General features: G+C 72.6%; 33 protein-coding genes (2 of these 33 cut by a window edge). 12 read left to right on the top strand and 21 right to left on the bottom strand.

Annotated elements, in window-relative coordinates; translation table 11 throughout:
- The 4 genes from ACGFQ9_RS19560 to ACGFQ9_RS19545 all read right to left on the bottom strand — a co-directional run.
- Positions 1-903, bottom strand: the 5' portion of a protein-coding gene (locus ACGFQ9_RS19560) for a DUF4097 domain-containing protein (RefSeq protein ID WP_393575125.1). 18 nt of this gene lie to the left of the window's left edge; 903 of the gene's 921 nt are visible here — the first part of the coding sequence; its start codon is at positions 901-903; the stop codon falls past the left edge of the window.
- 190 nt (positions 904-1,093) lie between these two features.
- Positions 1,094-2,014 carry a DUF4097 domain-containing protein gene (locus ACGFQ9_RS19555; protein ID WP_393575124.1) on the bottom strand — a complete coding sequence of 307 codons (921 nt, stop codon included), beginning with the start codon at positions 2,012-2,014 and terminating at the stop codon, positions 1,094-1,096.
- Between the two features lie 135 nt (positions 2,015-2,149).
- A complete protein-coding gene (locus tag ACGFQ9_RS19550; RefSeq protein WP_393575123.1) occupies positions 2,150-2,941 on the bottom strand; it encodes an ABC transporter permease in 792 nt (263 codons plus the stop codon).
- 83 nt (positions 2,942-3,024) lie between these two features.
- Positions 3,025-4,005 carry an ATP-binding cassette domain-containing protein gene (locus tag ACGFQ9_RS19545; RefSeq protein WP_393575122.1) on the bottom strand — a complete coding sequence of 327 codons (981 nt, stop codon included), beginning with the start codon at positions 4,003-4,005 and terminating at the stop codon, positions 3,025-3,027.
- 145 nt (positions 4,006-4,150) lie between these two features.
- On the opposite strand from ACGFQ9_RS19545, the gene ACGFQ9_RS19540 reads away from it, so the two are divergent.
- Positions 4,151-4,837: a TetR/AcrR family transcriptional regulator gene (locus ACGFQ9_RS19540; protein ID WP_393575121.1), complete on the top strand. Its 687-nt coding sequence runs from the start codon at positions 4,151-4,153 to the stop codon at positions 4,835-4,837.
- Between the two features lie 179 nt (positions 4,838-5,016).
- Here the strand turns inward: ACGFQ9_RS19540 and ACGFQ9_RS19535 are convergent, their stop codons facing one another.
- The 6 genes from ACGFQ9_RS19535 to ACGFQ9_RS19510 form a co-directional block, all read right to left on the bottom strand.
- Positions 5,017-6,204: a cytochrome P450 gene (locus ACGFQ9_RS19535; protein ID WP_393575120.1), complete on the bottom strand. Its 1,188-nt coding sequence runs from the start codon at positions 6,202-6,204 to the stop codon at positions 5,017-5,019.
- A 142-nt stretch (positions 6,205-6,346) separates the two neighbouring features.
- The gene (locus ACGFQ9_RS19530; protein ID WP_393575118.1) at positions 6,347-7,540 is read right to left on the bottom strand and encodes a cytochrome P450; all 1,194 of its coding nucleotides are present in this window, start codon (positions 7,538-7,540) and stop codon (positions 6,347-6,349) included.
- A gap of 35 nt (positions 7,541-7,575) precedes the next feature.
- Entirely contained in the window at positions 7,576-7,794 is a 219-nt protein-coding gene (locus ACGFQ9_RS19525) for an MbtH family protein (RefSeq protein ID WP_365118107.1), read from the bottom strand.
- On the bottom strand, positions 7,791-24,155 hold the full coding sequence (locus ACGFQ9_RS19520) for an amino acid adenylation domain-containing protein (RefSeq protein WP_393575116.1): 16,365 nt from the start codon (positions 24,153-24,155) through the stop codon (positions 7,791-7,793). Before ACGFQ9_RS19520 ends, ACGFQ9_RS19525 begins: the two co-directional genes overlap by 4 nt.
- Positions 24,156-24,240: 85 nt before the next feature.
- A complete protein-coding gene (locus ACGFQ9_RS19515) occupies positions 24,241-28,122 on the bottom strand; it encodes an SDR family NAD(P)-dependent oxidoreductase (RefSeq protein ID WP_393575115.1) in 3,882 nt (1,293 codons plus the stop codon).
- A complete protein-coding gene (locus ACGFQ9_RS19510) occupies positions 28,119-28,904 on the bottom strand; it encodes a thioesterase II family protein (RefSeq protein WP_393575114.1) in 786 nt (261 codons plus the stop codon). The genes ACGFQ9_RS19515 and ACGFQ9_RS19510 overlap by 4 nt, the downstream gene beginning before the upstream one ends.
- A gap of 380 nt (positions 28,905-29,284) precedes the next feature.
- Between ACGFQ9_RS19510 and ACGFQ9_RS19505 the strand changes: the two genes are divergently transcribed.
- Positions 29,285-30,049, top strand: a complete 765-nt coding sequence (locus ACGFQ9_RS19505) for a BTAD domain-containing putative transcriptional regulator (protein WP_393575112.1) — start codon at positions 29,285-29,287, stop codon at positions 30,047-30,049.
- 65 nt (positions 30,050-30,114) lie between these two features.
- Here ACGFQ9_RS19505 and ACGFQ9_RS19500 read toward each other — a convergent pair whose 3' ends face one another.
- Positions 30,115-31,611, bottom strand: coding sequence for a tryptophan halogenase family protein (locus ACGFQ9_RS19500; RefSeq protein WP_393575379.1), 1,497 nt, complete (start codon positions 31,609-31,611; stop codon positions 30,115-30,117).
- 194 nt (positions 31,612-31,805) lie between these two features.
- Here ACGFQ9_RS19500 and ACGFQ9_RS19495 point away from each other — a divergent pair, with 194 nt between their 5' ends.
- A complete protein-coding gene (locus tag ACGFQ9_RS19495) occupies positions 31,806-34,091 on the top strand; it encodes a prolyl oligopeptidase family serine peptidase (protein WP_393575111.1) in 2,286 nt (761 codons plus the stop codon).
- 92 nt (positions 34,092-34,183) lie between these two features.
- Here the strand turns inward: ACGFQ9_RS19495 and ACGFQ9_RS19490 are convergent, their stop codons facing one another.
- A complete protein-coding gene (locus ACGFQ9_RS19490; protein WP_393575110.1) occupies positions 34,184-37,141 on the bottom strand; it encodes a BTAD domain-containing putative transcriptional regulator in 2,958 nt (985 codons plus the stop codon).
- 258 nt (positions 37,142-37,399) lie between these two features.
- Positions 37,400-37,567: a hypothetical protein gene (locus ACGFQ9_RS19485; protein ID WP_393575109.1), complete on the bottom strand. Its 168-nt coding sequence runs from the start codon at positions 37,565-37,567 to the stop codon at positions 37,400-37,402.
- 259 nt (positions 37,568-37,826) lie between these two features.
- Here ACGFQ9_RS19485 and ACGFQ9_RS19480 point away from each other — a divergent pair, with 259 nt between their 5' ends.
- Positions 37,827-38,750 (top strand): 4'-phosphopantetheinyl transferase family protein, encoded by a 924-nt coding sequence (locus ACGFQ9_RS19480; protein WP_393575107.1) that lies wholly within the window; start codon positions 37,827-37,829, stop codon positions 38,748-38,750.
- Between the two features lie 403 nt (positions 38,751-39,153).
- Here ACGFQ9_RS19480 and ACGFQ9_RS19475 read toward each other — a convergent pair whose 3' ends face one another.
- The 4 genes from ACGFQ9_RS19475 to ACGFQ9_RS19460 all read right to left on the bottom strand — a co-directional run bounded on the left by ACGFQ9_RS19475 (position 39,154) and on the right by ACGFQ9_RS19460 (position 44,232).
- On the bottom strand, positions 39,154-39,972 hold the full coding sequence (locus ACGFQ9_RS19475) for a thioesterase II family protein (protein WP_393575105.1): 819 nt from the start codon (positions 39,970-39,972) through the stop codon (positions 39,154-39,156).
- Positions 39,973-40,028: 56 nt separating this feature from the next.
- A complete protein-coding gene (locus ACGFQ9_RS19470) occupies positions 40,029-40,757 on the bottom strand; it encodes a sulfotransferase family protein (RefSeq protein ID WP_393575104.1) in 729 nt (242 codons plus the stop codon).
- A gap of 377 nt (positions 40,758-41,134) precedes the next feature.
- On the bottom strand, positions 41,135-43,360 hold the full coding sequence (gene pabB / locus ACGFQ9_RS19465; RefSeq protein WP_393575102.1) for an aminodeoxychorismate synthase component I: 2,226 nt from the start codon (positions 43,358-43,360) through the stop codon (positions 41,135-41,137).
- A 59-nt stretch (positions 43,361-43,419) separates the two neighbouring features.
- A complete protein-coding gene (locus ACGFQ9_RS19460) occupies positions 43,420-44,232 on the bottom strand; it encodes a methyltransferase (RefSeq protein ID WP_393575100.1) in 813 nt (270 codons plus the stop codon).
- Positions 44,233-44,532: 300 nt separating this feature from the next.
- On the opposite strand from ACGFQ9_RS19460, the gene ACGFQ9_RS19455 reads away from it, so the two are divergent.
- The gene (locus tag ACGFQ9_RS19455) at positions 44,533-46,554 is read left to right on the top strand and encodes a helix-turn-helix domain-containing protein (RefSeq protein ID WP_393575099.1); all 2,022 of its coding nucleotides are present in this window, start codon (positions 44,533-44,535) and stop codon (positions 46,552-46,554) included.
- Here ACGFQ9_RS19455 and ACGFQ9_RS19450 read toward each other — a convergent pair.
- Both ACGFQ9_RS19450 and ACGFQ9_RS19445 read right to left on the bottom strand, forming a co-directional pair.
- Entirely contained in the window at positions 46,527-47,981 is a 1,455-nt protein-coding gene (locus tag ACGFQ9_RS19450) for an IS701 family transposase (protein ID WP_393575097.1), read from the bottom strand. The genes ACGFQ9_RS19455 and ACGFQ9_RS19450 overlap by 28 nt on opposite strands.
- A gap of 196 nt (positions 47,982-48,177) precedes the next feature.
- Positions 48,178-48,660, bottom strand: coding sequence for a phospholipase (locus ACGFQ9_RS19445; protein ID WP_393575096.1), 483 nt, complete (start codon positions 48,658-48,660; stop codon positions 48,178-48,180).
- 193 nt (positions 48,661-48,853) lie between these two features.
- On the opposite strand from ACGFQ9_RS19445, the gene ACGFQ9_RS19440 reads away from it, so the two are divergent.
- From ACGFQ9_RS19440 to ACGFQ9_RS19410, 7 genes are all read left to right on the top strand, one after another.
- A complete protein-coding gene (locus ACGFQ9_RS19440) occupies positions 48,854-49,558 on the top strand; it encodes a 4'-phosphopantetheinyl transferase family protein (protein WP_393575095.1) in 705 nt (234 codons plus the stop codon).
- A 142-nt stretch (positions 49,559-49,700) separates the two neighbouring features.
- The gene (locus tag ACGFQ9_RS19435) at positions 49,701-50,930 is read left to right on the top strand and encodes a S8 family serine peptidase (protein WP_393575093.1); all 1,230 of its coding nucleotides are present in this window, start codon (positions 49,701-49,703) and stop codon (positions 50,928-50,930) included.
- A 185-nt stretch (positions 50,931-51,115) separates the two neighbouring features.
- On the top strand, positions 51,116-52,411 hold the full coding sequence (locus ACGFQ9_RS19430) for a hypothetical protein (protein ID WP_393575091.1): 1,296 nt from the start codon (positions 51,116-51,118) through the stop codon (positions 52,409-52,411).
- 98 nt (positions 52,412-52,509) lie between these two features.
- Positions 52,510-53,667 (top strand): WxL protein peptidoglycan domain-containing protein, encoded by a 1,158-nt coding sequence (locus ACGFQ9_RS19425; RefSeq protein WP_393575090.1) that lies wholly within the window; start codon positions 52,510-52,512, stop codon positions 53,665-53,667.
- Between the two features lie 139 nt (positions 53,668-53,806).
- Positions 53,807-54,529 carry a hypothetical protein gene (locus ACGFQ9_RS19420; protein WP_393575089.1) on the top strand — a complete coding sequence of 241 codons (723 nt, stop codon included), beginning with the start codon at positions 53,807-53,809 and terminating at the stop codon, positions 54,527-54,529.
- A gap of 63 nt (positions 54,530-54,592) precedes the next feature.
- Positions 54,593-54,745: a hypothetical protein gene (locus ACGFQ9_RS19415; RefSeq protein ID WP_393575087.1), complete on the top strand. Its 153-nt coding sequence runs from the start codon at positions 54,593-54,595 to the stop codon at positions 54,743-54,745.
- A complete protein-coding gene (locus tag ACGFQ9_RS19410; protein WP_393575086.1) occupies positions 54,742-55,932 on the top strand; it encodes an NAD(P)-dependent oxidoreductase in 1,191 nt (396 codons plus the stop codon). The genes ACGFQ9_RS19415 and ACGFQ9_RS19410 overlap by 4 nt, the downstream gene beginning before the upstream one ends.
- 152 nt (positions 55,933-56,084) lie before the next feature.
- On the opposite strand, the gene ACGFQ9_RS19405 is transcribed toward ACGFQ9_RS19410, so the two are convergent.
- Together ACGFQ9_RS19405 and iolD are read right to left on the bottom strand one after the other, a co-directional pair.
- A complete protein-coding gene (locus ACGFQ9_RS19405) occupies positions 56,085-57,584 on the bottom strand; it encodes a CoA-acylating methylmalonate-semialdehyde dehydrogenase (protein WP_393575085.1) in 1,500 nt (499 codons plus the stop codon).
- A gap of 13 nt (positions 57,585-57,597) precedes the next feature.
- Positions 57,598-57,671: the end of a 3D-(3,5/4)-trihydroxycyclohexane-1,2-dione acylhydrolase (decyclizing) gene (gene iolD / locus ACGFQ9_RS19400; RefSeq protein WP_393575084.1), read on the bottom strand. The gene runs 1,819 nt beyond the window's last position; only the last 74 of its 1,893 coding nucleotides appear in the window; the start codon falls outside the window, past its right edge; its stop codon occupies positions 57,598-57,600.

The following is a 57,671-nucleotide window of genomic DNA, read 5'->3' as shown; positions in this document are numbered from 1 at the left end:
AATCGGAACAGGGGTCTCGGCGTCGGGGCGGCGCAGCAGGGCGATGGCCCCGGAGACCGTGGTGGCACGGAGGGTTCCGGTCCCCGCCCCCAGGGTGCCCGTGATCCGCTTGGAGCCGAAACGCCCGGAGACCCGCAGGTCCTCGAAGGCGTTGGAGACCCCGCCGCTGGTGGTGCTCGCCTCGACCCGCGCGTCCGCGGGGTGCGGGATACGGATCGCGACCTGCCCGGACACCGAGTTGAGGCTGATGCTGACCGGCCGCTCCGGCGTCGCGGCGGCGGGCGCCAGGTCCAGCAGCATGTCCCCGCTGACCGACTCCGCGCGTACGGCGCCGGCCGCACCGTCCACGAGGGTGAGCCCGCCCGACACGGACCGGAAACCGAAGTCCCCGTCGACGGACTGGGCCTCGACACTCCCCGAGACGGTCCGTGTACGGACGCTGCCGGAGAGCCGGACCAGGGTGGTGTCCCCGGTGACGCCGTGGACCTCGGTGCCACCGCTGATGCCGGACACGAACGCGGTCGCGCCCACCACCGCGATCTGCACGTTCGTACCGGCCGGGACGGTCAGTGTGACGGCGGCGCTGCGCTCCCACACCTTGCGGCCGTGGCCGTCACCCGAGACGGCCGAACGCCAGCTCTCCCACGGCTTGCCGTCGAACCACTCCCTGAGCCCGTGGGCACCGTTCCAGGGCAGGTCCTCGTAGGACACGGTGACGGTGTCCCCGTCCTGCACGATCTGCAGCGGAGGGCCGTCCACCTCGGAGACCTCCAGCCGGGCGGGCCCCTCCTCCACGCCGACGACGTTCACGGTGCCGCCCAGGACGCGTACGCGCAGCCGCGTCACCGGCTCCTCGAAGCCGAGCTTCTGCGGTTCGGCGATCGACCAGGTCTGCTGAGCCATGGTGCTGATCCTCCTCGGTACCTCGCAATGCGACAGGACGCAATGCGATGCGACGCAACATATCGCGTTCCCCTCGACAACACGATATATCGCGCTAGCCCGAAGTCAAGGCACCCCCACAACGCAGAACCGCGCCTGCCCGAAGGCAGACGCGGAGGGAAAGGAGACAGAAGGCCGGCCGGGAGGGACCTCAGCCCCACCCGTCGTCGTAGGTGCCGTCCGACACGCCGTCCGATACGCCACCTGAGCCGTCCCCGGCATCCGGGACGGACGACCGGTGGACCACGATGTCCCCGATGGCGGTCCGGGCGTGGATCTTGGCGACGTACGCGGAGGTGCCGAACGGGGCCGCCAGGAGGTCCAGGGAGCGGTACACGGTGCCGGAGCGGGCGTCGAGGTCCAGCTGGGCCTCGGTGCCCTCGGCGATGCCGAGCTCCAGCCGGCCGGACTCCGATTCGAGCACCTGCCGGCCCTGGACGATCTCCTCGACCCTGATGTCGCCCTGGCCGGTTTTCGCCTCGACCCCCGCATGCGCCACACCCAGGTGGATGTCGCCGCTGTCCACGACCACCCGTACGTCGCCCAGGACTTCGCCGATCCGGGTGTCGCCCTTGGTGCGGGTGACGACGGCCGCCCCCTCCACGCCGTTGACGTTCACGTCCCCGCAGTCGGCGCTGATCCGCGCGTCGCCCGCCACCCGGTCCACGGTGACGTTGCCGAGACCGGAGGTCAGGTGCAGGGTGCCGGTCCGGGCGAGCCGGATGTGGCCGCAGTCGTTGGCCAGCCGGCACTCCCCCAGCCGGCCGTCCACCCTGAACTCCCCGGAGACCGCGTCCCCGTGGAGCCCGGACCCGCTGGGCAGGTGGATCACGATGGCCACCGCGCCGCCGGCGCGGGACAGGTCGCGCGCCTTGGGCACGCTCACCACCAGTTCGCCCGCCGCGTAGTCGATGCGGGTCTGGTCGGAGGTCACCACGTCGCGGGGGTCCCGGTGGTCACAGGGACGGACGTCGACGACGGTGTCGGTTCGGTCGCTCGCGATGATCCAGACGTTGCCGACGTCCAGTTCGACAGTGGCTCGGATCGGCTGCGGGGTGACGAATATCGGCATGTCGGTGGCCTCTTGGATAGTGAGCAGGACCGGTACCGGTACCGCTTCGCAGCCCGTGACGGCGATTTTCGGCCACGGGCTGCTCATCTGCGACTGTACTGAGCTGCGCCGACCAGTGCGGTGGTGACTGCGCGATCAGTGGGTGCGGTCCTTGTTGAAGTGCTTCATGGACCACATGAAGCCGAGGAGGGCGATGCCGGCGCACCAGGCGAGGGAGATCCAGCCGCTGTTGCCGATCTCGCTGCCGAGGAGCAGGCCGCGGAGGGTTTCGATGACGGGGGTGAAGGGCTGGTATTCGGCGAACCAGCGCAGGCCGGTGGGCATGGAGTCGGTGGGGACGACGCCGGAGCCGACGAAGGGCAGGAGGATGAGGGGGAAGGGGGCGTTGGAGGCGGCGTCGAGGGTCTTGGCGGCGAGGCCGAAGGCGACGCCGAGCCAGGTGAGGGCGAAGCTGATGCCGGCCAGGAGGCCGAGGGCGGCGAGCCATTCGACGGCGGTGGCGTTGGGGTCGAAGCCCATGAGGAAGGCGACGCCGAAGACGAAGGCCATGGAGGCGATGGTCTGGCCGACGGAGGTGATGACGCGGGCGATGAGGATGGAGGGCCGGAAGATGGCCATGGTCTTGAAGCGGGCGATGATGCCTTCGGTGATGTCGACGCTGGTGGCGACGGCGGTGCCGAGCATGCCGGTGGCGGCGGTCATGATGATCAGGCCTGGGAGGACGTAGTTGACGTAGTCGTCGCTGCCGCCGCCGGCGGGGGTGACGCCGGCTCCCAGGGCGCCGCCGAGGACGTAGACGAACAGGAGCAGGAACAGCACCGGGATGCCGATGATGGAGATCGTGGTGGTGGGGTAGCGGAGCTGGTTCTTGACGTTGCGGCGCAGCAGGGTGACGGAGTCGGCGACCGCGTAGGTGACGGTGCTCATGGATCTACCTCTTCTTGGGCGATGTGGGCTTCGGGCGGCGTGGGCTTCGGGCGCGTGGGCTTCGGACTTGCCCGCCCGGTCTCTCAGGCGACCAGCGTGCGGACGTTGTCCGGGGTCTCGGCGACGGCGGCGGCGTCCTGCGTCTGCGTCTTGCCCTGGCCGGTGAGGGCGAGGAAGACGTCGTCGAGGTCGGGGGTGTGCAGGGACAGCTCCTTGACCGTGCTGGTGTCCAGCCGGTTGAGGACCGCCTGCACGTTCTGCGCGCTGCCGTCCGAGGGGATGCGGAGCTTGAACTCCTCCTCGTCCCGGGTGGCCGGGACGCCCAGGACGGCCGCGGCGTACTCCAGGGCCGCCAGGCTGGTGAACTGCAGGTCGATGCTGCCACCGGGGACCTTCCGCTTGAGCTCCTCCGGAGTGCCCTGGGCGACCAGCCGGCCGCCGTCCAGCACCGCGATCCGGTCGGCCAGCTGATCGGCCTCCTCCAGGTACTGCGTGGTCAGGAAGATCGTCACGCCGTCCGCGACCAGACCGTTGATCAGCTCCCACATCGAACGCCGCACCCGCGGGTCCAGACCCGTCGTCGGCTCGTCCAGGAAGATCAGACGCGGACCGCCCACCAGCGTCATCGCCAGGTCAAGACGCCGCTTCATACCGCCCGAGTAGGTCACCACCGGCTTCTTCGCCGCCTCGACCAGATCGAACTGCTCGACCAGCTCCACCGCCCGCTGCTTGACCGTCTTCGCCGGCAGGTGCCACAGACGCCCCATCAGATGCAGGTTCTCGTAGGCGTTCAGGAACGGGTCCACCGCGGAGAACTGACCCGTCACACCGATGCTGCCCCGCACCCCGTCCGGATCCGACCCCAGGTCATGACCCATGATCCGTGCGTCCCCCGAGTCCATCGAGGTCAGCGTCGAGAGAATCTTCACCGTCGTGGTCTTGCCCGCACCGTTGGGACCCAGCAGCGAGAACACCGAACCCTGCGGGATGTGCAGATCCACCCCGTCCAGAACCTTGTGCTCCCCATACGCCTTGCGCAGACCGGTAGCCGCAATGGCCGTCATGACATTCCTCCTCCGGACGGGCCGCCCCGTCCACTTGTACAGTGTTCAAGTCGTGTGGTGAATCAGACGGTAGAGGCGACTTGTACGCTGCGCAAGCCGCTTCTTGAACTTTGTGCAACCCGAGATTCTGATCTACCGTGTCCGCATGCCCCGTGACACGTTGACCCGCGAACAGATCATTCGCGCTGCTATCGAGCTCCTGGATGCCGAGGGCCTCGAGGGCCTGAACATGCGCAGCCTGGGCAAGCGACTCGGCTCTGCCGCGACCGCGGTCTATTGGCATGTCAAGAACAAGGACAACCTCGTCATACTCGCCAGCGACGAGGTCTGGAACGAGGTGGGTCTACCCGACCTCGACGCCGTCGACTGGCGGACGGCGGCCACCTCCATGGCCCAGGACCTGTACACGATGATCACCAGGCATCCGTGGCTGGTGATGGCGCTGGCCTCGCAGCCCCTCTACGGGCCGAACAAAGCTCGCCATGACGACCACAGCCTCGCGGTCTACGAGGCGGCCGGCTTCGTCGGCGCGGAGGCCGACCAGGCCACGGCCTCGGTCTTCATGTTCGTACTGGGCAGCACTCTCGGCATGTCGGCCTCGATCTCCGTGAACCGGCGTCTCAGTCAGGGCGGCGGGAACGCCCAGGCCCTGCTCGAGGAAGCCATGGCGCAGGCGACCGAGATCGCCTCGCGGTTCCCGAGGCTGCGCGCCCGGCTCGACGCCTACGCCGATGCCGAATACGCAGCCGCGCCCGAGAAGAGCTTCGAGTTCGGCCTGCAGGCCGTCCTCGACGGCCTGGAGGACCGGCTCTCGACCCGTCTTCATCGCTGACTCCCCTGATCGGTCCGAGGGCTTCGGTTCCTGCTCCCTCGTTCTGAAGACAACGCTAGGGGGTCGTCATATCGGCTCGTTATCGCCGGAATATCCGGCTCCTCTTGATACGGGAAAACCCCGCCGGCAGCATGCCGTGCGGGGAATTCCCGTAGCCCTGAGGGGCTCGTGAAGGGCCGTCAGTCGACGCGGACCGCCAGCGAGCGCACACCGGTGAACTCGGGCGACCCGAAGAAGACCGGGGGGACGTCCGGGTCCACGCGGAGGTTCGGGAACCGGTCCAGCAGCAGGTTGAAGATGATCCGGGTCTCCACCCGGGCCATGGCCGCGCCGATGCAGTAGTGCGACCCGCGGCCGTAGCCGACGTGCTGGTTGGGCGCCCGGGTCACGTCGAAGACGTCCGCGTTCGGGAACTGGCGCGGGTCGCGGTTGGCCGCGCCCAGCTGGATGGCGACCATCTGGTCCTTGGGGATCGTCACCCCGCCGACCTCGGCCTCGGCGTCGGTGGCCCGGTACGAGGTGGTGGCCGGCGTGAAGTACCGCATGACCTCCTCGAACATGCCGGGGACGAGGCTGCGGTCCGCCCTGACCTTGGCGTACTGCTCCGGGAACGCCTCCAGGCACAGCATGGTGTTGCCGATCAGGATCGGGCTGGTGAGGTGGCCCGCGCCCAGCACGGCGACGGCGAAGTTGATGATCTCGTCGTGCGCCATCGGCGTGCCGTCGAGGTACTTGAACTCGATCATCAGGCTGAGGAGGTCCTGCTTGGGCTCCTTGCGGCGCTCGTTGATGATGTCGCCGAGGAAGTCGCGCAGCGGGAGGAGCGGGCCGAGCAGCGAGTCGAAGTACTCCTCGCCGCCCTGGTCCACGGTGCTCATCTGGACGTCGGCGTCCATGGTCTGGTCGACCGCCTTGAACATGTGGCGGTGCTCGGCCGGCGTTCCCAGCAGTTCGCTGAAGAGGATGCCCGACAGGTCGTCGATGAAGTCGCCCAGCAGGTCGAAGCGGTCCCGGCCGGCCAGCTTGTCCAGCAGCTCGGTGCCGAGCTTGGTGATGCGCAGCTCCAGGTCGTCCATGGCCTTGGGGCTGAACGCCTTGCCGACCTGGCGGCGCATGTGGATGTGCTCGGGCCCGTTCATCTGGGCCATGTCGCCCTTGATGAGCTTGGCCTGCTCCTCGTCGACGTCGAACAGCCGCGTGGAGTCGGCGGAGAAGGAGTCGTCGCCCAGGACCTGGAGCACTTCCTTGTAGCCGGTGACCTGCCACACGCCCAGGCTCTCGTCGAACGTCACCTTCTCCTCGGGCAGTTGGCCGCGCAGCCAGTACTTGTCCGGCCCCAGACCCCACCGGTCGGCGAACTCGGTCATGTCGTCGTATCCCTTTGCTTGTGACTTGGCTCGTGACTGTGCTCGTGACGTGGCCCGTGACTGTGCGGGCGCGCCACAGCAGGGGCGGCGGCCCACCTGGCCGGTGGGCCGCCGCGCCCGTGGCTCGCCTCGCCGTACGGGCCTACTTGTAGAGGACGTCGAAGGAGCGGACGCCGACCATGTCCGTCGAGGGGAAGAAGGTCACGGGGTTGTCCGGGTTGGAGCGGAAGTCCGGGAAGCGGTCCAGGATCGCGTTGACGGCGATCTTGCCCTCGAGCCGGGCGAGCCGGGTGCCGAGGCAGTAGTGGACGCCGTGGCCGAAGCTGATGGAGTGGTTGGGGCTGCGGGTCGGGTCGAAGACGTCCGGGCGGTCGAACTTCTTCGGGTCGCGGTTGGCCGCGCTCACCCACGGGAGGATCATCTGCTCGGCGGGGATGGTGACCCCGCCGATCTCGATCTCGCGGGTGGTGACGCGGGACAGCGTGGCGGCCGGCGGCAGCAGGCGCAGGGCCTCCTCGACGGCGCCGGGGACCAGGGAGCGGTCGGCGCGGACGCGCTGCATCCACTCGGGCTCGGTGTCCAGGCAGGCCATGGTGTTGGCGACCATCATGGTGCTGGTGATGTGACCGGTGATCAGCAGCACGTTGGCGATGTTGACGACCTCGTTGTCGGTGAGGCGCTCACCGTCCTGCTCCGCGTGCATCAGGTAGGTCAGCAGGTCCTCGCGGGGCTGCTTGCGGCGCTGGGCCACCTGGTCGGCCATGTAGTCGAGCAGGGGCTTCAGGCGGGCCTCGGCGGAGTGGATCTGCTCCTCGATGCCCTCGCCGCCCGCGACGAAGTCCAGGCCGGCCATGTTCTCGATGATGTCGAAGGCGACGCCCTTGAAGATGTCGCGCTCTTCGAGCGGGACGCCGAGCAGCTCGGCGATCACGATGACCGGGAGCGGGTAGGCGAGGTCCGCCACCAGCTCGAAGCTGCCCTTCTCCTGGACCTCGTCGAGGAGCTCGTCGGTGATCTTGACGATGCGGTCCTCGAGGCCGTTGATCACGCGTGGGGAGAACGCGGCACCGATGAGCTTGCGGTACTTGCTCTGCTCCGGCGGGTCCATCTGGGAGATGTCACCCTCCTGGAACTTCGGGTCCACCTGCACCGCGGCGTACGCGGCGGTGGCGGCCGAGAAGGTCTCGTAGTCCCCGAGGATCTGCTCGACCTCGTCGAAGCCGTAGGCGCACCAGGCGCCGATCTCCTCGTCGAACTCGACCGGGTTGGCCGGACGGACGCCGCGCAGCCACTGACGGGTGGGGTGGACGTTCCACCGCTCGATGACCTTGGACACTGTTGCTTCCTCTCCGCGTGGGTGTGGGGTGGTGTCTACTGCGCGACGGCCATGGCGTCCTGCAGGCTCTTGGGCCGCAGGTCCGTCCAGTGCTCCTCGACATACGTCAGGCAGTCCGGGCGGGCGGCGGCGCCGTACGCGATGCGCCAGCCGGCCGGGACATCCGCGAAGGCGGGCCACAGCGAGTGCTGCTCCTCGCCGTTCACCACGACGTAGAACTGGCCGTTCTCATCGTCGAACGGGTTGCTGCTCATACCTGGACTCCATTTCCATCCGCCTGCTTCGCGGAAATCTCCCGGCCGACGATCCGGCAGATCTCGGCGGCGGGTTCCGGCAGCACCATTTCGTGGTGCGTGGTCTCGATGTCGAACTGCCTGACGGCACCCGTGATGTACGGCTTCCAGAGGTCGCCGTAGCGGGCCTCGGGATTGGGCACGGCGTTGAAGAACAACGCGTCCCCGTGGAAGACCGGTGAATTGAACCCCGGTGTCAGAGAGGTGTGGTTGAGGATGACGCGGACCGCGTTGTCCAGGAAGGACTCGCCGTCCTCGGTCCCGGCCACGCCCGTGAGCTGCTCCTGGAAGTACTCCCGGAGTGCGGCCGCGGTGGGCGAGGCCTGCGTCACCAGGTAGTCGCTGGGGACACTGTCGAGCATGATCAGCTGCGCGATGTCGTGCCCGCGCCGCTGGAGTTCGGCGGCGATCGCCTGTGCGAACGTGCCGCCGATGGAATAGCCCGCCAGGTGGTAGGGCCCTTCCTGCTGGAGCGCCAGGATTTCCCCGACGTAATCCAGGATCATCTCGTCGATCGACTCGGGCAGTTTCGTCCGGCCGTCGAAACCCTTGGCCTGGATTCCATGGACGGTCTGGTACTGCGGGAGCCGCCCGGCGAATCCAAGGTAGGGCCAGCATATCCCGCCACCCGGGTGAATGAACCAGAGCGTGCTGTCGTTCGAGTTCAAATTCCCCTGTGCCGCCCCGCCCTTGATGGAGAGGACCGCGCCGAACGGGTCGCCCGCGACGCCGCCGGCGGCTCCTTCGGCCTCCAGGTAGCCGGCCAGGTCGGCGACCGTCGGCGAGTCGAACACCGCGCGGAGCGGCAGGTTGACGCCGAGGACCACGCGGATCCGGCTGATCAGCTTGGAGGCGAGCAGGGAGTGGCCGCCCAGGACGAAGAAGCTGTCGTCGATGGTGACCGTCTTCAGGCCGAGGACCTCGGCGAACAGGCCGCAGAGGATCTCCTCGCGCGGGGAGCGCGGGGCACGGCCGGCCGACTCCCCCGCCCAGTCCGGGGCGGGCAGGGCCCGCTTGTCCAGCTTGCCGCTGAGGGTGAGCGGGACCTCCTCGATGAGCACCAGGGCCGCGGGCACCATGTGCTCGGGCAGCCGCTCCCGCAGGTGGGCGCGGACCTCGGCGATCAGCTCCGCCGTGGCGTCGGCGGAGGCGGGTACCAGGTAGCCCACCAGGCGGCGGTCTCCGCGCCGGTCGTCGACCACGACCACGGCCCGGTCGACGGCGGGGTGCGCGGTGAGCGCGGTCTCGATCTCGCCGAGCTCGATGCGGAAGCCGCGGATCTTGACCTGGTCGTCCGCCCGGCCGTGGAAGACGAGTTCGCCGTCCGCGTTCCAGGAGACCACGTCGCCGGTCCGGTACATCCGCTCGCCGGGCCTGCCGAACGGGCAGGCCACGAAGCGCTCGGCGGTCACCTTCTGCTTGCCGAGGTACCCGCGGGCCACACCGGGGCCCGCCAGGTAGAGCTCGCCGGCGACGCCGGCCGGGACCGGCTGGAGCGTGGCGTCCAGCACGTAGGCCCGGGTGTTGTGGATGGGCGTGCCGATCGGGAAGACCCGGCCGTCGGGGGCCATCGGCGGGGCCATGGTGGCGCACACCGTGGTCTCCGTCGGGCCGTAGACGTTCATCATCCGGCGTCCTGTCGCCCAGACAGCGGCGAGCTCCGGCGGAGTGGCCTCACCACCGACCAGCAGGGAAACGACGCTGGTCAGAGAGTCGGCCGGGAGCGAGGCGAGCATGGCGGGCGGCAGCATCATGTGGGTCACCCCGTGCCGGTCGACGGTGTCGGCCAGCGGCAGCCCGGGGGCCAGCTTCTCCTTGTCGGCGACCACGAGGGCGGCGCCCGAGAGCAGCACGGTGAACATCTCGCAGACCGACACGTCGAAGCTCGGCGAGACGAGCTGGAGCATCCGGCTCTCGGCGGTCACCGCCATGCCTTCCACGTGCGCGGCGACCAGGCTCGCGATGCCGCGGTGGGTGACCACGGTGCCCTTGGGCCTGCCCGTGGAGCCGGAGGTGTAGATGACGTACGCGGCGCTGTCGAGCGTCGCGAACCGGGCGGCCGGCGCACTTGCGGAATCAATTGCTCCGGTTGCCGTGGCGGCAGTGATCTCGTCGACCCGGAGGGTCGGCAGGCCGTGCCCGGCGAGGACCTCCGCCGCGGCCTCGTCGACCACGGCCAGGCGGGCTCCCGAGTCCTCCACCATGTAGGCGATGCGCTCGGCCGGGTAGGTGTGGTCGACGGGCAGGTAGGCGCCGCCCGCCTTGGTCACGCCCAGCAGGGACACCACCAGGTCAGGGGAGCGGCGGGTGGCCACGGCGACCACCGTCTCCGCGCCCACCCCGCGCCCGGCGAGGGCGCGGGCGACCCGGTTCGCGCGCTCGTCGAGCTCGCGGTAGGTCAGCGTGCCGTCCTCGTGGATGACGGCGACCGCGTCCGGGGTGGCGGCGGCCTGCCGCTCGAACAGGTCGGCGATGGTGCCGTCCCGGGTGGGCCTGGCGGTGTCGTTGAGGCCCGTCAGCAGCCGCTCCCGTTCGGCCGGCGGCACCATGTCCACCGCGCCGAGCGGTACGTCGGGGTCGGCGACCAGCTGGTTGAGCACCCGGGCGAAGCGGGCGGCGATGCCCTCCGCCGCGGCCTGCTCGAACACGTCCTCCTGGTACTCCATCACCACGTGCAGGGAGTCGTCGGCCGCCGCCGCGATGCCCAGCGGGTAGTGGGTGCCGTTGGCGGTACCGACCCCGGTGATCGCGATGCCGCCGTTGGCGGTCGCGTCCACGAGGCCGTCCCGGTCCATCGGGAAGGACTCGAACACCACGACGGTGTCGAACAGCTTGCTCAGCCCGGTGCTCCGGGTGATCTCGGTCAGGCCGATGTGGTGGTGGTCCATCAGCGGGCCCTGCCGGTCCTGCAGGCCGGTCAGCACCTGGCGCAGCGTGTACCACGGAGACAGTTCGGCACGCACCGGAAGGGTGTTGATGAACAGGCCGACCATGGACTCCACGCCCGGCACGGCCGGCGGGCGGCCGGAGACGGTGGTGCCGAACACCACGTCCTGGCGGCCGGTCAGCTGTGCCAGCACCGTCGCCCAGGTGCCCTGGACCAGGGTGTTCAGGGTGATGCCGAGGCCGGCGGCGCTGCGCACCAGCTCCCGCGCGGTCTCGGAGGACAACGGGATCTCGATCTGGCCGACCCGCTCGGGGTCCACCTCGGATCCGGCGCCGGGCGCGATCAGGGTGGGCTCCTCGACCCCGGCGAGCTCGGTCGCCCAGGCCCGTCCGGACTCCTCGGCGTCCTGCTCCGCCATCCATGCCAGGAAGTCCCGGTACTTGCGGGCCCTCGGCAGGACGGAGGCGTCGCCGGAGGAGCCGTACAGGCGCAGCAGTTCCTGCATCAGGATGCTCAGCGACCAGCCGTCGAGCAGGGCGTGGTGCGAGGTGAGCAGCAGCTCGGCGGTGTCGGGGCCGGTGAGGGCCAGCGACATGCGGAGCAGCGGGGCGCGGGTCGGGTCGAAGCGGTTGGCCTGGTCCTCGGCGTGGAAGCGCTCCAGCTCCTCGGCCCGGCGCTGCGGGTCGAGGTCGCGGAGGTCGGTGAACTCCCAGGGGAGTTCGACCTCGTCCAGGACCAGCGCCACCTGGTTTCCGGCCGCGTCGGGGACGAAGGCGGTGCGCAGGTTGGCGTACCGGTCGAGGAGGGCCTGGCCGGCGGCCCGCAGGCGGGCCGGGTCGACCGCGCCGGAGAGGTCGTACACCACCTGGACGTGGTACGCGTCGTAGGTGGAGTCGGCCATCAGCGACTCGAACAGCAGGCCGGACTGGAGCGGGGTGAGCGGCCATACGTCGCTGAGGGACGGGTGGCGGCGCTCCCAGACCTCCAGCTCGCCCTGGCGGACCGAGATCAGGGGCACGTCGGACGGGGTGAGGCCGCCGGCGCCGGGCTGCGCGACGTGGCGGGCGAGGCCCTCCAGGGCGGTCCGCCACAGGCCGGCGAGCTCCTCGACGTCCGCGCGGGCCAGGACGCCCGCGGGGAAGCCGAACCGGACGCCGAGCTGGGGGCCGTCGGCGGTGTCGGTGACGGCCGCGTTGATCTCCAGGGTGGACATGACGGGCATGTCGGCGTCGGGGACGGCGATGAGCTCGCTCATGCCGGGGGTCTGGGTCCAGCCGAGGCCGCGGAGCTCCTCGGGCATGTCGGCGGTGGAGAAGCGACCCAGGTAGTTGAAGGCGATCTGGCCGATGCCGTGGTCCTTCAGCTGCGGTGCGGTCTCCTCGTTGAGGTAGCGGAGGAGGCCGTAGCCCAGGCCCTTGTCGGGGATCCGGAGCAGCTGCTCCTTGACGGCCTTGATGGCGCTGCCGGCCGCGGCGCCGCCGGTGAGGGCCTCGTCGACGTCGGCCCCGCCGATGTCCAGGCGGACCGGGAACATGCTGGTGAACCAGCCGATGGTGCGGGAGAGGTCGGCGCCGGGCACGGCGCCTTCCTCACGGCCGTGGCCCTCCAGCTTGACCAGCAGGGAGGACTCGTCGATGCCGCGGGCGCGGCGCCACTTGGCGACGGCGACGGCGAGCGCGGTGAGCAGGCCGTCGTTGACGCCGCCGCGGAAGGCGGCGGGCACGTCGGTGAGCAGGGCCTCGGTGGCCCAGTCCGGCAGCTTCAGCCAGACGTGGTCCACGGTGGAGACCACGTCGACGGCGGGGTCGATGTCGCGGGAGCCGAGCAGCGGGTCCGGGCCTTCGACCACGGACTTCCACAGCTCCAGCTCGGCGACCCGCTCCGGCGAGACGGCCTCGTCCATCAGGGCCTTGGTCCAGCGGCGGACGGAGGTGCCGACCGCGGGGAGCTCGGGGGTGCGGCCGTCGCGGATCTTCCCCCAGGCCTCGGCGAGGTCCGGGAGCAGGATGCGCCAGGAGACACCGTCGACGACCAGGTGGTGGAGGATCACCAGCAGCCGGCCGGCGCCCCGGGAGGCGTCGAACCAGACGAACTGGGCCATGATCCCGGCGGCCGGGTCCAGGCGGCCGGTGGCGGCGTCCAGTTCCTCCGTGGCGCGGGCCTGCCAGGCCTCGTCGTAGGCGCCGTCCCAGGCGATGCGGGTCACCAGGGAGGCGAGATCGGTCGAGCCCTGCGGGTCGACGACCATGCCGCCGTCGGCCAGGCGGGAGCGGAGCAGGTCGTGCCGGTCCCAGACCGCGCCGAGGGTGGCCAGCAGGCCGGCCTCGTCGATGCCGACCGGCAGGTCGGCGACGGTGGACATGGTGAACCGGCCGTAGCCGCCGCCGAGTTCCATCAGGTAGCGGGCCACGGGCAGCAGCGGCATGAAGCCGGTGCCGCCGCCCTCCAGCTCCTCCAGGACCACCGCGGCGCCCACCCGGGCGCCGGCGATCAGCGCGAGCTCGGCGACCGTGCGGTGCTGGAAGACCTCGCGGGGGCTGACCTCGACCCCGCGGGCACGGGACCGGGAGACCACCTGGATGGAGCGGATGCTGTCGCCGCCGATGGCGAAGAAGTCGTCGTCGACACCGACCCGGTCGACGCCGAGGACCTCGGCGAACACGGCGGCCAGGGTCTCCTCGACCTCGTTGGACGGCGCCCGGTAGGCCTCGCCCTTGAAGACGGGGTCGGGGAGGGCCGCGCGGTCCAGCTTGCCGTTCGGGGCGAGCGGCAGCCGGTCCAGGACCACGAAAGCGGACGGGACCATGAACTCGGGGAGCCGGGCGGCGGCGAAGCGGCGCAGGTCGGGCACGGACACACCGGTGGTGAGGTCCAGGCTGTTCTTCTTGGCGGCTTCCTCGCCGGCGTCGCCGGTGCGGACCGGGACGACGTAGCCGACGAGCTGCTTGGCGTCGCCGGCGGCGGCGCGGACCACGACCACGGCCTGCTCGACGTCGGGGTGGGCGGTCAGGGCCGCCTCCACCTCGCCCGGCTCGATCCGCAGGCCGCGGATCTTGACCTGGGCGTCGCCGCGGCCCACGTACTCCAGGCGGCCGTCGGAGGTCCAGCGGGCCAGGTCGCCGGTGCGGTACATGCGGGAGCCGGCCGGGCCGAACGGGTCGGCGGTGAACCGCTCCGCGGTCAGGGCGGCACGGCCCCGGTAGCCGCGGCCGACCGAGCTGCCCGCCACGTAGAGCTCGCCCGCGACGCCCGGCGGGACCGGCGTCAGGCCGGAGCCGAGGACGTACGCGCGGACGTTGCCGAGCGGGGTGCCGATCGGGGCGCCGGCGGCGCCGGCGGCGCTGTCCCACTCCTGGTCGGCGGGGAGGGCGAAGGCGGTGGCGTAGAAGGACTCGGTCTGGCCGTAGCCGTTGACCACGCGGACGCCGGGGAAGGCGGTCCGGGCCCGCTCGATCAGGGCGGCCGGCAGCGCCTCGCCGGCGAACACCAGGGTGTCCACCTGCGTCTTCCCGGCGATCTGGTCGAGCAGTTCGGCGAAGACCGACGGGACGGAGCTGATCACGGCGCCCGACCAGTTCTCGCGCTCGCCGAGCTCCAGCACATCGCGGACGATCTCCGCGGTGCCGCCGGTGGTGAGGGCGGTCATGATCTCGAACACCGACACGTCGAAGTTGACCGAGGTGCCGGCCAGGACCCGGGCGCCCCGCCCGATGCCGAGCGAGTCCACCAGGCCGGGCAGCGCGGCGGTCACGTTGCCGTGGGTGACGGTGACGCCCTTGGGGACGCCGGTGGAGCCCGAGGTGTACATCACGTACGCCGTGTTGCCGGGCAGCAGGGTGACGGCGGGGGCGGTCGCGTCGCCGGCGGCCGGGCCGAGCTCGCCGAGGGACAGCCTCGGGGTCGCGTGCTCGGGCAGCACCGGGGCGGCCTCGTCGTCGACGAGGAGGAGCTCCGGGGCGGCCTGGTCGAGCATCAGGCCGAGGCGGGCGCTCGGGTAGCGCGGGTCGATCGGCAGGTAGGCGGCGCCGGACTTGAGGATGCCCAGCATCGCGACGACCAGGTCGGCGGAGCGGGACACGGCCAGGCCGACCAGCGACTCGGCGCCGATCCCCCGCCCGGTCAGGGCGCGGGCCACCCGGTTCGCGCGCTCGTCGAGCTCGCGGTAGGTGAGGGTGGTGTCGCCGTGGACCACGGCGGGCGCCTCCGGGGCGGCCGCGGCCTGCCGGGCGAACAGCTCCGGGATGGTGGCGGCGGGCACGGCGGCCTCGGCGTCGGTGCGGCCGGCGAAGCCGGCGAGGAGTTCGCGCTCGCCCTCGACGAGCACGTCCACGGCGCTGACCGGCTGCTCCGGTGCGGCGACGAGCTGGCCGACGACCTGGGTGAACCGGTCGGCGAGCTTCTCCACGGTGGCCCGGTCGAACAGGTCGGTGGCGTACTCGAGGTAGCCGATGACGCCCTGGCCGGGGATGTCGCCCATGTTGAAGAACAGGTCGAACTTCGCGGTGGCGGTGGCCGAGGGCTCCCAGGTGACCTGGAGGCCTTCCATCTCGAAGTCCTCGCGGGTGATGTTCTGCCAGGCGAACATCACCTGGAACAGCGGGTGGTACGCGGTGGAGCGCTCCGGGTTGAGGATCTCCACCAGGCGCTCGAACGGTGCCTCCTGGTTGTCGTAGGCGGTGAGGGCCTTGCCGCGGACCTGCTTCAGCACCTCCTCGAAGGTGGGGTTGCCCGAGACGTCGGCGCGGAGCACCCAGGTGTTGACGAAGAAGCCGACGAGCTCGGCCAGTTCGGCGTCGGTGCGGTTGGCGATCGGCGAGCCCATGGTGATGTCGTCGCCGCTGCCGAGGCGGCCGAGCAGCACCGCGAGCGCGGCCTGCAGGACCATCGCGGCGGTCGCTCCGTTGGCGCGGGCGAGTTCCTCAACCGCGGCCGAGACCTGCGGGGCGAGGCCGAACTCCACGATGTCGCCGCGGTGGCTCGGGGCCGGCGGGCGGGGCCGGTCGGCGGGCAGCGGGAGCGGCTGCGGCACGCCGGCCAGTTCCTGACGCCAGTACGAGGCCTGGGCGGTGAGCACGCTGTCCGGGTCCTCGGCCTCGCCGAGCAGCTCGCGCTGCCACAGCGTGTAGTCGACGTACTGGACCGGCAGTTCGTCCCAGCCGGGGGCGGTGCCGGCCCGCCGGGCCGCGTAGGCGGCGCCGAGGTCGCGGGCGATCGGTGCCATCGACTCGCCGTCGACGGCGATGTGGTGGATGACCAGGACGAGGCGGTGCTCCCGATCGCCGGAGCGCAGCAGCGCGGCCCGGACGGGGATCTCCGTCGCCATGGCGAAGGGACGTTCCAGCACCTGCGAGACCGCGGCGGCGACGGCTTCCGCGTCGGCGGCGATGTCGACGAGCGGGATGGCGAGGTCGGTCCCGTCGGCGGGGACGACCTGCTGGTAGGGGTGGCCGTCGGCGTCCTCGACCATCAGGGTGCGGAGGGTCTCGTGGCGGGCGACGACGTCGCGTACGGCCGCGCGGAGTGCCTCGGCGTCCAGGTCTCCGGCGAGCTTCAGCACGAAGGACTGGTTGTACGTCGAGGAGGGTCCCTCGAAGCGGTCCACGAACCACAGGCGGCGCTGTGCGTAGGACAGCGGGATCCGCTCGGGCCGGGGCTCGGCACGGCGGAGCGCCGGGCGGGCCGGGCCGGCCGTGGTGAGGTGGCCGGCGAGTTCGGCGACGGTGGGTGCGTCGAAGACCAGGCGGACCCGGAGGTCGGCGCCGAGGGTGGCGCGGATCCGGTTGACCAGGCGGGTGGCCAGCAGGGAGTGGCCGGTGCGGGCGAAGAAGTCGTCGTCGATGCCGACCCGGTCCACGCCGAGCACCTCGGCGAAGAGGCGGCAGAGGACCTCCTCGTTCGCGTTGCGCGGGGCGCGGTAGGGGGTGCCGGTGAAGTCCGGCTCGGGCAGCGCGGCCCGGTCGGTCTTGCCGTTGGGGAGCAGCGGGAACTTGTCCAGGGTGACGAACGCGGCGGGCACCATGTGGTCGGGCAGCCGCGCGGACATCCAGCCGCGCAGGTCCGCGGGGGCCTGCCCGCCGACCGGGACCAGGTAGGCCGCCAGGTACTTCGAGCCGTTGCCGCCCTGGCCCTCGCGGGCCACGACCAGGGCCTGGGAGACCCCGTCGTGCTCGGCGAGGACGGCCTCGACCTCGGCGGGCTCGACGCGGACACCGCGGATCTTGACCTGGCCGTCGCCGCGGCCCACGTACTCCAGGCGGCCGTCGGAGGTCCAGCGGGCCAGGTCGCCGGTGCGGTACATGCGGGAGCCGGCCGGGCCGAACGGGTCGGCGGTGAACCGCTCCGCGGTCAGGGCGGCACGGCCCCGGTAGCCGCGGCTCAGGGAGGCGCCGGCGACGTAGAGCTCGCCGGTGACTCCGGGCGGCACCGGCAGCAGGCCGGCGCCCAGGACGTAGGCGCGGACGCCCGGGAGGGGCTCGCCGATGGGCGCACTGGCGCCGCCGGTCCACTGCTCGCCGTCGCCGAGGGAGAAGGCGGTGGCGTAGAAGGACTCGGTCTGGCCGTAGCCGTTGACCACGCGGACGCCGGGGAAGGCGTCACGGGCCCTGGCCACCAGCGCGGCCGGCAGGCCCTCGCCGGCGAACACCAGCGCCTTGGGGCTGATCCGGCCGGGCAGGTCGTCCAGCAGTTCGGCGAAGGCGGAGGGGACGGAGCTGATGACGTCGGCGGACCAGTCGTCGCGCTCGCCGAGGGCGAGGACGTCACGGACCAGCTCGACGGTGCCGCCGGTGGACAGCGCCGAGAAGATCTCGAACACCGACACGTCGAAGTTGATCGACGCGCCGGCCGCGATGCGGGCGCCCGGCCCGGTGCCGAGGGCGGCGACCAGGCCCGGCAGGGCGTTGGTGACGTTGCCGTGGGTGACGGCCACGCCCTTGGGGATGCCGGTGGAGCCCGAGGTGTACATCACGTAGGCGATGTTGTCCGGGGTCAGCGGCACGGCCGGGGCCGAGGGGTCGGCGTCCTGCTCGACGTCGGCCGGGAACGCCGTGGGGATGTCGGTGCCGGGCAGGACGCCCTGCGCCGTGGCGTCGGTGAGGACCAGCGAGGGGGCGGCGTCGGCGAGGATGAACTCCAGGCGCCGGCTCGGGTACTCGGGGTCGATCGGTACGTATCCGGCCCCGGACTTGAGGACGCCGAGCAGGGCGACGACCAGGTCGGGGGTGCGCGGCAGGGCGACGGCGACCACGGACTCGGGGGTGACGCCGCGGGCGGTGAGGCCGCGGGCCAGCCGGTTCGCCCGCTCGTCGAGCTCGCGGTAGGTGAGGGAACGGGTGCCGTGCACCACGGCGGGCGCGTCGGGGGTGGCGGCGGCCTGCGCGGCGAACAGCGCCGGGACGGTGGTGCCGGGGGTGGTGGCGGGCGTGCCGGCTCCACGCAGTACCTGCTCGCGCTCGCCGGGGGCGAGGACGTCCACGGAGGCGACGGGCGCGTCCGGGGAGGCGACCAGGTGGGCGAGGACCCGCTCGAAGCGCTCCGCGAGGGTGTCCACGGCGTCCCGGTCCAGCACGTTGCGCTGGTACTGGAGGGACAGCTTCAGGTTGGGGTCGGCGTCGGCCATCACGGTGACCGGGTAGTGGGTGCCGCTGAACGGGGTGATGCCGGTGATGGCGACCCCGGAGGAGGCGTTGGCCTCGCTCAGTCCGACGTGGTCGACGGGGTAGGACTCGAAGACCACGATGGTGTCGAACAGGGTGTTGGTGCCGGCGGCCTGGTGGATCTCGGTCAGGCCGTAGTTGTGGTGGTCGAGCAGGGCGCCCTGCCGGTTCTGCAGGGAGCGGAGCAGTTCGGTGAAGGACTCGCCGGGGGCGCACCGCACCCGCACGGGCAGGGTGTTGATGAACAGGCCGACCATGGACTCGACGTCCTGGACGGCCGGCGGGCGGCCGGAGACGGTGGCGCCGAAGACGACGTCCTGGCGGCCGGTCAGCTGGGCCAGCAGGACCGCCCAGGCGCCCTGGACCAGGGTGTTCAGGGTGACGCCGAGGTCGGCGGCGCGGGCGGACAGGTCCAGCGAGAGGTTGCCGGTCAGCGGCACTTCGACGTGGCCGACGTCGTCGCTGTGGGTGTCGGGGCCCTTGTCCGGGACGAGCAGGGTGGGCTCGTCGAAGCCGTCGAGCTCGGTCGCCCAGGCCTGCGCGGCCTCGTTCTTGTCCTGGTCGGCGAGCCACACCAGGAACTCGCGGAAGCCGCGGACCCGGGGCAGGCCGGTGGCGTCGCCGCCGGTGCCGTAGAGGCGCAGCAGGTCCTGCATGAGCCAGGGCACCGACCAGCCGTCGAAGAGCACGTGGTGGGCGGTGAAGACCAGCGCGGACCGGTCCGGGCCGCGGGTGACGAGGGTGATGCGGAGCAGCGGCGGGGCGACCGGGTCGAAGCGCTGGTTGCGGTCCTCGGCGAGGAACCGCTGGAACGCGGCCTCGCCGTCGGTCTCGCCGGTCATGTCGAGGTGCCGCCAGGGCAGTTCGACGTCGTTCAGGACGAGCGAGACCAGGTCTCCGGCCTCGTCGGAGACGAAGGCGGTGCGGAGGTTGGCGTACCGGTCGAGGAGGGCCTGGCCCGCGGCCCGCATGCGGGCGGCGTCGACCGGTCCGGACAGGTGGTACGCGAACTGCATCTGGTACGCGTCGTAGCCGGCGCCGGCGTCACCGTCGGACAGCATGGACTCGAAGAGGAGTCCGTTCTGCAGCGGGGTGAGCGGCCAGACGTCGGTGAGGGACGGGTAGCGGCGCTCCCAGGTCTCCAGCTCGCGCTGGCGGACGGTGACCAGGGGCACGTCGGAGGGGGTGAGGCCGCCGGCGCCGGGCTGCCCGACGTGGCGGACCATGCCTTCCAGGGCGGTCTGCCAGAGCTCGGCGAGCTGCTCGACGTCCTCGCGGGCCAGGACTCCGGTCGGGAAGCCGAACCGGGCGGTGAGCTGCCCGGAGTCGGTGACCAGGGCGTTGATCTCCAGGGTGGACATGACGGGCATGTCGGCGTCGGGGACGGCGATGAGCTCGTTGGTGCCGGGGGCCTGGGTGAAGCCGAGGCCGCGGAGCTCCTCGGGCATGCCGGCCGAGTTGAAGACGCCCAGGTAGTTGAAGGCGATCTGGCCGGTGGGGTGCTCGGCCAGGACGGCCACGGTGTCCTCGTTGAGGTAGCGCAGGAGGCCGTAGCCCAGACCCTTGTCGGGGATCCGGAGCAGCTGCTCCTTGACGGCCTTCAGGACGCTGCCGGCCGCGGCGCCGCCGGTGAGGGCCTCGTCGACGTCGGCCCCGCCGATGTCCAGGCGGACCGGGAACATGCTGGTGAACCAGCCGATGGTGCGGGAGAGGTCGGCGCCGGGCACGGCGCCTTCCTCACGGCCGTGGCCCTCCAGCTTGACCAGCAGGGAGGACTCGTCGATGCCGCGGTCCTGCCGCCAGCGGGAGACGGCCACGGCGAGCGCGCCGAGCAGGCCGTCGTTGACGCCGCCGCGGAAGGCGGCCGGGACGTCGGCGATCAGCGCACTGGTGGTCTCCGCGGGGACCTTGAGCCAGACGTAGTCGACGGCTGAGATGACGTCGACGGCGGGGTCGACGTCCCGGGAGCCGATGAGCGGGTCGGGGCCTTGGACCTGGGACTTCCACAGTTCCAGTTCGGCGGTGCGGGCGGGGCTGTGCGCTTCGTCGACGAGGGCCTTGGTCCAGCGGCGGACGGAGGTGCCGACCGCGGGGAGCTCGGGGGTGCGGCCGTCGCGGATCTTCCCCCAGGCCTCGGCGAGGTCCGGGAGCAGGATGCGCCAGGAGACACCGTCGACGACCAGGTGGTGGAGGCTGATGATCAGGCGGCCGGTGCCCTGGCCCGCGTCGAACCAGACGAACTGGGCCATCGCTCCGGCGGCCGGGTCCAGGCGGCCGGTGGCGGCGTCCAGCTCCTCCGTGGCGCGGGCGTACCAGGCATCGTCCCAGGCGCCGTCCCACTCCACGCGGTGGATGAGGGAGCCGATGTCCACGGAGCCCTGCGGGTCGACGGTCATACCGCCGTCGACGAGCCGGGAGCGGAGCAGGTCGTGCCGGTCCCAGACGGCGCCGAGCGTGGCGGCGAGGCCCTCCCGGCCGATGCCGGCGGGCAGGTCGGCGACGGTGGACATGGTGAACCGGCCGTAGCCGCCGCCGAGTTCCATCAGGTAGCGGGCCACGGGCAGCAGCGGCATGAAGCCGGTGCCGCCGCCGTCGAGCTCCTCCAGTACGACGGCCTGGCCGACCCGGCCGCCGGCGAGCAGGGCCAGCTCGGCGACCGTGCGGTGCTGGAAGACCTCGCGGGGGCTGACCTCGACCCCGCGGGCACGGGACCGGGAGACCACCTGGATGGAGCGGATGCTGTCGCCGCCGATGGCGAAGAAGTCGTCGTCGATGCCGACCCGGTCGACGCCGAGGACCTCGGCGAACACGGCGGCGAGGGTCTCCTCGACCTCGTTGGACGGGCCGCGGTAGACCTCGCCCTTGAACACCGGGGCGGGCAGCGCGGACCGGTCCAGCTTGCCGTTCGGGGCGAGCGGCAGCCGGTCCAGGACCACGAAAGCGGACGGGACCATGTACTCGGGGAGGCGGGCCGCGGTGAACTTGCGGAGCTCCGCCATCGACACGCCGGCGGTCAGGTCGACGTGCAGGTCGCCGATGCTCTCGGCGGCGCCCTCGGTGCCGGCCGTGGCGACCGTACCGACCGGGACCACGTAGCCGACGAGCTGCTTGTTGCCGGCCCGCTCGTGAACGGTGACGACCGCCTGGGCCACGCCCGGGTGCGCGGTCAGCGCGGCCTCGATCTCGCCCGGCTCGATGCGCAGGCCGCGGATCTTGACCTGGGCGTCGCCGCGGCCGGCGTACTCCAGGCGGCCTTCGGCGTTCCAGCGGGCCAGGTCGCCGGTGCGGTACATCCGGGAGCCGGCCGGGCCGAACGGGTCGGCGACGAAACGTTCCGCCGTCAGACCGGCGCGGCCGTAGTAGCCACGGCCGACCACACCGGCGACGTAGAGCTCGCCCACCACACCGGGCGGCACCGGGGTCAGGCCGGCGCCCAGGACGTAGGCGCGCATGTTGCCCAGCGGCTCACCGATCGGCACGCTGCTCGCCGCGTCCCAGTCGTCCGCGCCCTCCACGGTGAAGGTGCCCGCGTAGAAGGACTCGGTCTGGCCGTAGCTGTTGACCACGCGGACGCCGGGGAACGCCTCGCGGGCCCGGGTGATCAGCGAGGCGGGCAGCGCCTCGCCGGCGAACACCAGGGTGTCCACCTCGGTCTTGCCGGTGATCTGGTCGAGCACCTCGGCGAAGACCGACGGGACGGAACTGATCACCGCGCCCGACCAGCTGCCGCGCTCGCCCAGCTCCAGCACGTCGCGGACCACCTCGACGCTGCCGCCGGAGGTCAGCACCGTGATGATCTCGAACACCGAGACGTCGAAGTTGATGGAGGTGCCGGCCAGCATCTTCGAGCCGGGGCCCACGCCGACCACCGAGGCCAGCCGCATGACGCCGTTGACCACGCCGTGGTGGGTGATCGCCACGCCCTTGGGGGTGCCGGTGGAACCGGACGTGTACATCACGTACGCCAGGTTGTCCGGGCGCAGCGGCACCGCCACCGGGGCCGGGTCGGCCGCGTCCAGGTCGAGGCCGTCCAGGAGCAGGGCCGGGGCGTCGTGCTCGGGCAGCCCGGCCGCGGTGGCCGCGTCGGTGAGCAGCAGCGCCGGGCGGGCCTGCGAGAGCACCAGGGCGAGCCGGGCGCTCGGGAAGCGCGGGTCGATCGGCAGGTACGCGGCGCCGGACTTCATGATGCCGAGCATCGCGACGACCAGGTCGGCGGAGCGCGGCAGTGCCAGGCCCACCAGCGACTCCGGCCGCACGCCCCGCTCCAGCAGGGCGCGGGCCAGCCGGTTGGCGCGCTCGTCCAGCTCGCGGTAGGTCAGGGACTCCTCCCCGAAGACCACGGCGATCCCGTCCGGGTCGACGGCGACCTGCTGCTCGAACAGCTCGGGCACGGTCAGCTCGGGGGTGGAGGCCGCGGTGTCCGCGAAGCCGGCGAGCATCTCGCGCTCGCCCGGCAGCAGGACGTCGACGGCGCCGACCGGGCGCCCGGGCCCGGCGGCGAAGTGCCGCAGCACCTGGAGGAAGCGGGCGCCGATGTTCTCCACCGTGCCGCGGTTGAACAGGTCGGTGGCGTACTCCAGGACGCAGCGCATGCTGCCGTCGGACGGGTCGACGGCGAAGTTGAACTCCAGGTCGAACTTGGCGGTGTGGGTCGGGACCGCCTCGAACACGCCGGTGACGCCCGGCAGGTCCAGGGTGATGCGGTCGGCGCTCTGCCAGGTGAACATCACCTGGAACAGCGGGTTGTACGCGGTGGAGCGCTCCGGGTTGAGCACCTCGACGAGCCGCTCGAAGGGGGCGTCCTGGTTGTCGTACGCGGCCAGCGCCTTGTCCCGGACCCGGTCCAGGACGTCGCCGAAGGAGGGCGCGCCGGTCAGGTCGGTGCGCAGCACCCAGGTGTTGACGAAGAAGCCGACGAGGTCCACGAGGGCCTCGTCGACCCGGCCGGCGATGGTCGCGCCGAGCGGGATGTCCTCGCCGGCGCCCATGTGGTGGAGGAGGACGGCCAGGGCGGCCTGCATGACCATCGGGGTGGTCGCGCCGTGCTCGGAGGCCAGGCGCTCGGCGGCGGCCAGCAGTTCGGCGTCGATGGCGAAGTCGACCATGTCGCCGCGGTGGCTGATGACGGCGGGACGCGGACGGTCCAGGGGCAGGCGCAGCTGCTCGGGGGCGCCGGCCAGCTCCTCGCGCCAGTAGGCGAGCTGCTCGGAGATGACGCTGTCGGGGTCGCTCTCCTCGCCCAGCATCTCGCGCTGCCACAGGGTGTACTCGCCGTACTGGACGGGGAGTTCCTCCCAGTCCGGGGACTCCCCGTGCACCCGGGCCGTGTAGGCCTCGGCCAGGTCGCGGGTGAGCGGGAGCATCGACTCGCCGTCGGCGGCGATGTGGTGGATGTTGAGGACGAGGACGTACTCGTCCGGGGCGGCGGTCACCAGGTGGGCCCGCACCGGGATCTCGGTGGCGAGGTCGAAGTGGTGGCCGATCTGCTCGGCCACGGCGGCGTCCACGCCTTCCGCGCCGTCCACGGTGACGAGGGGGATGTCAAGGTCCAGCTGACCGGCCGGCACGACCTGCTGGGCCGGCACACCGTCCTCGTCGACGACGAAGACGGTGCGCAGGCTTTCGTGCCGGATGACCACGTCGCGCAGCGCCGCGGAAAGGGCGTCCCGGTCGAGCGTTCCGTTCAGCCGCAGCAGGAACGGAATGTTGTAGGTCGCCGACGGCCCCTCGAACCGGTCGATGAACCACAGGCGCCGCTGGGCGAAGGACAAGGGGATCATTTAGCGTCTACTCCTCGATCAATCGTCCTGCGCACACGTGGCGTTGGGTCAGCAGGACACCACTGGTGACGGATTGGGGTTCGGGTCAGCCCGTCGTGTGTCGTTCGATGGTCGCGGCCATTCCCGCGACGGTCGGCATCTCGTAGAGCTCTTGGGTCGTCACCCGGAATCCGAGCTTGTTGTCGACGAGCGCCAGGAGCCGGGTGGCTCGCAGTGAATTGCCGCCGAGTTCGAAGAAGGAATCCTCCCGGCCGATCTGCGTGCGGCCCAGGGCGTCGGACCAGATCTCCGCGAGGTTCCGTTCGAGCTCCGTGGCGGGCTCGGTGTACGTACGGCCCGGCGTGTCCGCCGCGGCGTCGACCAGCAGCTGGACGGTGTCGACCGCTCCGTAGGCGTCCCGCGGGATGCGGGAGATCTCGGTGATCCGCACCGGCACCGAGAAGCCTTCCACACTTTCGGCAATTGCGGCACGCACGGCGTCAGGTCGGGCGCCGTCTCCCGTGTAGGCGACGAGGATTTCCGTCACCTGCAGCGTCTGCGGCACGAGTTCGCCGACGATGGTCTGGTTCTTCAGGTCGAGTCCGACGACCAGGTAGTGCCGGTCGGATTCGAGGGACTCCAGGAACAGGCGCAGGCCGGTGTCCGGGTCGATGGTGCGGTATCCGCGTGCTTCGGCGGCGGCGGAGCTCTGCGCCGCGTTGATGCCGATTCCGGACCACATGCTCCAGGCCAGGCAGAGCACCGCGCGTCCGCGCTCGTGGCGCCAGTGGTCGGCGAATCCGGCGAGGAAGGAATTCGCGGCGGAATAGGCGCCGAAGGAATGTCCGCCGAATTCTCCGTTGACGGAGCCGAAAAGCACCAGGGAGGCGCCGGGCCGGCTTTCCAGGGCCGTGGAGAGGGCCAGGGTGCCGTGGACCTTGGCGGCGTACTGCCGGTCGAAGGTCTCCCGCGTCTCGTGGGCCAGGGTGTGCTTCTCCAGCTCGGCCCACTGGTCCGTCGGGTCGGCCGCGGCGAGGTGCAGTACGCCGTCCAGCGGGCGGCCCCAGCGGGCCTCCGCCGCGGCCACCGCTGCCTCGAGGGCCTCCGCGTCGGCCACGTCGAGCTGCTCGTACGCGAGCTGCCCGAGGGCGGACAGCTCGGCGAGCCGGGCAGCCTTCTCGCCCGTGGCGGGCGAACGCCCCACGAGCAGCAGCCGGGCGCCGTAGGCGGCCAGCAGGTAGGCGGCGATGTCGTGGGCGATCCCGCCGAGACCGCCGGTGATCAGGTACAGGCCTCCGGCGGCCGGCTGGAGGCCGGTCGTGGCGGTGCCGGTCGTCGTACCGGCTTCGCCGCCGTCCCCGGAGAGCGGGACCAGCTTGGGCTGGAGGCGCTTGCCGTCCCGTGCGGCCAGGACGCCGGTTCGGGTCCGGTCGGCCAGCTCGGCGCGGACGGCGGGCGCCCAGTCGATCGGGCAGGGATTGAGGTCGAGCTGCCGGACGGTGAGCGGGGCGGCCTCGGAGACGGCGGTCCGGACGAGACCGGGCAGGTGGCAGGCGCCGAGGTCGACGGTGTCGTGCTGCCCGGCGTACAGGGCGCCCGAGGTGACGACGAGGAACAGCGGCCGGCCGAACTCGCCGTCGGCGAGGACGGAGAGCAGGGCGGTGAACCGGTCGGTGGCGGCGCCGACACGGGATCCGGCGGTGCCCGCGCGCTCCAGCATCGGCAGGGCCAGCACCACGCTGTCGATCCCGCCGTGGCGGGCGGTGGCCTCGGTCAGCAGGCGCCGCAGGTCGGTGCGGTCCTCCGCGCGGACCCGGTAGACGTCCGGGGCGTCCTCGGAGTACTCGGCGCCGGGGCGGGCGTGGACGAGGCGGCCTTCGATGCCGAGCCACTTCACGTCCTGGTCGGCGCCGATCACCAGGGTGGTGCCGGCGGCCGGCTCCGGGGCGGCTTCCGGACCGGCGGCGGGGATCTCCACCCACTGCCGGCCGAACAGCCAGGTGTCCGCCGCCGTCCCGGGCTCCTCCACCGCGGCACCCGCCACCCGGTCGGCGAACGCGCCGGCCTTGAGGGCGGTCACCAGTGCGGCGCGCTGGATCTTGCCGTTGCTGGTCTTGGGGAACTCCTCCTCGTTGACCGGGACGACGAGGTCGGGCAGGACGCCGGCCTCGCGGACCAGGACCGCGCGGACCTCTTCGAGGGTCCGGGCCAGTTCGGCGGCGCTCCAGCTCTCCGGCACGAGGAAGACGGCCAGGTCGTCGGAGCCGGCCCCGGGCTCGCGGACGCCGACGGCGGCCGAGAAGGTGACCCGCACCCCGTCGACCCGCTCGACGACGCTCTCCAGCTCGTGCGCCATGTAGTTGATGCCGCGGACGATGATCTGGTCCTTCTTGCGTCCGGCGATCACCAGTTCGCCCTCGTGGACGAAGGCGAGGTCGCCGGTGCGGAACCAGCCGTCGGCGTCGAACGCCTCCGCGTTGGCCTCTTCGTTGGCGAAGTAGCCGGCCATGATCGTGGGTCCGGTGATGCACAGCTCGCCCAGCCGGCCCTCGGGCAGCACGGCGCCGTGCTCGTCGACGACGCGGAGCCGCACCCCGGGGATGGGGCTGCCGACCCGGGACAGCACGACGGCGTCCGGGTGGCCGGGGTCGAGGTGGGTGATGGCGCCGCCCAGCGTGGCCGGGTCGATGGCGACGGTGCCGGCGGCGCGGTCCTCGCGGCTCTGCCGGGTGTAGGTCACGCCGGAGCAGGTCTCGGACATGCCCCAGGCCGGGACCATCGCGTCGGCCGGCAGGCCGTGCGGGGCGAGCAGCTCCAGGAAGCGGTGGGTGGTGGCGGCCACGACCGGCTCGCCGCCGTTGACGATCTCGCGCAGCGAGGAGAGGTCCCAGGAGCCCGCGCGGATCTCCTCGGCACGCTCGTTCAGCAGCGAGAAGGCGAAGTTCGGAGCCCACAGGTTGGTCGCCCCGTACCGCTCGATCCAGTCCAGCCACTGCAGCGGGTCGGCCAGGAAGTGGCTGGTCCGGGCGTTGACGTGGCGGCACTGCAGGAACACGTCGCGGACGTTGTAGAAGGCGACCGTGACATGGTCGTACGGCATCCAGATGAGGCTGACGTCCTCACTGGTCAGTCCGCAGTGCGCGATGACGGAGTACTCGCGGGCCACCACGCTGGCGTGGGTGTGCTGCACGCACTTGGGGACGCCGGTGCTGCCCGAGGTGAGCAGGTTGAGGACCGGGGAGCCGGCCGTGGCCGGGAACCAGTCCCGGTCGGGCTCGTGCGCGGCGAGGGACTCCACGGTCAGGATGCGCACGTCCGGCTCGTCCCACAGCTCGCGTACGCCGGCCAGCGCGCCGGCCGTGGCGGAGTCGGTGACCAGGGCCGGGCGGCCGAGCAGGTTCCAGGCGCCCAGCAGCTTGCGGTTGACCTCGTTGGGCTTGGTGTACGAGGTGGCCACGGCGACCGGAGTCGGAATGAAACCGCCGAGTATGCAGGCCCAGAAGGCGGTCAGGTATTCCTTGTTGTCCTGGAAGACGAACAGCGCGGCGTCCCCGGGCGCGAGACCGGCGGCGCGCAGGCCGGCGAGCACCCGCTCGGCGTCGGCGAGCAGCTCGGCGTAGCTCTGGACGATGTCCTCGCCCTCGGGGACGAGGTAGACGGTGCCCTTGTCCGGGGCCTGTTCGGCGGCGGCGCGCAGGGCCTCCTGGAGGGTGGCGGGGGCGCCGGCCGGGATGTGCAGGTCGCCGCCGTAGAGCTCGGCCGGGGGGCCGGCCGGGAGGTCGGCGGGGGCTGCGGCGGGCGCCTCGGCGGGGACCTCGGCGGTCGGGGCCGGGGTCTGCGCCGGGGCCTGGGCGGCGGGGGACGCGGACCCCTCGGCGCGCATGCCCTTGCGGGCGACCGCGACCGCGTCGTAGACACCGGGGACGGTCTTGGCGGCGGCGGTGACGGCGTCGAGCGCGCCCTCGCCGAGCAGGTCGGTCGCGCTCACGCGGTCCTCCCGTGGGTCGCGGGGGTCAGGATCCGGCCGGAGATGAGCGAGACCACGTCGGCCGGCTCCTCCAGGAAGTAGAAATGGCCGCCGGGGTAGAGCTCGGTGCTGAACGCCCCGGTGGTGAAGTCCCGCCAGCGCTCCACGTGCTCCAGGGGCGCGCGCGGGTCCTCCTTGCCGGTCAGCGCGGTGACGGGGAGGTCCAGCGGGGGCCCGTCCACGTGCTGGTGGAGCTCCCACAGGGCGAAGTCCGCGCGCAGGGTGAAGAGGAGGGACTCCATGACGTCCTCGTCCTCGGCGATCTCCGGGTCGACACCGCCCAGCGAGACCACCTCGGCGGTGAGCTCCTCGTCGGTGAGGTCGTGGAGGCGGGCCAGGCCGCTCTCGCCGGGGGCGGGCTGCGCCGACAGGAACAGCTGCTCGGGGCCCCGCGCGCCGCGGGCCCGCAGCGCCTTGGTCAGTTCGTACGCCAGGGAGGCGCCGCCGGAGTGGCCGAAGAAGGAGTACGGCCCGTCGAGGACCGGCCGGAGGGCGTGGGTGAGCACGTTGACCAGCGGAGCGACCTCGGTGAACGGGTCCTCCGCGATGCGGTTCTGACGGCCCGGCAGCTGCACGGCGACCAGCTCGATCTGCGGCGGCAGCAGCGGCACCCACTCCTGGTAGGCGGCCGCACCGGCGCCCGCGTGCGGGAAACAGATCAACCGGTGGGTCTGCTCCGGGCGCTTGGCGCGCCAGATGTACGGCGTTTCGGGAACCAGTTCCTGATTGTCCAACGGCAGCATCTGCTGGGTACTCCTCGCTCCGGCGAAGGTTTCTGAACGGGAAGAGCGCGGTCCGGTGTCACCGCGCGGGTCGACACCCCTGCGCGCGGCCGGAAAATCCGCGTCCGAAGAACGACAGCGACGCTGTCGGCCAGAACCTTACGCTCCCCCATGGCGCGAAGCCGCAGAGGCGATAACGGTGTTTGTTACGCCGCACTGCGACCGTCCAACACCCTCGTTCGGACGGAGCGCGGGAGTCAAGCGGCTTCCGTGCGGGCTCCGGCCGTGTCCCGGCGACAGGACGGACCCGCGGACCTCGGAAACGCACCCGGAGTTCGTGGACAGCCCCTCCTTCCCCGGCTTATCTCGTAGGACGCCGATGGGGAGGTGAGGGTGTTTCGATGGAGTACGGGATTCTGGGACCCGTGGAAGTGCGGGAGGGCGGCGCCGAAATTCCGCTGGACGGTCCCAAACAACGAACGGTGCTTGCCGCCCTGCTCATTTCCGAGGGTTCTTTCCTCCCGGACACGGAGCTGAGCTGGTTCCTGTGGGGCGACCACCCGCCCAGGACGCTCAATGCCCAGATCTATACCTACGTCTCGCGGATCCGTAAGGCGCTAGGCCCGCGCGCGCACATCGTCCGCAGGGCCCACGGGTACCTGCTGGATCTCCGCGGCGGCGATTCCTTCGATCTGGCGGAATTCCGCAGGCGCGCCGTGGACGGGCAGCTCGCCCTGCTGTCGGGCCAGTACCCGGAGGCTTCGGAGCTGCTGCGCTCGGCGCTGTCGCTGTGGCGCGGGCCGGTGCTGGCCAATGTGTCGGAGCCGCTGGCGGCCGCCGAGGGCCCGCCGATCGAGGAGGCCCGGATCGCCGTGCTGGCCGGCCGGATCGAGGCGGACCTGGCGGTCGGGATGCACCTGCGGCTGCTGCCCGAGCTGACCCGGCTGGTCGCCCGGCACCCGCTGCACGAACGCTTCCGCGCCCAGTTGATGACGGCGCTGTACCGCTGCGACCGGCAGGCCGACGCCCTGGCCCTCTACGACAGCGGCCGCCGGATGCTCTCCGCCGACCTCGGTGTCGAGCCCGGCCGGATGCTGCGCGAGGTGCACCGGGCGATCCTCACCTCCGACCCCGTCCTGCACCGCCCGCACGTCTCCCGGGACTGACCGTGGACAGGCGTGCGGAGGGCAGGGGACCAGGGGGTACGGCGGCGGGGCGGGCCGCCCGCCGGTCAGGCGGCCAGCCGCGAGAAGTACTCCCACTGGGTGGGCAGGCCGTCGGCCAGCGACCGGGCCTCGTCCCGGACCGCGGCGAACTCCTTGCGCGCCACCTCGTCGTCGAGGCCGGCCGCGGCGGGCAGGAGCCGGGACGGGAAGCGGCCGCCGGTGCCGAGCAGCACGCAGGCGTACGCCTCCGTCGTGAGCCCGCGCGGGGAGGCCATCGGCGGCTCCGCGGCCGGGGCCTGCCGCCGGCCGGTCCAGCTGGCGATCCGGCGGGCCAGCGCGGCGGGCAGGCTGCGGGTCTTGGCGTCCCGCCAGTACTGCGTGTCCTCCCGGGCCGCGGCCTGGTAGTGCAGCGCGGCGAAGTCCCGGGCCTCGTCGGCCGCGCGGGCGACGGACGTGTTGAAGGCGTCCTGCAGCCGGGGGTCGGAGCCGTGTCCGGGGAAGTGCGCGACCAGTTCCTCGAGGGCGTGGTGGACGGAGGAGGCGCCGGTCGGGGCGAGCGGTTCGACGGATCCGGCCGCCGCCCCGAGGGCCACGCAGTTGTGCTTCCACGCCTGTCGGCTGCGGCCCGGCCGGAGCCCTTCGTGGCGGGCCTGCGCTCCGGCCGCCTCGGGTCCGGCGGCCCGGCGCAGCACCTGCTCGGCCTCTTCCGGGGAGCAGTACTCGCGGCTGTGGACGTACTGGATGCCGAACCGGTCCAGGAGCGGGACCGTCCGGATCCAGCCCGCGCCGACGGCGGTGGCGGAGGTGTAGGGGGCGATGCCGCGCACCCGCATGTCGGCCGGGACCTCCAGGCTGACCACGCTGTCGTTGGGCAGGGCGTCCTCGTACGAAAGCCGGGGGACGCCGAGCGCCCGGCCCAGCAGCAGCCCGGGGAAGCCGGTGCAGTCCACGAAGAGATCACCGGTGATCTCCCCGTGCCCGGCGGTGACCAGCCGGTCGATCCGGCCGTGTTCGTCGAGGCGGACGTCCCGCAGCTCGCCGGAGATCCTCCGTACGCCGAGCCGGACCGCGAGGCCGGCGAGGTACCCGGCGAGCCGGGCGGCGTCGAAGTGGTACCCGTACGGGATCTCGCCGGTGTCCTGTCGACCGGACGGGACGGAGTCGTCGAGCCGCCGGGGGCTCTTGCCGGCGTCGCACAGCGAGGCGGCGACGAAGCAGTCGCGGTCGAAGCGGCCGCTCGGGCCGCTGCGCGGCCACCATTCGGTCAGCGGAAATCCGCCGGCCGACCGGACCTCTTCGAACGGGTGGTAGAAGTGCTGCCCGGGACGGTTCCAGTCCTGGAAACGGACGGCCATGGTGTAAGTGGCCCCGCAGGCCGGCATCCATTCCTCTTCCCGCAGGCCGAGGAAGTCGAAGAAACGGCGCATGCCGGCGGACGTCGACTCGTCACCGCACTGCTCCTCGGAACTGTTTTCGAGCAATGTCACGGAAATCCGCTCGGGGAATGCCACTCTGAGATATGCGGCGGCCATCCAGCCGGTGATGCCCCCGCCGGCGATCACCACGTTCTCGGGATTCCGCGTACCCACTCATGCACCTCGGTTCACATGTCCGCATGTCACCCGGATTCCGTTCTGGATTCCGGCCCGTGATCCAAGGTGACATTCGGTTCCATGCAGCTTCTATGCGGCTTCTATAAATCTCCTGTCGGTGTCCCGTCGCCGGGACACCCACCTCAAGAAAGGGCACACACCCGATGCACTCGAACGAACTTGACGTGCGGGCCTATCAGACGGCGGAACGGCTTCTCCGGCACCACCGCAAGGAACTCGTGCGGGGTGACAAAGTGAAGCCGCGCTGGATGGAGGACGGCAGCCGTTTCTGGTACACGGTCGCCACCGCCGAGGGGAAGCGTTTCGTCCTCGTCGACCCGGCCACCGGCTCCCGCACCCTCGCCTTCGACCACGAGCGCCTCGCCACCGCCCTGTCCGAGGCCTCGGGCCAGGAGGTCGACGCGGCCGCCCTGCCGTTCCCGGTGATCCTGCCGACGGCCGACGCCGTGGAGTTCGACGCCTTCGGCGAGCACTGGCGGTGCCGTCTGGACCACTACGCCGTGGAGAAGGCGCCGGGAGCCGCGCCAGGCAACCCCCTCGCCGTGCCCGCCCCGGACGGCAAGCACGCCGTCTACCGGGCCGGTCACGACCTGCGCGCCCTGGCGCTGGACGGCTCCCGGGACTGGGCGCTGACCTCCGACGGCACCGAGGACAAGGACTACGGCGCCAACCCCGACTACCTGATGTACTCGACGCTGCTGGGGAAGATCGGCCTGCCGCACCTGCCGCCGGCCGTGTCCTGGTCGCCGGACGCCACCAAGGTGCTGACCCACCGCACCGACCAGACCGGGGTGCGCCGCACCCACCTGGTGGACGCGGCCCCGGCCGGCGGCGGTGAACCGGCCCTGCTGTCCCCGCGGTTCGCGGTCCCCGGCGACGAGGCGATACCGCTCGGCGAGTACGTCGTCCTCGACGTCGAGGCAGGCACCGCCACCTTCGCGCAGGCGGAGCCGGTCGGCATGTCGATGATGTCGCCGGTCTTCCAGAAGTGGGCCTGGTGGGCCGAGGACAGCTCGGCGGTCTACTACCTGCACCGGCCCCGGGACCAGCGCACGCTGAGCCTGCACCGCCTCGACGCGGTCTCCGGCGAGGTCACCACCCTGGTGACGGAGACCGGCGAGACCCGTGTGGAGCCCTCCCAGCAGCAGCTCCAGCCGCCGCTGGTGAAGGTCCTCTCCGGTGGTTCCGAGGTGCTCTGGTACTCGCAGCGCGACGGCTGGGGCCACCTCTACCTGTACGGGGCGGACGGCGCCGCCACGCAGGTGACCTCGGGCGCCTGGGGCGTGCAGGAGATCCTGCACGTGGACGAGGAGCGGCGGATCGCCTACTTCACCGCGTCCGGGCTGGTGGAGGGCAACCCCTACCGCCGGACCGTGTGCACGGTGAACCTGGACGGCTCCGGCTTCGCCCGGCTCACCGGGGACGACCTGGACCACGAGGTGACGGTCACGCCGTCCGCGGCGTACTTCGTCGACTCGGCCTCCGCCTCCGACACCCCGCCGGTGATCACCGTCCGGGACTGGACGGGCGCGGTGGCGGTCGAGCTGGAGCGGGCCGACATCTCGCTGCTGGAGGAGGCCGGCTGGAGCCGTCCGGAGGCGTTCACGGTCACCTCGGCCGACGGCGCCACCGACGTCCACGGCCTGCTGTACAAGCCCCTCGGCTTCGACCCGGAGAAGCGCTACCCGGTCATCGACACCCCGTACGGCCTGCCGACCGCGAACCGGGTCAGCCCCTCCTTCGACCCCGGCCACTACGGCTACGACGCCGAGACGCTGGCCGCGCTGGGCTTCGTGGTGATCGCGGTGGACGGCCAGGGCTCGCCGGGCCGCAGCAAGGTTTTCCACGACGCCTCGTACGGCAACCTCGGCGACGCCTGCGGACTCTCCGACCACGTGGCCGCCCTGCGGGAGCTGGCGAAGACCCGGCCGTGGATGGACCTGGAGCGGGTCGGGGTCACCGGCATGTCCTCGGGCGGGTACGCCGCGGTGCGCGCGCTGCTGCGCTACCCGGACGTGTTCAAGGTCGGTGTCGCGGAGTCCGGCATGCACGACTTCGGCGCGCTGGAACCGGGGCTCGGCGAGGGTTACCACGGCCCGGTCGGCGAGGCGGACTACGCGCAGGTCTCCAACATCGAGATCGCCGACCGCCTCCAGGGCAAGCTGCTTCTCATCCACGGCGGGCTGGACGACCGGGTCTCCCCGCAGCTGACGCTGCGCCTCGTGGAGCGCCTCGTCCAGCACGGCAAGGACTTCGACCTGGTCCTGGTGCCGGGCGCCGACCACATCTACTTCGGCTACGAGCACTACGTGACCCAGCGGCGCTGGGACTTCCTGGTGCGGAACCTCATGGGCGCGGAGCCGCCGGCCGGCTTCCGCCTGCCGCCGGTGCCGATCGACATGGAGGCGCTGGCCGAGCTGTTCGGCTGAGCCGCGGCCGGCGGGGCCGGCGCGGACCAACGGGAAGGGGCCCCCGGCCTGGACGGTGTCCAGGCCGGGGGCCCCTTCCGTTCCCGGTCGGCTCAGTCGACGAGCGCGCCGAGCGCCTCCTTCGTCCGCTGCATCCAGACCGGGGACTTCACCATCACGAAGTGCCGGTAGGCGCAGCGCAGGTGATCACGCGCCGCCTCGTCGTCACCCCGCTCCTGCGACACCCGGGCCAGGGCGAGGCTGATCTGCCCGGCCGCCAGCGGGTTCTTCCCCTCTTCCGCGATGTCCAGGGCATCGACCAGCGTGGTCTCCGCCTGCTCCAGCGCACCCCTGACCAGGCGGGCCTCACCGAGGCCGAGCAGCGCGTGGGCCAGACCGATCATGTCGGACTTCTCCTTGACGATGCGGACGGTCCGCAGGAACGCCGCCTCCGCCTCGGGGATCTGGTCGAGCGCCAGGTGGACCCGGCCCAGCCGGTGCAGCGCCTGAGCGAGGTTGCGGGTGACCTCGGCGCTGCTGTCCTCTTCCACCCGTACGGCGTCCTGGGCGTATTGCATGGCGACCTCGGGCCGGCCCAGGCCGAGTTCGATCTCCGCCATGTTGTTCAGCGTGTGGGCCTCACCCAGCTGGTCTCCCATCTCCCGGAACAGGGGCAGTGCTTCGCCGCAGCGCTCCATGGCGAGCTCCAGATCGCCCCGCATCCGGTCGACCATCGCCATGCAGCGCAGGGACATCGCCCGCCCTGTCCGGTCCTCGGCCTCGGCATAGAAGCGCAGTGCTTCCTCGAAGTGCGGGGCGGCGGCGTCCAGGTTCCGGCCCAGTTCGAGTGTGCCGAGGTTGTAGTGCATCGCACCCTGGCCGAGCGCATCCCCGACGGAGTGAGCGGCCGCCAGCGCCTCTTCGCAGCAACTCTGGTAGTCCTCGAGGTAATTGCGGATGGCGAAGAAGGGCGCCGCCGACACGGTCAGGTCCCACGAAAGATCAGCCACCCCCATCCGGGCGGCCTGCCGGACGGACGCGACCAGGGCCGGGCGTTCGGCCTCGAACCACTCCAGCGGCGCCGTCAGCAGGTCATCCATGAGGCTGGACTGGAGCCGTCGCCGCTGGACCTGGCTGTGGGTGACCGTGGCGTTCGGGTCCTCCATCCGGTTCGCCTGCTCCGCGATGGTCAGCAGGGTGCGCAGGAAGCGGGTGACAGCGCCCAGCCTCTCCGGCTCCGGCTCTTCCTCCAGGGCGCGTTCGGCCGCGTAGAGGCGGAGGAGGCCGTTGAACCGGTACCGCAGCTGCCCCGTCACGTCCATCGTGACCACTTCGAGGAACTGCGCGTCGACAAGGTTCTCGATGAGCCGTTCGGCGTCGAGGACCTCGTTGTTGAGTAGTGCCGCGGCGGCCCACGCGGTGAAGTCCGGTACGTCGAGCAGGCCGAGCCGGCGGAACAGTCTGGCCGAATCGGACGGGAGGTAGCGGTAGCTGAGCGCGAAGCTCGCACGGATCTGCGACTCCCCCTGGCTCAGTTCGTCCAGCCTCCGCCGCTCGTCGCTCAGCCGCGACACCAGGAACTTCACCGGCCAGTGCGGCTTCGACGCGAGCCGGGCGGCGGCGATGCGCAGGGCCAGCGGGAGGTGCTCGCACAGCTCGGCCAGCCGAACGGCATCGGTCCGCGCCGGTCCGATGCGGCGGTCGCCGACGATGGTCGTCAACAGTTGCACGGCCTCACCCTCGGACAGCACGCCCAGGTGGACCCTGGCCTGCGAGGGCCAGGCGACGAGCTGTTCCAGCTGATCCCGGCTGGTGACGACGACGCAGCACCGGCCGCTGCCGGGCAGCAGCGGGCGGATCTGGGCGTAGCTGCGCGCGTTGTCGAGGATGATCAGCACCCGTCGGTCCGCGAGGAGACTGCGGTACAGGGAGACCCGCTCCTCCAGCTCCGCGGGGACCTGTTCGGCGGGTACTCCGAGGGAACGGAGGAAGCGGCTGAGTACCTCGTGGGTCTTGGTCGGGTCATGGTGCTCGTCGTATCCGCGCAGGTCGGCGAACAGCTGGCCGTCCGGGAAGTGCTCGGCGACGCGGAAGGCCCAGCGGGTGGCCAGGCCGCTCTTGCCGATCCCGGCGGTGCCGGTGATCACGCCGATGGTCGAGGAGCGGTCTTCCTCCGAACCGGCGACCAGGCTGTCGAGGTCGGCCAGCTCCCGTTCCCGACCGGTGAATCCCGGCACGTCCGGGGGGAGCTCGGAGGGCACGGCGTGGACGCGGGCCGGTGTCGCCGTTTCGGGTTCGGCCGTCACGGATGTCAGGAAGGGGTCGTCCCGCAGGATCGCGTCGTGCAGTTCCTGCAGGTCGGGGCCCGGCTCGATACCGAGCTCGTCGATGAGGTGGCGTCGTGCCTCACGGAAGGACTCCATGGCGTCGGCGCGCCGGCCGGACCGGTACTGGGCGAGCATCAGGTGGTGCCTGAGGCGCTCGCGCAGGGGGTGTTCGCGGACCTTGGCGATCAGTTCCGGGATGAGTTCCTGGTGCTGGCCGAGTTCGAGATGGACGCGGGTGGAGTCGTCATAGGCATTGAGCCGGTGCTCTTCGAGGCGGTCGGTCTCGTCGTCGATGACCTGTCCACCCACCCCGCTGAACGCGGGGCCGCGCCAGAGGGCGAGGGCCTGGGCGTAGTGGTGGGCGGCCTCCTGCAGACGGCCGTCCCTGGCGTGTTGTTCCGCGGTCTGGACCAGCGCGGCGAACTCCAGGGTGTCGACACGGTGCCGGTCGGTCTTCAGCAGATATCCGGGATGGGCGGTGACGATGACCTCGTCGTCGATCCCCGCGCCCTTGAAGATCTTGCGGAGCGCTGCGACACAGATCGCCACCTGTGTGCGCGCTGTGGTCGGCGGGCTGCTGTTCCAGACCGTCTCCACCATGGTGTCAACGGGGACAACCCGGCCGGGTGCGAGCAGCAGCAGCGCGAGAATTGTTCGCTGGCGTGCGCCGCCGAGCGGTATCGCGGTTTCGTCCGCGGCCACTTCGAGCGGCCCCAAGACCTTGAAGCTGAGATGTTCCCCCACCTCTCCCCCTCATTCTGAGTCACCGTTACGGCAACTCCCCAATGTAGGTCACCAGCGGAGATGTTCCAGCTGGGAGAGGGCTCGCTCGTCACCTTCGGAATCCGTGGTGGGCGGCTCGCGGGGGTATCCGGGCGGGAACGGAGGCGTGGCCTCGAACATTCCCTCGTGGGTGGACCGTACGGGGTCCGGGCTGTGCGGTCGTTCAGGTCGGTCTGATGTGCCGGGCGGCCGTCGGTGCAGCCGGCGGCTGTCGGTGTCTCAGCCCCAGGGCGCCGGGTTCGGCTTGGGCGCGTCCGCGGCGGTGGGCTGCGGAGCACCCCAGGGGGCCGTGTTGGCGGAGGCGAGGCCCGCGGAGGCGAAGATCGCGGTGCCGGCGACCAGGGCGACGGTCAGGGACTTAACGGCGGCGGCGAGGGTCTTGTTCATGGTTTCCGTCTCCTTCTCGGTAGGCCGCTTGTCTGTCTGACCTGCGGCTTCTTCGTTCTGCCGAGAAAATTACGGAGCTGCTCTTTCGGGCTGTTATCCCTTCCGCGCCGCCTTTCGATAACGGCGATAACGGCGATATCAGGGGGAGGGAAAACCACCCGGGGGACGGAGGATTTCCGGCTACCCGGTCACCCCCGCCGCGGCGTTCACTCGTTGCAGCGGCAGACGCACTGCCGCGGTACGGAGGTGAATCCCTTCAATGACTGCATTCACTGGCGCCGGCACACGGCCGGCGCACACCGAAGGAGCCACTGCACCGAAGCCCCACGCCGAAGCGCACGTCTGGTCCTTGCGTCCGCTGGAGCGGCCGCAGTCCTGGTTCGGACTGCTGGACAGCGCGGAGCTCACCCGTGTCCCGTCCTTCGCCCACGAGCTCGACCTGGCCCGCTTCGTCACCGGGCGGACCCTCGCCAAGACGGCGCTCGCCAGGATGGCGGGCACCGATCCGGAGGCCGTCAGCCTCCGCGCCCGCTGCCCGGGCTGCGGCGGGCCGCACGGGAAGCCCGCCGTGGTGGGCCCGGCCGCCGGCTGGGAGCTGTCCATCACGCACTCGGGTGACGTCGTGGCGGTGGCCCTGACCCTCGGCGGGCCGCTGGGCATCGACGTGGAGCGCTGGGAGCCGTGGGCGGGCCCAGGTCTGCCCCCGGAGTACGACCTGGTGCTCACACCAGCCGAGCGGGCGGCCATCGACCGGCTGCCGGAGGAGCACCGGGCCCGGGCCGGGCTGACCTACTGGACGCGCAAGGAGGCCGTCCTGAAGGCGACCGGTGAGGGGCTCAACACCCCGATGACGGACTTCACGCTGTCGGGGCCGGACGAGCCGCCCGCGTTGCGGTGCTGGCACGGTCCCGACGCCGCCCGGAGACCCGTGCCCGCGCTGGCCGACCTCTCCCTGGGCGGGGACTACCACGGCGCGGTGGCGGTCCTCGGGGCCCGTTCGGTGCGGGCGACCGTGCACAGCGGTCCGGATCTGCTGGCGCGGACCCGGAAGCCGGTCACCCCGCGCGGCCGGTCGGAGCCGGTACGGGTGATCGCCACGGAGCCGGTACGGGTGATCGCCACGGAGCGGGCACCGCGGGTCCCGGCCGGGCAGGCCCGTCCCCTCTCGGGCGTGGTCCGCTGACCGGGAGGCGACGGGGCCGGCCGCAGAGCGAACGGCCGGGCACGACACGGCCGCGCCGGCCCCGTACCCGCTCCCCACCAGGCCCGGGGGATCTTTCCCCCGGCCCGCAGAGAGCAGCAGGAGCCCGGCTCCCCCGAACCACCTTCGAACGAGGCACGCGGTGACCACTTCGTACGACCGTACGCCGGCCACGGCGTTTCCTGGACGCTGCGGGAGATCCCCACCAGGCCAGGTCCACGGCCGCCCCGACACGATCGCGGGCAGGTCCGCGGCAGAGGAAACACAGACGGAACAGGCCTGTGCCCGACGGGGTACCCCCCGTCAGACACAGGCCTGTTCGGTAACACCATGAGAAGCAGAGGAAATACCGGGGTGCCTGAATGGCGGTACGGCGAGACACCCCCTAGCGCACGCTCCAGGCGTGGTGCAGGGCCGTCATCTCCTCCAGATCGGCCGCGAGGCGCTCCAGGAAGGGGCCGGGCGTTTCGTGAAGGAAGAAGTGGCCTCCGGGGAAGGCCGCGAACGCCCTGCGGCCCTCGGTCTCCGCGCCGTCCCAGGGCCAGGCGTCGGCCTCGCCGACCAGCGGGTCCGACTCACCGGTGTAGACGCGCAGTTCGCAGGGCAGCGGGGCCTCCCGGCGCGGCACGTGCCGGGCCAGGATCTCCAGGTCGGCGCGGAGCACCGGCAGGTAGAAGTCGAGGAACTCGGGGTTGTGGCGGAGTTCCGGCGGCAGGCTCCGGGAGTTGTCGAGGAGGTCCAGCAGCTCCGCCTCGGTGCTCTGCGCCCCGGCCCGCCAGCGTGCGGGCGCGGGCCGGGTCGGCGCCTGGGCGGCCACCGACACCAGGCCGCGGACGGGCCGTCCGCTGTAGTGGCGCAGGGCCAGGCACAGTTCCCAGCCGATCACCGCGCCCATGCTGTGGCCGAGGACGACCGTCGGCAGGGACGGGTCCGGCAGGGATTCCAGGGCGGTGATCACGCCGTCCACCACGTCGGCCATCCGGGTGAGCGGTTCCTCGGTCAGCCGGCTGCCGTGGCCGGGGAGTTCGACGGCGAGCACCTCGGTCCCGGCCGGCAGCGACGCGGCCCATCCCCGGTAGAGGTGGGCGGCCCCGCCGGCCGGGGGCAGGCACAGCAGGCGCCTGCGGGCGGTGGCTTCGGTGGTGCGCGGGGCGTACCAGTGCTTCAGCCAGGCGGCCGGCCCCTGGGGCGTTGTGCCGTGCATCGGTGAAGGCTCTCCCTCTTGCTCGTGGTGGCCGGGCGGGCGGCTGCGCCGGACGGTCACGCCGCCTGTTCGACTTCGAGGCGGTGGGCGCGCAGCCACTCGTAGTACGGCAGCTGGTCGTCGTAGAGCTCCGCCAGGTACGGGTTGTTCCGTACGGTCTCGGCCGCCCGGCCGGGGTCCTGGCCGGCGGTGCCGGCCGTCGGTCCCGGTGCGGGCGGGTGCTGCGCCGGCAGTCCGGTGTGGGCGGCGTAGGCGGCGGCGACGGCCCTCGGCCGGTTCGCCAGGTCGTCCGCGTCCACCACCACGGGAACAGTACCCGAGGCCATCCGGGCCAGCTCGAAGATCTCCCAGCAGTGGCCGAAGCCGACCTCCTCGGAGGTGAGGTAGGGGTTGTGGGGGTAGTGCGCGGCGATGACCTCGGCGGGGTCGCGGATGACGAAGGTGTGCTGGATCCGGGCCGTGAAGCGGGGATCGGTGAGCAGCCTCGGGTGGCGCAGTCCGGTGGTGTCCGCGAAGTACACGGTCCGGGCGCCGGGGCTGTGGGCGAGTTCCAGTACGCCGTCCAGCACGGCGGTGTCGTCCGCGCAGGCGTCTCCGCGCCGGCCGGAGCCGCCGCCGGTGGCCCGCCTGTTGAACGGTTCGTGGAGGACGGTGACGTCTCCGCGCCCGCTCATGATCCGTGCCAGCGCGGTGGACCCGCAGCACGGCGGGCTCCATGTGGCGATCACGGGCAGCCGGTCGTGCAGCAGGTGGACCGTTCCGGGTTCGACGGCGACTTCGGCCATGTTCCTCTCCCCGTTCTTCTCCCCGCTGTCCGACAGGGCGGTGTCCGACAGGGCGGTGTCCGCTGTCGAACCAAGCAGTGCTGGGCCGGTGCGGGCAATCGGCGGGCGGGGCCGGCGGGGGACTTTGTCATCTGATGCGGGCCTGGCGGGGCGGTGTGTCAGTTCCCCCGGCCCGGTGCCGGAACAGTGACAGAGTCCGTCCGGCGTGCTGCCGAGGACGCCGGGCGCCGCCCTATCGTCGTCACACAGGGTCCACGCGGTACGGACACAGGGTGCGCACATGTCCGGCGTCCGGTACGGGAAAGGGCCGCCGGCCAGGGCAGCGGGTGCCCGGCCGACGGCCCAGGAGGGGGATCGTCAGGGGAGGAAAGGGGTGTTCAGCGTGCGGCCGCGGACGCCATCGGCGCCTCCGCTCCGGTCCGGCCGGGGAACCCGTCCCCGGTGAGCCCCAGCAGCGGGGCGGACTTCACGGCGGTCTCCTCGAACTCTTCGGCGGGGTCGGAGAGCGCGACGATCGCCCCGCCGATCCCGTAGCGGGCGCGCCCGGGGGTGAGGACCAGGGTGCGGATGACGATGGACAGGTCGGCGGCGCCGGAGAGCGAGACGTAGCCGATGGCACCGGCGTAGATGCCGCGCGGGCCGGCCTCCAGCCGGTCGATGATCTGCATCGTGCGGATCTTGGGGGCGCCGGTCATGGAGCCGCCGGGGAAGGCGGCCCGGACGCAGTCCACGGCGCTCAGTCCGGACCGCAGCCGGGCGGTGACGGTGGAGACGAGCTGGTGGACGGTGGCGTAGGTCTCGACCCGGAAGATGTCGTCGGCCTCGACGCTGCCGGGCTCCGCGCAGCGGCCCAGGTCGTTGCGGACCAGGTCGACGATCATCAGGTTCTCGGCGCGGTCCTTCTCGCAGGAGGCGAGCTCGCGGCGGATCACGGCGTCCTCGGCGGGGGTGGCTCCGCGCGGCCGGGTGCCCTTGATGGGCCGGGACTCGGCGACGCCGTCGCCGCCCACCCGCAGGAAGCGCTCGGGTGAGGTGCTGAGCACCTGGGTCCGGCCGAACTGGAGCAGCGCGGCGAACGGCGCGGGGTGGCTGCGGCGCAGGGCCCGGTAGGTCTCCCAGGGGTCGGGGTCGCCGTCCGCCTCCGCCAGGTTGGTCAGGCAGACCTCGTAGGTCTCCCCCGCGGCGATCTCCTCCTGGCACTCCTCGATGAGCCGGAGGTAGGCGTCGCGGTCGTGGCGCAGCCGCAGTCCGGTGAGCGGGGCCTGCGGTACGGGCGCGGGCAGCGGCTCCGGGGTGGTGTCACGCAGGCTGCGGGAGGTCCGGTCGAGCCAGGCGCGGGCGGCGGTCTCCTCGCCGTCCTCGGTGAGGGCGAGCAGGTAGGTGGTGCCGGTGTGGTGGTCGAGGACCACCGCCCGGTCGGCGAAGACCATCACGGCGTCGGGGTCCTCGGCGCGGTGGGTGGCCTCGCCGCCGCACTGGGACTTGAGTTCGTAGCCGAGGTAGCCGACCCAGCCGAGCGCGAAGTCGAAGGGCAGCTCGGGTACCTCGGTGCGGCAGGACCGCAGGTCGCGGTCGATCCAGTCGAGGAAGTCCTCGGCGACGAGCTGCTCGGGCACCCCGCCGGCCGAGGCGACCGAGACGGTGCCGCTGGCGACGTCGGCCATGGCGACGCGGGCGAGCGGGCCGGCCGCGTTGCCGAGGACGGAGAAGCGGCCCTCGGGACCGCCGGTGCGGCTGCTGTCGAGCCAGAAGCCGTGCGGACCGGAGCGGAACAGCCGGTCGTAGACGGTCTCGTCGTCCCAGCGGGTGGTGAGGATGTCGGCGAGCACCCGGAGCCGGCGGACGGGGGCACGGTCCCGAAGGGCGGGTGCCGGCGCGGCGGGTGCCGGCGCGGCGGGTGCCGGCGCGGCGGGTGCCGGCGCGGCCGGGTCGGTGCGGTCGGCAGGGGCCGCGGCCGTGAGGGGGGCGGCCGCGGCGGAGAGGTCCGGAACCTGCGGGGCGTCCCCGCCCGAGGGGGTCCGGCCGTGGTGTTCCAGGACCAGCCGCCGGAAGTTGGCGATGAGCTCGTGGCCGTACGTGGTCGAGATCGACTCGGGGTGGAACTGCAGGCCCCAGCGGGGCAGGGTGCGGTGCCGCATGCCCATCACCACGCCGTCCGTGCTCCAGGCCGTGGCCTCCAGCTCGGCGGGGAGGTCGGCGACGGCGAGCGAGTGGTAGCGGACCACCTCGAAGGGGGAGGGCAGTCCGGCGAAGAGGCCGCTGCCGTCGTGGATCACCGGCGAGGTGCGGCCGTGGCGCGGCTCGGGAGCGCGGACCACCCGGCCGCCGTGGGCTTGGGCCAGTCCCTGGTGCCCCAGGCAGATGCCGAGCAGCGGGAGCCCGGACCGGTCCAGGATGTCGCGGCAGATGCCGAAGTCGGCGGCTCTTTCCGGGGTGCCCGGTCCTGGCGACAGGACGACGGCGTCAAAACCGTCGAACAGGTCCGGCCGCCATGTCACCGCGTCGTTGCGCAGGACCACCGGCTCGGTCCCGGTGACTTCGGTGATCTGGTGGAAGAGGTTGTAGGTGAAGGAGTCGTAGTTGTCGACGAGCACGGTGCGCACGGAAGCAGTCCTCGCGGTGTAGGGGCGTAAGAGCTGTGAGGGGTGTGCGGACGGCGGGTTCATCGGGCGGCCGGCACGATCGCCAGCAGCAGGTGTTCCACGGGGGTGTCCCCCTCGTGGATCTGACGGGTGACCAGGGTGATCAGTCTCCGGCCGTGCTCCGCGGCGATCCGCTTGAGCAGCGGCAGGTCTCCGCGGGAGCTGAAGTGCAGCAGGGCGGAACCGGTGAAGGTGAGCCGGTCGCAGACCTCGGCCAGGTAGCGGCGGTGGACGCGGTAGCCGGGGTCGACGTACGCCTTGTCGTGGTCCGTGGCGTAGCGGTGGCCGGCCGGCGCCAGGACGTAGTTGGAGCTGAAGAAGACCAGGTCGAACCGCTCCTCGGGGTCGAGGGCGGAGAACAGGTCGCTGTGCACGGCGTGGACCCGGCCGGAGACCCCGTGGCGGGCGGCGTTCAGTGCGGTGTTCGCCACGGCCCGGGGGTTGATGTCGGCGGCGACCACGCGTTCACAGCCGGCCAGCGCACCCATGACGGAGATCACTCCGGTTCCGCAGCCGATCTCCAGCATGGAGCCGGAGCGGGGGGTTTCCATGTGCTCGGTCCAGCCGAGGAAGTCCAGGGCCACGGAGGTGCTGGGCGAGTAGACCGGTGCGAAGACCTCGTCGAGGAGGTCCCAGGTGCGGCCGCGCAGCTCGAAGCGGTGGGGCCGGTCGGCACGGGTGCGGGACCGGCAGCTGCGGGCCAGAGAGCGCTCGTAGTCGCGCAGTTCGGCACCGGCATCAGCACCGGTCTTGACGGCTGTACCGCCCGTGTGCTCCGCACCGGTGTCGGAGCGTCGCGCATCCGCGGCCGGGGTGACGGTGGCCTGAGACATGTTTCCCCCTCCTGGAATGTCACTCGACTGGTGGTCGAGTCGGCACGCCTGGAAGTCTGCTTCGGCCGAGGGGGCGGGCAGAAGGTGAGCCCTCCACACATCGACGCCCTCAGGGTGGTGTTCCCACCACTGCCCGTGAGCGCGAACCGGACCAATCGGGCACAAAACTCCACGCGGACGGAATCTTCAACTCCCCTTTACTGACAGGGCATTGACAATTGACCCTGCTGCCCGGTGTCGCCTAGATTCCTCGCGCGGTTGTGCACCCCCACACACACCCCACACGTGAGGAACAACCCCATGGCATTACAAGGGCAGCCCGCTCTGCGCGTGCTCGAACTGCTCGCCCACGAGGCTCCGGCCGCCGCGTACGAGGAACTCCTCACCCCGGCCGGAGCATCGGACGCGCGCCCGGCCGAACGCGAACAGCTCGCGGAGGCCCTGCGCCTCGCCTCCGCCGTCCGCGGCCACCTCGACCGCCGGCAGGAGCGCGAGGCCGCGCTCTCCGCCCTGGTGGACACCGCCCACGACCTCACGCTGCCGTACGACCTGGACGCGCTGCTCCGGGTGATCGCCCGCCGGGCCAGGCTGCTCCTCAGCCTGGACATGGCCTACATCAGCTTCCACGACGAGGAGTCCGGCGACAGCTACGTCCGCACGGCGGACGGCCACGCCACCGCGCTGACCGTGGGATTCCGGGTGCCCCGCGGCTCCGGCCTGGGCGGTTCGGTCCGGACCGACAGCGCCCCGTTCTGGAGCCCGGACTACCTGGCGGATCCCCGGGTCACCCACCACAGCCTGATCGACGAGGTGGTGCGCGCCGAAGGGCTGCGCGCCATCCTCGCCGTCCCGCTGCGGCACCGCGACTCCGCACTGGGCGTGCTCTACGCCGCCGACCGCACGGTCCGGCACTTCACCCCGGACGAGATATCCCTGATGGCCTCGCTGGCCGACCTCGCCTCGGTGGCCATCGAGAAGACCCGGGTGCTGGGCCGGGCCCGGGCCGACATCGCCGACCTCGAACGGTCCACCTCCCAGGCCCGGTCCGACCTGCTCTGCGCACGGCGCGCCAACGAGACGCACACCCGGATGACCGACCTCCTGCTGGCCGGCGGCGACCTTCCCGGGCTGCTCGCACTGGCCGCCGAGACCCTCGGCGGCACGGCCGCGGTCATCGAGCCCGACGGGCGGGTGGCCGCCGCCACCGGCCCGCTGCCCGAGGAGCTGCCCGGCACCGAGGAGACCGCGCGGGCGGTGCTGGAGACCCACGCGGCCCGCCGCCCGGTCGAGTTCTCGCCGGGCACCTGGCTCGCCCCGGTCGCCGCCGGCGGCGAGTACCTCGGCTGCGTGCTGGTGCACCCGGCGGAGCCGCTGTCCGACACCGGGCTGCGGCTGCTGCGGCTCACCGCGGGCACCACCGGGGTGCTGATGCTGATGCAGCGCAACACGGCCGTCGCCGAGAGCCAGGTCCGCGACGAGTTCTTCGACGACCTGCTGACCGTGCCCGGACGGCCCCCGGCCCAGCTGCGGGACCGGGCCCGGCGGCTCGGGCTCGACCTGGAGGCCCCGTACGCGGTGGCGGTGATCCGCCCCGAGGGCGGCTCGCTGGGCCGGGCCGTGGTGTGGGCCTCCTCGTACGCGCTGCGCGCGGGCGGCCTGTCCAACGTGCGCGGCGGCTGTCTGACCCTGCTGCTGCCCTCGCGGAACCCGGGCGAGACGGCCCGCCGGGTGTCCGACGAGCTGACCCCGCTGCTCGGCCACCCGGTGACGGTGGGCGCCGCCGGACCCACCGCGGGCCCGGCCGACATCGCGCCCACCCATGCCGAGGCGCTCCGCTGCCTGGGCGCCCTCACTTCGCTGGGCAGCAGCGGATCCTCCGCGGCGGCCAGCGAACTCGGCTTCCTCGGCCTGCTGCTGGGCGACAACCACAGCGTCGACCGGTACATCGACGACACCATCGGACCGGTGCTCGACTACGACGGCCAGCGGTTCACCAGCCTGGTGCACACGCTGGAGTCGTACTTCGAGTCGGGCGGCAGCCCCACCCACGCCGCCGAAGCCCTGCACGTCCACCCCAACACGGTCTCGCGACGGCTGGAGCGGATCACCGCCCTGCTCGGCGAGGACTGGCAGGAGCCGGCCCGCGCCCTGGAGGTGCAGCTCGCGCTGCGGCTTCACCGGACCCGCCGGACGCTGCGGGTGGAGGCGCCGCCGGCCGGTCCGCGGGAGCCCTCCGACGCCGGGCCGCCCGGGGCCGGTGGCCTCGGGGGCGGCGGGCTCGGGGGCGGCGGGTCTCACGCCGATCGTCTGCGCGCGCCGTAGGCCGGCGTCCCTCCCGTGGTCCGGGTGGTGGGGCGGGCCGCCTCGTCCGCGGCCCGGGCGGCAGCGCGCCCGGCGGGACGGTATCCCGCCGCGGGACGGGCGGGCGCCGGGAACCCGGCCCCCACGTGGCCCGCGCCGGGGTATCCGGCCAGCGGGAAACCGGCCGACGGGTGCGCCCCGGCCGGCGGGAACCCCGCCGCCGGGAAGCCGGCCGGGGCGAACCCGTCCGCCGCACGGCCGCCGGCCACCCTCCCGGTGCGCCGGTCCACCGCCGGGCCCGGGCCGGAGTCCGCGCCCGTGCCCCGGACCCGTTCCAGGGCGCGGACGGCGTGCGCGGCCGAGGCCAGCGTGATGTGCCGGTGCCAGCCCTGGAACGAGCGGCCCTCGAAGTCCCGCATGCCCACCCGGTCGGATATCCCGGCGAACTCGCGGTCCACCCGGCGGGAGAGTTCCGCCAGCCGCAGCAGTCCGGCCGGCGGCACCTCGACCATGTCGGTCAGCCAGAACCGGTCCGGCCGGCGGCGCGGATCGGCCCACTCCGCAAGCAGCCTCAGCGGCCGCCCGCCACGGCCCGGCGGCACGGTCGCCACCTGCACGGAGGCGAGGAACACGGTCCGTGCCGAACCGTCCGCGCCGTCGGCGTACCGGACCGGCCGGCGGAGCATCCGGGCCGTCTCCATCACCGCGCCGGCGCGCACCTGCACCCGGCCGGTCCCCGGCAGGTGGGGGTCGGTCACCGTCACCGGGGTCCCCGCCCCGATCCGCATCAGGAACGGCATCCGGGCGGCCGCGAACCGCCGCGGCAGGGTCTCCGGCCCGCCCTCCACGGCGTCCAGGACCACCGGCAGCCGGCGCAGCGGCAGCGCCTCGGTGATGTCCAGCACCGAGGCGGCCGCGCAGTCGGCGAGAGTGCTCTCCTCGGGCAGGTGCAGCGACCAGCCGGCCGGCGCCCCCACCTCGATCCCGGCGGCCCAGGCGCCGAACGCCTGCTGCCCGTTGACCATCTGGCCCAGCCTGGCGTCGTAACGGCGGTCCACACCGACCGTGTGCGCCCCCGACTTGGGGATCACCATCGGCTTCACCACCCAGGCCTGGAGCCCGAGCGTCCGCTCCAGTTCGAGGGCCAGGGCCTCCCGCACGGACTGCCAGTTCCAGGGCGAGCAGCTGATGAAGTGGTGGAGGCTCTGTTCCCCCGCCGCCATCCCGGCGTGCGCGGCGATGCTCCGCATGGACTTGCGGCCGGGGGCCGTCAGCAGTCCCCGTACGTACAGTTCTGCCTTGCGCCGCTGGTCCGCCCGCGGCAGGGATTCGAAGACCGCGGCGCAGAGGTCCGCGACCGCGTCTCTCGTCCCGGCCCCCGTCCCTGCTCCCGCTCCGGTCTCCCGGCGCGGCGGCTGCGTGACCTCCATCAGTCGCGAGCTGCCCATGCTCCCGCCTTCTTCCCCGTCGTCCTCCTGGTCTCCTTCAGCTTGGCCTCGGGAACCCGCCGTCCACGAGAGTCGCCGGGCACACACCTGACCCCGTGGGGTGGTGGCCCGGCCACCTCCCCACGGGTGTACGGCCGGTCAGCGGACGTCCGTACGGACCCGGTGGTGTGGCCGGGCCACCGTCACGGAACCGGATTCAGACCCGCCGGTCCACGGCGGACCCGGCCGCGCCCACGGTCCTGACGGCCTGGTAGTAGGTCCAGGCCGTGCCCTCGCAGGAGAGCCGCTTCGCCGTGGGGTAGCGCGCGCAGACCCGCCGCAGGTCGGCGTGGAAGGCGTCGTCGAGGCGGGATTTGGCGGCGCCGAAGGCGTCCGGGCCGGCCCGGCGGTAGTTGCGGTAGCCGAAGTCGTGGCGGGCGCAGGCCATCGCGAACGGGAACCCGAAGGGGTTGTCCGGGGAGGTGGTGCAGTAGTCGGTCGACCAGTCGAACCCGTACTCCTCCCACCGGTCCCGCTCCGCGCGGGCGGCCGCCCAGGCGTCGTGGCTGGCCGCGGCGGGCCGGGTCCAGCGGCCGAGCACCAGGGGTTTGTCGGCGGGTACGGCGGCGGGAGCGGCTGCGGCGGGTCCTGCCACGGCGAACACGGCGGCGAGGGCCACCGCTCCGGCTCGGCGCATCATCCTATTTCCTCCTGCACATCGGAAACGCAGCGACCGGGCCGGGGCCCGGTCCTGCCGGTCCTGCCGGTCCTGCCGGTCCTGCCCGTAGAACGACCCGGCCCCGGGTGTGGTGGTGGCGCCACCACCCCCCGTCCGCCCGTGCGTTCCCCCGGTTCACGGCCGCACCGGCCGGTTCCTCTCGTACTCTCGTCTGGTGATCGAGTACGTGAACCAGCTCGGCCCCGACGTCCCCCGGGCGGGCGCCTTCCCGAGCGGCCGGGACGTGTCCGTGTGGTACCTGGACACCACGCTCGCCGTGGTCGGCGGCGTCGACCTCGCCGACGCGGCGTCCGTCCTCGACGGGGCGGAGCTCGCCCGCGCGGAGCGGCTGGTGCGCCCGGGGCACCGGCAGCGGTTCCTCGCCTCGCACCTCGGCCTGCGGGTGCTGCTCGGCCGGTACCTGGGGGTGCCGCCGCGGGAGGTCGGGCTGGACCGCGAGGACTGCCACGGCTGCGGCGAGCCGCACGGACGCCCGGTCGTGGCCGGCGGGACGGGGCCGCACTTCTCGCTCTCGCACAGCGAGGACACCGCCTGCCTCGCCTTCGCCGGGGTGCCGGTCGGGGTGGACGTGGAGGCGCTCCCCAAGCCGGCCGCGGTGCACGACGTCCTGCACTCCCTGCACCCGCGGGAGACCGCCGAGCTGACGGCCCTGCCGGAGCCGGACCGCCCGGCCGCGCTGGGCCGGATCTGGTCCCGCAAGGAGGCCTGTCTGAAGGCCACCGGGGCCGGCCTGACCGCCGGCCTGGCCGAGCCGTACGTCGGCTCGGCGCCCGCACCGGCCCCCGTCCCGGGCTGGACCCTGACCGACCTCCCGTCCCCACCCGGCTACTTCGCGGCACTGGCACTGGCCGCGGGTTAGGCCCTCTCTTCCGGATCCTGCCGGGCCCGCGCCGCCCGGCACCGCCGGTGCCGTACGCAGCGCGCCCGTTCCGAGGGCGTGTCGTGGGGCCAGTCGGCGCACCCTCCGTGCGGGGCGGCCGGGGCTCCCCGAGCATCGCGGCATGACCATGACCCCGTTCACCGTCCTGCTGCCCGCCGCCGCCCTGCTGACCGCCGCGGCCGCCCTCCCCGTCGCCCCCGCCGGGCTGCCCGGCGGGGGCGCCGCCGGACCGGCCGGGCCCCAGGGCCCGCCGCGCCACGGCTACGTCGTCGTCCTCAAGGACACCGGCGCGCGCGCCCTCACCCGTGCCCTGGCCGCCGAGGCGGCCGAGGCCGGCGACGAGGTCGGGGCCGTCTACGGGGCCGCGCTGAACGGCTTCGCCGTACGGACCTCGGAGGCCCGGGCCGGGGAACTGGCCGCCGACCCCCGGGTCGCCCGGGTGGAACGGGACGCCCTGTTCCGGATCTCCGACACCCAGCCGGCGGCGCCCTGGCACCTGGACCGGCTCGACCAGCTCGCGCTCCCCCTCGACGGCTCCTACTCGTACGGCGGGACGGGCGCCGGGGTCACCGTGTACGTCCTGGACACCGGCATCGACACCGCGCACGCGGAGTTCGGCGGCCGGGCCGTGGCCGGCCACAACGCGGTGCGCTCCGAGGGCCCCGGCGACTGCAACGGCCACGGAACCCATGTCGCGGCGACCGCGGGCGGCGCCTCGTACGGCGTGGCCAAGGGCGTCCGGCTGGTCTCCGTGAAGGTGGCCGACTGCAACGGCGACGCCCGTCTGTCGGCCGTCCTCTCGGGCGTGGACTGGGTGGTCCGGCAGCAGGCGCTCGCCCGGCCCGCCGGCCCCGCGGTCGCCAACATCAGCATGGGCGGCGGGCGCAGCCTGACGATGGACGGTGCCGTACGGCGGGCCGTGCGCCGGGGCATCACCTTCACCGTCGCCGCGGGCAACGAGGGCCGCAGCGCCTGCACTTCCTCGCCCGGCTCCGTCGCCGAGGCCGTGACGGTGGGCGCCAGCGACACCGAGGACCGGCGGGCGGCCTTCTCCAACCACGGTTCCTGCGTGGACCTGTTCGCGCCCGGTATGGGGGTGGTCTCGGCCTGGCCGGGTGCCCCGACGGCGAGCCGGGCCATGTCGGGCACCTCGATGGCCGCCCCGCAGGCGGCCGGTGCGGCGGCGCTGGTCCTGGCGGCCCGTCCGGCGGCCACCCCGCGGGAGGTGGCCGCCGCGATCGTCGCGGGGGCCGTGCCGGACCGGCTCGCCGGAGTGCCCTCGAACACGGCGAACCGGCTGCTCCAGGTGCCGGGCGGAGCCCCGGCGGCCCCGGCGGCACCCGCCCCCTGACCCCCGCCCCGCCGCAGGCCGGCCGACCGTACCTGATGGGACATCAATTTCTGTGTGCTTCGGGCGAAAGGAATGCATTGACTTCTCGTGACGGCGACGCGTCAATGTCGGCCACCGCACCGGCTCGGCCTCCCCCGCACAGCGGGTGGGGGGAGGGTTCGTCATGACGAAGGAGTCGCGACCCAGTGAGAACGAGAACGTTCCGACGAAGAGTGCTGGCCGGGGCGGGGGCCCTCACCCTGGCCCTGACGGGTGGCATGGCGGGCCTGGCGGGGACGGCACAGGCCGCGGTCAAGACCACCCCGGTGTACGTGAAGTGCGACGCGCCGGCTCCCCAGCCGGACGCCGAGGGCAACCAGGACTTCACCGTCACCCTGCCCGACGGCGCCAAGGCCGGCGACACCGTGCCGATCACGATCGACCCGGGTCTCTCGCCGATCGTGCCGATGTTCACCATCGACACGGTCAACACCATGAAGGCGAAGCTGTTCGTCGGCGGGCAGGCGCAGACGGTCACCAGCGCCCCGACCCCCGCCCACCAGGAGGGCGGCGTCAAGGCCGACCCGCCGCCGTTCAGCGGGACGATCAAGATCCCGGACGGCACCGAGGGCACCACCGTGCAGGTGACGCTCGACCAGTTCGTCACCGACGCGGACATCGGCGGCACCGTCTACACCACCACCTGCACCCCGTCCCCGCGCCCGAGCGCCCCGGTCGGCTCGGTCGCCGTGGCGGCGCTGCCCAAGGAACCGGTCACCACGAAGATCACCCCCAACAGCGGCAAGGCCGGCACGGTCGTCGCGGTCACCGGCGCCAACTTCCCGGCGGGCCCGGTCACCTGCTCGGCCTCGCTGGCGGGCACGGCCACCGGTGACACCGGCACCGGCACCGCGGACGCCTCCGGCGCGGCCACCTGCAGCCTGACCGTCACCAAGAAGGCCGACGCCATCAAGATCGACGGCTCGACGGGGGCCGCCAAGGCGTTCGTCTTCGTCGAGGACCAGCCGGGCGTGAAGAACCCGGTGGACGTCGAGGTGCTGCCCGGGCCGCTGGCCATCGGCCCGAAGGACGGGTTCCCGGCCTCCGACTGGGGCAAGGTGACCATCAACGGAAAGCCGCAGTCGGTCGTCGGCCAGTTCAACGCCGTCACCGTGCAGGACTTCCGCGGCGGCAGCCTCGGCTGGGACGTCACCGCGACCCGTACGCCGTTCCTGAACGAGGCCACCGGCCACTCGATGGCCAAGGCGCAGATCGGCATCCAGCCGACCTGCACCGTCACCAACCCGGACAGCCCGAGCACGTGCACCGCGGGCGCTCCCGGGGCGATCACGGACAGCCCGATGAAGGTGGCCTCCCAGGCCGCCGGCGGGGACCAGCTGACCGGCGGCGAGTTCTCCGTCGGCGGCGCCGGGATGATCCAGCTCCCGCCGTTCGCGTTCGCCGACACCTACCAGTCGGTCGTGACCTTCTCGGTCGCCTGATCCGATCCGGTACCCGGGTGGTGCGGGGCTCCGGCCCCGCACCACCTTCGTCCTGTTCCGGCCCGTCCGGAGATTCCGGCCCGTCTGGAGACCCGCCCATGCACCCAGCCCTCCGCACCCGATCCGGCCTCCGCCCGGGAACCCGCCTCCGCCCCGGAACCCGCCCCCACACCCCACCCCGCCTCCGTACCCCGACCGGCCTCGCCGCCCTGCTCCTGCTGCTCGCCGGAGCCCTGCTGCCGCTCGTTCCGGCGGGCCCCGCCCGGGCCGCCGACAACGGCAGCTGGAGCGTGTTCCCCACCCCGCAGGCCGGTGCGCAGATGCCCGACCGCGCGTACTTCTTCCACCAGGGCGCGGCCGGCACGACGGTGCGCGACAGCGTGACCGTCCACAACACCTCCGACCGGGAGCTGAGCTTCCGGATCTTCGCCACCGACGCCGTGAACACCCCGGTGGGCGGGGCGTTCGCGCTGCTGCCCGCGGAGACCCGGCCCAAGGACGTGGGCACCTGGATCCGCCTCGGGCCGGAGGCGGGCGGCGGGGCCGGCGGGACGGTCACCGTGCCGGCCAAGGGCCGCAAGGACATCCCGTTCACCGTCACCGTGCCGGAGGACGCCACCCCCGGGGACCACGTGGGCGGGATCGTCGCGCTCGGCACCGCGATCGAGGGCGTGGAGGGCGAGGGCAAGGTCAAGGTGGGGGTGCGCCGCTCGGTGGGCGCGCGGATGTACTTCCGGGTGCCGGGGCCGGTCGCGGCCGGGCTGAGCGTGGAGAACGTACGGGTGAAGCGGACCGCGCCGCTGCTGCCCTGGATCGGCGGGAAGGCTCCCGCCACCGTCTCGTACACGCTGGTCAACCGGGGCAACGTGGTGATCTCGCCGACGCTGGCGGTACGCGCCGAGGGCGTCTTCGGCCGCACGGTGCTCAGCCGTCCGGCCCGTGACCTGAAGCTGGTGCTGCTGCCGGGCCAGCGGATCGAGCTGACCGAACCCTGGCCGGACACACCGCAGTTGGACTGGGTCACCGTCAGCCTCACCGCGGGCGCGGCGGAGCAGCGGGATCTGAAGACCACGGGCGAGGCGGAGTTCGTGGCGGTTCCCTGGCCTGCCGCGGGCGTCCTGCTGGTGCTGACCGGGGCGGGCATCGCCGTCCTGGTGGTCCGCCGGCGCCGGAGGCGCGGGGACGACGGCACCACGCCGTCTGCCGGGCTCCGGGCCGCGGTTCCGGCGGGGACGCGCGATCTTACCGATCGGTGACGTCCACCCCGAGGGACGCCCGTCACGCCCTGTCCGCCCCTAGCGTGGTCGGCAGATCCCCGAACGTGACCGGCCGGTACGACCCGTACCGGATGCCGGTTCGTTGCGGGCACCCGAATTCCGCGAGAAGGACAGGAAGATGACCGTCGAGACGCTGCCGGTGTGCGCCTACCCCGAGTGCACCAACCATCCCGTGCCGCCGACGCCCGGCGATCCGGCGCCCCGCTACTGCGCCCACCCCGAGCACAACGCGCTGGGTGCCTTCCGCAGGTTCCGCGCCAAGCGGCAGCAGCGCAAGGAGGAGAAGCGTCAGGCGGCCGAGGCCAAGAAGGCGGCCATGACGGCCGCCGACGTCCGGCCCTCCGCCCCGCTCGCCATGGAGAGCGGCTCCGGGGGCCGCGACGAGCTCGTGGCACTCGTGTCCAGGCTGGCCACGGACCTGCCCACCTACATCGAGGAGCTGGCCCTCATCACGGACTCGGCTGCCGCCGAGGCACGCATCGAGACCGTGACCAGGGCTTCGGCCCAGCGGGCCCTGGCCGCCGAGGAGCGCGCCACGCTGGCGGAGGAGGCTGCGGAGATGGCCATAGCCGAACTGGACGCGGCCAGGCAGACGCTGCAGGAGGAGGCGGAGAAGATCCGCGAGGAAGCCGCCGAGCGCGTGGCCGATGCCGAGTTCGTACGTGCCGAGCTCGAACGCTACCGCGAGCGGGTGAGCCGGCTGGAGGACCGTCTCGACAAGGTGCGCGAGGAAGCGGACGCCGCCCGGAAGGAGCGGAGTGAGTTCGCGCTGGAGGTCGAGCGCCTGAAGGCGGACCGTCAGGACCCGGTCTGCGAAGGGCACTTGGCCAAAACTCCTTGATCGGCGAGGCTGACCCTGGGGTTCCGGCGCAGGGCCGGGCACGCCGACCAGGGGGAGCCCACGATGGAGTGGACGGACGTCAGAGCCCGGGCGAACGGAACCGGCCCGGCGGAGGCGGCGGACGGGCCCGGCTCCGTCCCCGGGGCTCCGGCACCGGCATCCGCCGCGGCGAGCACGCTGACCCCGGCCCCCACCGACGTCTGGACCCGCCTGTGACCCCCGATCCGACCGTCGGTGTGGGCAGGCGTCCCGCAGGGCGGGACGGGTGGGCACACCGGGACGACCCGCTCGGCAGCTCCGACCCCGCCCAGCCGGGGCACGGCCCAGCCCCGGCGCCTCCGGCCCGCGTCCTCCTCCTCGACGCCGCCCCCGGCGACCTGCTCGACCACGAGCTGGCGCGCCTGCTCGGCCACGGCCTCGCCGTCACCCTCAACCTCCGCCGGGTCACCGACAAGGCCGCGGCCCGGGCCGCCTGGCAAGGCAAAGCGGAGTTCACCGACTTTGACCCCTTCGACGAGGCAGCGCTCATCACGGAGACCCTCCGCGACGGAGCCGGCCACGACGCCGTCAAGTCCCGCGCCGGAGTCCCTCTCCGCGCCGCGTTCCTCGCGGCGGCCACCGCCCCCGGCATCGCCGCCCCGCTCAGGGTGATCGGCCGGGCCGGGGCGGGCACCGACCACGTCGACCTGCCGGCCGCCGCCCGGCACGGCGTCGCCGTCACCCACACCCCGGGGTCGAACGCCGAGGCGGTGGCCGAGTTCGCCCTGGCCCAGCTGCTCGCCCTGACCCGGGACCTCACCGCGTACAACGAGGCCGCGCACAAGGGCGCCTGGCGCACCCCGGCAGCCCCGGCCCGGGAGCTCTCCGAACTCACCCTGGGCCTCATCGGCGTGGGCCGGATCGGCAGGGCCCTGGCCCGGCGGGCGACCGCCCTGGGCATGGCCGTGCAGGGCGTCTCACGGCGCCCCGCACGGCCCGACGAGCAGGTGCGCCGGGCGGCCTCCCTCGGGGAGCTGCTGGGCAGCAGTGACGTGGTCTCCCTGCACCTGCCGCTCACGCCCCACACCCGCGGGCTGATCGGCGGGGCGGAACTGGCCCGGATGCGCCCCGGGGCGATCCTGCTGAACACCGCCCGAGGCGGCATCGTCGACGAACAGGCCCTGGCCGACGCGCTCCGCGACCCCGCACACCCCCTCGCCGCGGCCGCCGTAGACACCTTCGCCCACGAGCACGCCGCCTTCGCCTCTCCCCTCTTCGGCCTGCCCAACGCCCTGCTCAGCCCGCATGTCGCCGGCATGTCCCGGACGGCCATGGCCACCGCGGCCGCCGGCTGCGCGGACCACATGGCCGCCCTGCTGGCCGGCCGCCCGGAGGGCGTCCCGGTGGTGACCCGGCCGTCCTGACCCCCGCCAGCGCCGCGTCAACCGCCCGGCAGCGCCCCGGCAGCCGCGCCCCGGAAACGCCCCCGGAAACAGGACTCGCCCCCGCGTGAGGGACGCGGGGGCGAGCGGTCCTGACCGGGCGGCGGCGGGTGCCGGGCCCGGGAGGGGACGGATCAGTGGTTGCGCGGGAAGCCCAGGTCGACGCCGGCGTGCGGCTCGGACGGGTCGGGCCAGCGGGTCGTGACGACCTTGCCGCGGGTGTAGAAGTGGATGCCGTCCGGGCCGTAGATGTGGTGGTCGCCGAAGAGGGAGTCCTTCCAGCCGCCGAAGGAGTGGTAGCCCACCGGCACCGGGATCGGCACGTTCACGCCGACCATGCCCGCCTGGACCTCCAGCTGGAAGCGGCGGGCCGCGCCACCGTCCCGGGTGAAGATCGCGGTGCCGTTGCCGAACGGCGAGTCGTTGATGAGCGCGACGGCCTCCTCGTAGGTGTCGGCGCGCAGCACGCACAGCACCGGGCCGAAGATCTCGTCGCGGTAGGCGTCGGAGTCGGTCTTGACGTTGTCCAGGAGGGACAGACCGATCCAGTGGCCGTCCTCGAAGCCGTCGACGCTGTAGCCCGTGCCGTCCAGGACCACGTCCGCGCCCTGCTCGGCCGCGCCGTGCACGTACGAGGCGACCTTGTCGCGGTGCGCCTTGGTGATCAGCGGGCCCATCTCCGAGGTCGGGTCGTTGCCCGGGCCGATCTTGATCTTCTCGGCGCGCTCGCGGATCTTCTGCACCAGGTCGTCTCCGACGGCGCCGACGGCGACCACCGCGGAGATGGCCATGCAGCGCTCGCCGGCCGAGCCGTACGCCGCCGAGACCGCGGCGTCGGCCGCCGCGTCGAGGTCGGCGTCGGGCAGGACCAGCATGTGGTTCTTGGCGCCGCCCAGAGCCTGGACGCGCTTGCCGTTGGCGGAGGCGGTGGTGTGGATGTACCGGGCGATCGGGGTGGAGCCGACGAAGGAGACGGCCGCGACGTCCGGGTGCGCCAGCAGGGCGTCGACGGCGACCTTGTCGCCGTGGAGCACGTTCAGCACGCCGTCCGGCAGGCCGGCCTCGTGCGCCAGCTCCGCCAGCTTGTTGGCGGCCGACGGGTCCTTCTCGCTCGGCTTGAGCACGAAGGTGTTGCCGCAGGCGATGGCCAGCGGGAACATCCACATCGGGACCATCGCCGGGAAGTTGAACGGGGTGATGCCGGCGACCACGCCGAGCGGCTGCCGGATCGCGGCCACGTCCACCCGGTTGGAGACCGAGGTCGACAGCTCTCCCTTGAGCTGCGTGGTGATCCCGCAGGCCAGCTCGACGATCTCCAGACCGCGGGCGACCTCGCCCAGCGCGTCAGAGTGGACCTTGCCGTGCTCGGCGACGATCAGCTCGGCGATGGCGTCTCGGTTGGCGTCCAGCAGGGCGCGGTAGGCGAACAGCACCTTGGTGCGGGCGGCCAGCGAGGACTGGCCCCAGGTCCGGAACGCGTCCTTGGCGGCCTGGACGGCGGCGTCGACCTCGTCGACCGAGGCCAGCGCGACCTGGGTGGTGACCACGCCGGTCGCCGGGTCGGTGACCGGGCCGTAGTTGCCCGACGCGCCCTCGACGGTCTTGCCACCGATCCAGTGGTTGACGGTCTTCATTTGCCTTGCTCCTTCACAGATGGCGACGTCGCTGCGCGGCTTGCCGGTCGTACTCCTGGCGGGCCTCGATCGCGGACGGACGCGTCG

It is taken from the genome of Streptomyces sp. NPDC048603 (genome assembly GCF_043199475.1).
Lineage (GTDB): Bacteria > Actinomycetota > Actinomycetes > Streptomycetales > Streptomycetaceae > Streptomyces.
This window is presented reverse-complemented; position numbering and strand designations above follow the sequence as displayed.

Coding starts and splice junctions, on each gene's coding strand:
- ACGFQ9_RS19555 (WP_393575124.1), bottom strand. CDS start 2,014: ATGCCGATATTCGTCACCCCGCAGCCGATCCGAGCCACTGTCGAACTG.
- ACGFQ9_RS19550 (WP_393575123.1), bottom strand. CDS start 2,941: ATGAGCACCGTCACCTACGCGGTCGCCGACTCCGTCACCCTGCTGCGC.
- ACGFQ9_RS19545 (WP_393575122.1), bottom strand. CDS start 4,005: ATGACGGCCATTGCGGCTACCGGTCTGCGCAAGGCGTATGGGGAGCAC.
- ACGFQ9_RS19540 (WP_393575121.1), top strand. CDS start 4,151: ATGCCCCGTGACACGTTGACCCGCGAACAGATCATTCGCGCTGCTATC.
- ACGFQ9_RS19535 (WP_393575120.1), bottom strand. CDS start 6,204: ATGACCGAGTTCGCCGACCGGTGGGGTCTGGGGCCGGACAAGTACTGG.
- ACGFQ9_RS19525 (WP_365118107.1), bottom strand. CDS start 7,794: ATGAGCAGCAACCCGTTCGACGATGAGAACGGCCAGTTCTACGTCGTG.
- ACGFQ9_RS19520 (WP_393575116.1), bottom strand. CDS start 24,155: ATGATCCCCTTGTCCTTCGCCCAGCGGCGCCTGTGGTTCATCGACCGG.
- ACGFQ9_RS19510 (WP_393575114.1), bottom strand. CDS start 28,904: ATGCTGCCGTTGGACAATCAGGAACTGGTTCCCGAAACGCCGTACATC.
- ACGFQ9_RS19505 (WP_393575112.1), top strand. CDS start 29,285: ATGGAGTACGGGATTCTGGGACCCGTGGAAGTGCGGGAGGGCGGCGCC.
- ACGFQ9_RS19495 (WP_393575111.1), top strand. CDS start 31,806: ATGCACTCGAACGAACTTGACGTGCGGGCCTATCAGACGGCGGAACGG.
- ACGFQ9_RS19485 (WP_393575109.1), bottom strand. CDS start 37,567: ATGAACAAGACCCTCGCCGCCGCCGTTAAGTCCCTGACCGTCGCCCTG.
- ACGFQ9_RS19480 (WP_393575107.1), top strand. CDS start 37,827: ATGACTGCATTCACTGGCGCCGGCACACGGCCGGCGCACACCGAAGGA.
- ACGFQ9_RS19475 (WP_393575105.1), bottom strand. CDS start 39,972: ATGCACGGCACAACGCCCCAGGGGCCGGCCGCCTGGCTGAAGCACTGG.
- ACGFQ9_RS19470 (WP_393575104.1), bottom strand. CDS start 40,757: ATGGCCGAAGTCGCCGTCGAACCCGGAACGGTCCACCTGCTGCACGAC.
- ACGFQ9_RS19460 (WP_393575100.1), bottom strand. CDS start 44,232: ATGTCTCAGGCCACCGTCACCCCGGCCGCGGATGCGCGACGCTCCGAC.
- ACGFQ9_RS19455 (WP_393575099.1), top strand. CDS start 44,533: ATGGCATTACAAGGGCAGCCCGCTCTGCGCGTGCTCGAACTGCTCGCC.
- ACGFQ9_RS19450 (WP_393575097.1), bottom strand. CDS start 47,981: ATGGGCAGCTCGCGACTGATGGAGGTCACGCAGCCGCCGCGCCGGGAG.
- ACGFQ9_RS19445 (WP_393575096.1), bottom strand. CDS start 48,660: ATGATGCGCCGAGCCGGAGCGGTGGCCCTCGCCGCCGTGTTCGCCGTG.
- ACGFQ9_RS19435 (WP_393575093.1), top strand. CDS start 49,701: ATGACCATGACCCCGTTCACCGTCCTGCTGCCCGCCGCCGCCCTGCTG.
- ACGFQ9_RS19425 (WP_393575090.1), top strand. CDS start 52,510: ATGCACCCAGCCCTCCGCACCCGATCCGGCCTCCGCCCGGGAACCCGC.
- ACGFQ9_RS19420 (WP_393575089.1), top strand. CDS start 53,807: ATGACCGTCGAGACGCTGCCGGTGTGCGCCTACCCCGAGTGCACCAAC.
- ACGFQ9_RS19415 (WP_393575087.1), top strand. CDS start 54,593: ATGGAGTGGACGGACGTCAGAGCCCGGGCGAACGGAACCGGCCCGGCG.
- ACGFQ9_RS19405 (WP_393575085.1), bottom strand. CDS start 57,584: ATGAAGACCGTCAACCACTGGATCGGTGGCAAGACCGTCGAGGGCGCG.